The sequence below is a fragment of the Pseudomonas graminis genome, from assembly GCF_001705435.1.
Classification (GTDB): Bacteria; Pseudomonadota; Gammaproteobacteria; order Pseudomonadales; family Pseudomonadaceae; genus Aquipseudomonas; species Aquipseudomonas graminis_B.
In genome coordinates, this window is the sequence record NZ_MDEN01000049.1 from 1 (window position 1) to 57671 (window position 57671).

General features: G+C 50.8%; 52 protein-coding genes and 5 pseudogenes (1 of these 57 running past the window's edge). 39 read left to right on the forward strand and 18 right to left on the reverse strand.

Translation table 11 applies throughout. The annotated features are described in order from the left end of the window. Positions 1-178 precede the first annotated feature (178 nt). The 5 genes from BBI10_RS01960 (at position 179) to BBI10_RS01980 (ending at position 5351) form a co-directional block, all read left to right on the forward strand. Positions 179-1105 (forward strand): DUF5677 domain-containing protein, encoded by a 927-nt coding sequence (locus BBI10_RS01960; protein WP_065986339.1) that lies wholly within the window; start codon positions 179-181, stop codon positions 1103-1105. A 382-nt stretch (positions 1106-1487) separates the two neighbouring features. Continuing rightward, the gene (locus tag BBI10_RS01965; protein WP_065986340.1) at positions 1488-1958 is read left to right on the forward strand and encodes a hypothetical protein; all 471 of its coding nucleotides are present in this window, start codon (positions 1488-1490) and stop codon (positions 1956-1958) included. A 368-nt stretch (positions 1959-2326) separates the two neighbouring features. Continuing rightward, positions 2327-2836 carry a ProQ/FinO family protein gene (locus tag BBI10_RS01970; protein ID WP_065986341.1) on the forward strand — a complete coding sequence of 170 codons (510 nt, stop codon included), beginning with the start codon at positions 2327-2329 and terminating at the stop codon, positions 2834-2836. A 236-nt stretch (positions 2837-3072) separates the two neighbouring features. Continuing rightward, positions 3073-4068: a hypothetical protein gene (locus BBI10_RS01975; RefSeq protein WP_065986342.1), complete on the forward strand. Its 996-nt coding sequence runs from the start codon at positions 3073-3075 to the stop codon at positions 4066-4068. 296 nt (positions 4069-4364) lie between these two features. After that, positions 4365-5351 carry a 5'-nucleotidase gene (locus BBI10_RS01980; RefSeq protein ID WP_065986343.1) on the forward strand — a complete coding sequence of 329 codons (987 nt, stop codon included), beginning with the start codon at positions 4365-4367 and terminating at the stop codon, positions 5349-5351. 310 nt (positions 5352-5661) lie between these two features. Here BBI10_RS01980 and BBI10_RS01985 read toward each other — a convergent pair whose 3' ends face one another. After that, on the reverse strand, positions 5662-6972 hold the full coding sequence (locus BBI10_RS01985; protein WP_065986344.1) for a PD-(D/E)XK nuclease family protein: 1311 nt from the start codon (positions 6970-6972) through the stop codon (positions 5662-5664). A gap of 1435 nt (positions 6973-8407) precedes the next feature. Between BBI10_RS01985 and BBI10_RS01990 the strand changes: the two genes are divergently transcribed. Further along, complete coding sequence (locus tag BBI10_RS01990) at positions 8408-8782, forward strand: hypothetical protein (protein ID WP_141695088.1); 375 nt, start codon at positions 8408-8410, stop codon at positions 8780-8782. 563 nt (positions 8783-9345) lie between these two features. Here the strand turns inward: BBI10_RS01990 and BBI10_RS01995 are convergent. Next, positions 9346-10797, reverse strand: a complete 1452-nt coding sequence (locus BBI10_RS01995) for an SEFIR domain-containing protein (protein ID WP_208600727.1) — start codon at positions 10795-10797, stop codon at positions 9346-9348. A gap of 553 nt (positions 10798-11350) precedes the next feature. Between BBI10_RS01995 and BBI10_RS02000 the strand changes: the two genes are divergently transcribed. Next, positions 11351-11677, forward strand: coding sequence for a hypothetical protein (locus BBI10_RS02000; RefSeq protein ID WP_065986346.1), 327 nt, complete (start codon positions 11351-11353; stop codon positions 11675-11677). 498 nt (positions 11678-12175) lie between these two features. Here the strand turns inward: BBI10_RS02000 and BBI10_RS02010 are convergent, their stop codons facing one another. Together BBI10_RS02010 and BBI10_RS02015 are read right to left on the reverse strand one after the other, a co-directional pair. Continuing rightward, positions 12176-13021 carry a pentapeptide repeat-containing protein gene (locus BBI10_RS02010; RefSeq protein ID WP_065986348.1) on the reverse strand — a complete coding sequence of 282 codons (846 nt, stop codon included), beginning with the start codon at positions 13019-13021 and terminating at the stop codon, positions 12176-12178. A gap of 255 nt (positions 13022-13276) precedes the next feature. Continuing rightward, complete coding sequence (locus tag BBI10_RS02015) at positions 13277-14014, reverse strand: HAD-IA family hydrolase (protein ID WP_065986349.1); 738 nt, start codon at positions 14012-14014, stop codon at positions 13277-13279. A gap of 903 nt (positions 14015-14917) precedes the next feature. Between BBI10_RS02015 and BBI10_RS02020 the strand changes: the two genes are divergently transcribed. Next, positions 14918-15427 carry an EF-hand domain-containing protein gene (locus BBI10_RS02020; RefSeq protein ID WP_141695089.1) on the forward strand — a complete coding sequence of 170 codons (510 nt, stop codon included), beginning with the start codon at positions 14918-14920 and terminating at the stop codon, positions 15425-15427. Between the two features lie 290 nt (positions 15428-15717). Here the strand turns inward: BBI10_RS02020 and BBI10_RS02025 are convergent, their stop codons facing one another. Beyond that, a complete protein-coding gene (locus BBI10_RS02025; protein ID WP_065986351.1) occupies positions 15718-16044 on the reverse strand; it encodes a helix-turn-helix domain-containing protein in 327 nt (108 codons plus the stop codon). Between the two features lie 122 nt (positions 16045-16166). On the opposite strand from BBI10_RS02025, the gene BBI10_RS02030 reads away from it, so the two are divergent. Next, a complete protein-coding gene (locus BBI10_RS02030) occupies positions 16167-16655 on the forward strand; it encodes a hypothetical protein (RefSeq protein ID WP_065986352.1) in 489 nt (162 codons plus the stop codon). A gap of 74 nt (positions 16656-16729) precedes the next feature. Here BBI10_RS02030 and BBI10_RS02035 read toward each other — a convergent pair whose 3' ends face one another. Next, positions 16730-17263: a helix-turn-helix domain-containing protein gene (locus BBI10_RS02035; RefSeq protein ID WP_083232982.1), complete on the reverse strand. Its 534-nt coding sequence runs from the start codon at positions 17261-17263 to the stop codon at positions 16730-16732. Positions 17264-17486: 223 nt separating this feature from the next. Between BBI10_RS02035 and BBI10_RS02040 the strand changes: the two genes are divergently transcribed. The 5 genes from BBI10_RS02040 (at position 17487) to BBI10_RS02065 (ending at position 20254) form a co-directional block, all read left to right on the forward strand. Further along, positions 17487-18218, forward strand: a complete 732-nt coding sequence (locus tag BBI10_RS02040) for a metallophosphoesterase family protein (RefSeq protein ID WP_065986353.1) — start codon at positions 17487-17489, stop codon at positions 18216-18218. Positions 18219-18228: 10 nt separating this feature from the next. After that, complete coding sequence (locus BBI10_RS02045; RefSeq protein WP_065986354.1) at positions 18229-18591, forward strand: hypothetical protein; 363 nt, start codon at positions 18229-18231, stop codon at positions 18589-18591. Positions 18592-18605: 14 nt separating this feature from the next. Then, complete coding sequence (locus BBI10_RS02050; RefSeq protein WP_244160291.1) at positions 18606-18938, forward strand: hypothetical protein; 333 nt, start codon at positions 18606-18608, stop codon at positions 18936-18938. Between the two features lie 381 nt (positions 18939-19319). After that, a complete protein-coding gene (locus tag BBI10_RS02060; protein WP_065986356.1) occupies positions 19320-19736 on the forward strand; it encodes a DUF6957 family protein in 417 nt (138 codons plus the stop codon). A 65-nt stretch (positions 19737-19801) separates the two neighbouring features. After that, the gene (locus BBI10_RS02065; protein WP_208600728.1) at positions 19802-20254 is read left to right on the forward strand and encodes a DUF6957 family protein; all 453 of its coding nucleotides are present in this window, start codon (positions 19802-19804) and stop codon (positions 20252-20254) included. A 590-nt stretch (positions 20255-20844) separates the two neighbouring features. On the opposite strand, the gene BBI10_RS02070 is transcribed toward BBI10_RS02065, so the two are convergent. Next, positions 20845-21102 (reverse strand): hypothetical protein, encoded by a 258-nt coding sequence (locus tag BBI10_RS02070; protein ID WP_141695090.1) that lies wholly within the window; start codon positions 21100-21102, stop codon positions 20845-20847. Between the two features lie 427 nt (positions 21103-21529). Between BBI10_RS02070 and BBI10_RS02075 the strand changes: the two genes are divergently transcribed. The 6 genes from BBI10_RS02075 (at position 21530) to BBI10_RS02095 (ending at position 29648) form a co-directional block, all read left to right on the forward strand. Next, a complete protein-coding gene (locus tag BBI10_RS02075; protein ID WP_065986410.1) occupies positions 21530-22693 on the forward strand; it encodes an AAA family ATPase in 1164 nt (387 codons plus the stop codon). A 563-nt stretch (positions 22694-23256) separates the two neighbouring features. Then, a complete protein-coding gene (locus tag BBI10_RS26330) occupies positions 23257-25956 on the forward strand; it encodes a DUF4135 domain-containing protein (protein WP_083232984.1) in 2700 nt (899 codons plus the stop codon). Beyond that, the gene (locus tag BBI10_RS02085) at positions 25953-27677 is read left to right on the forward strand and encodes an ABC transporter ATP-binding protein (RefSeq protein ID WP_065986359.1); all 1725 of its coding nucleotides are present in this window, start codon (positions 25953-25955) and stop codon (positions 27675-27677) included. The genes BBI10_RS26330 and BBI10_RS02085 overlap by 4 nt, the downstream gene beginning before the upstream one ends. 589 nt (positions 27678-28266) lie before the next feature. Continuing rightward, positions 28267-28401 (forward strand): IS66 family insertion sequence element accessory protein TnpB, encoded by a 135-nt coding sequence (tnpB, locus tag BBI10_RS27840; RefSeq protein WP_244160292.1) that lies wholly within the window; start codon positions 28267-28269, stop codon positions 28399-28401. Between the two features lie 165 nt (positions 28402-28566). Beyond that, positions 28567-28773 carry a hypothetical protein gene (locus tag BBI10_RS27680; RefSeq protein WP_083232985.1) on the forward strand — a complete coding sequence of 69 codons (207 nt, stop codon included), beginning with the start codon at positions 28567-28569 and terminating at the stop codon, positions 28771-28773. A 686-nt stretch (positions 28774-29459) separates the two neighbouring features. After that, positions 29460-29648 (forward strand): hypothetical protein, encoded by a 189-nt coding sequence (locus BBI10_RS02095; RefSeq protein ID WP_065986360.1) that lies wholly within the window; start codon positions 29460-29462, stop codon positions 29646-29648. 133 nt (positions 29649-29781) lie between these two features. Here the strand turns inward: BBI10_RS02095 and BBI10_RS02100 are convergent, their stop codons facing one another. The 5 genes and pseudogenes from BBI10_RS02100 to BBI10_RS02120 form a co-directional block, all read right to left on the reverse strand. After that, positions 29782-30318 (reverse strand): NUDIX domain-containing protein, encoded by a 537-nt coding sequence (locus BBI10_RS02100; protein WP_065986361.1) that lies wholly within the window; start codon positions 30316-30318, stop codon positions 29782-29784. 156 nt (positions 30319-30474) lie between these two features. Further along, positions 30475-30896, reverse strand: a pseudogene (locus tag BBI10_RS26350) (GNAT family N-acetyltransferase). A gap of 1081 nt (positions 30897-31977) precedes the next feature. Next, entirely contained in the window at positions 31978-33156 is a 1179-nt protein-coding gene (solA, locus tag BBI10_RS02110) for an N-methyl-L-tryptophan oxidase (RefSeq protein WP_065986363.1), read from the reverse strand. A 222-nt stretch (positions 33157-33378) separates the two neighbouring features. Further along, positions 33379-33888, reverse strand: a complete 510-nt coding sequence (locus tag BBI10_RS26355) for a PhzF family phenazine biosynthesis protein (protein ID WP_083232986.1) — start codon at positions 33886-33888, stop codon at positions 33379-33381. A gap of 513 nt (positions 33889-34401) precedes the next feature. Beyond that, positions 34402-35688 carry an ATP-binding protein gene (locus BBI10_RS02120; protein ID WP_167355764.1) on the reverse strand — a complete coding sequence of 429 codons (1287 nt, stop codon included), beginning with the start codon at positions 35686-35688 and terminating at the stop codon, positions 34402-34404. A gap of 455 nt (positions 35689-36143) precedes the next feature. Here BBI10_RS02120 and BBI10_RS02125 point away from each other — a divergent pair, with 455 nt between their 5' ends. Then, positions 36144-37133 carry a hypothetical protein gene (locus BBI10_RS02125; protein ID WP_065986365.1) on the forward strand — a complete coding sequence of 330 codons (990 nt, stop codon included), beginning with the start codon at positions 36144-36146 and terminating at the stop codon, positions 37131-37133. A 1118-nt stretch (positions 37134-38251) separates the two neighbouring features. Next, on the forward strand, positions 38252-38593 hold the full coding sequence (locus BBI10_RS02130; RefSeq protein ID WP_065986366.1) for a hypothetical protein: 342 nt from the start codon (positions 38252-38254) through the stop codon (positions 38591-38593). 514 nt (positions 38594-39107) lie between these two features. On the opposite strand, the pseudogene BBI10_RS02135 reads toward BBI10_RS02130, so the two are convergent. Both BBI10_RS02135 and BBI10_RS02140 read right to left on the reverse strand, forming a co-directional pair. After that, a pseudogene (locus BBI10_RS02135) lies at positions 39108-40075 on the reverse strand (IS5 family transposase). A 178-nt stretch (positions 40076-40253) separates the two neighbouring features. Next, positions 40254-41141: a LysR family transcriptional regulator gene (locus tag BBI10_RS02140; RefSeq protein ID WP_065986367.1), complete on the reverse strand. Its 888-nt coding sequence runs from the start codon at positions 41139-41141 to the stop codon at positions 40254-40256. Between the two features lie 148 nt (positions 41142-41289). Between BBI10_RS02140 and BBI10_RS02145 the strand changes: the two genes are divergently transcribed. The 4 genes and pseudogenes from BBI10_RS02145 to BBI10_RS27845 all read left to right on the forward strand — a co-directional run. Further along, positions 41290-41823: a GNAT family N-acetyltransferase gene (locus BBI10_RS02145; RefSeq protein ID WP_065986368.1), complete on the forward strand. Its 534-nt coding sequence runs from the start codon at positions 41290-41292 to the stop codon at positions 41821-41823. Continuing rightward, a complete protein-coding gene (locus BBI10_RS02150; protein ID WP_065986369.1) occupies positions 41816-43012 on the forward strand; it encodes an MFS transporter in 1197 nt (398 codons plus the stop codon). The genes BBI10_RS02145 and BBI10_RS02150 overlap by 8 nt, the downstream gene beginning before the upstream one ends. 107 nt (positions 43013-43119) lie before the next feature. Next, positions 43120-43578: a hypothetical protein gene (locus BBI10_RS02155; RefSeq protein WP_065986370.1), complete on the forward strand. Its 459-nt coding sequence runs from the start codon at positions 43120-43122 to the stop codon at positions 43576-43578. Between the two features lie 10 nt (positions 43579-43588). Then, positions 43589-43744 (forward strand): annotated as a pseudogene (locus BBI10_RS27845) (GFA family protein); the annotation flags it as partial. A gap of 12 nt (positions 43745-43756) precedes the next feature. Here the strand turns inward: BBI10_RS27845 and BBI10_RS02160 are convergent. Then, positions 43757-44473, reverse strand: a complete 717-nt coding sequence (locus BBI10_RS02160; RefSeq protein WP_065986371.1) for an SDR family oxidoreductase — start codon at positions 44471-44473, stop codon at positions 43757-43759. Between the two features lie 289 nt (positions 44474-44762). Between BBI10_RS02160 and BBI10_RS02165 the strand changes: the two genes are divergently transcribed. From BBI10_RS02165 to BBI10_RS28485, 3 genes and pseudogenes are all read left to right on the forward strand, one after another. Beyond that, positions 44763-44972 carry a hypothetical protein gene (locus tag BBI10_RS02165; protein WP_065986372.1) on the forward strand — a complete coding sequence of 70 codons (210 nt, stop codon included), beginning with the start codon at positions 44763-44765 and terminating at the stop codon, positions 44970-44972. Between the two features lie 140 nt (positions 44973-45112). Next, positions 45113-45217, forward strand: a pseudogene (locus BBI10_RS28480) (phosphotyrosine protein phosphatase); the annotation flags it as partial. Positions 45218-45295: 78 nt separating this feature from the next. Then, positions 45296-45439, forward strand: a complete 144-nt coding sequence (locus tag BBI10_RS28485) for a cellular communication/signal transduction (RefSeq protein WP_432213738.1) — start codon at positions 45296-45298, stop codon at positions 45437-45439. Positions 45440-45524: 85 nt separating this feature from the next. On the opposite strand, the gene BBI10_RS02175 is transcribed toward BBI10_RS28485, so the two are convergent. Both BBI10_RS02175 and BBI10_RS02180 read right to left on the reverse strand, forming a co-directional pair. Continuing rightward, on the reverse strand, positions 45525-46517 hold the full coding sequence (locus tag BBI10_RS02175; protein ID WP_244160293.1) for a hypothetical protein: 993 nt from the start codon (positions 46515-46517) through the stop codon (positions 45525-45527). Between the two features lie 762 nt (positions 46518-47279). Further along, complete coding sequence (locus BBI10_RS02180; protein WP_065986411.1) at positions 47280-48074, reverse strand: AraC family transcriptional regulator; 795 nt, start codon at positions 48072-48074, stop codon at positions 47280-47282. A 114-nt stretch (positions 48075-48188) separates the two neighbouring features. Here BBI10_RS02180 and BBI10_RS02185 point away from each other — a divergent pair, with 114 nt between their 5' ends. From BBI10_RS02185 to BBI10_RS02225, 10 genes are all read left to right on the forward strand, one after another. After that, positions 48189-49004, forward strand: a complete 816-nt coding sequence (locus BBI10_RS02185; RefSeq protein WP_065986375.1) for a sulfite exporter TauE/SafE family protein — start codon at positions 48189-48191, stop codon at positions 49002-49004. Between the two features lie 109 nt (positions 49005-49113). Next, positions 49114-50271 (forward strand): acyl-CoA dehydrogenase family protein, encoded by a 1158-nt coding sequence (locus tag BBI10_RS02190; protein ID WP_065986376.1) that lies wholly within the window; start codon positions 49114-49116, stop codon positions 50269-50271. A 2-nt stretch (positions 50272-50273) separates the two neighbouring features. After that, positions 50274-51434 (forward strand): aminoacyl--tRNA ligase-related protein, encoded by a 1161-nt coding sequence (locus tag BBI10_RS02195; protein WP_065986377.1) that lies wholly within the window; start codon positions 50274-50276, stop codon positions 51432-51434. A gap of 16 nt (positions 51435-51450) precedes the next feature. Continuing rightward, on the forward strand, positions 51451-51702 hold the full coding sequence (locus BBI10_RS02200) for a phosphopantetheine-binding protein (RefSeq protein WP_065986378.1): 252 nt from the start codon (positions 51451-51453) through the stop codon (positions 51700-51702). Between the two features lie 83 nt (positions 51703-51785). Then, positions 51786-52574 (forward strand): formyltransferase family protein, encoded by a 789-nt coding sequence (locus BBI10_RS02205; protein WP_167355765.1) that lies wholly within the window; start codon positions 51786-51788, stop codon positions 52572-52574. Beyond that, a complete protein-coding gene (locus tag BBI10_RS02210; protein ID WP_065986380.1) occupies positions 52571-53551 on the forward strand; it encodes a hypothetical protein in 981 nt (326 codons plus the stop codon). Before BBI10_RS02205 ends, BBI10_RS02210 begins: the two co-directional genes overlap by 4 nt. 61 nt (positions 53552-53612) lie before the next feature. Beyond that, positions 53613-54785 (forward strand): MFS transporter, encoded by a 1173-nt coding sequence (locus tag BBI10_RS02215; RefSeq protein WP_167355766.1) that lies wholly within the window; start codon positions 53613-53615, stop codon positions 54783-54785. A 16-nt stretch (positions 54786-54801) separates the two neighbouring features. After that, on the forward strand, positions 54802-55275 hold the full coding sequence (locus BBI10_RS26375) for a flavin reductase family protein (protein WP_083232990.1): 474 nt from the start codon (positions 54802-54804) through the stop codon (positions 55273-55275). Positions 55276-55334: 59 nt separating this feature from the next. Continuing rightward, complete coding sequence (locus BBI10_RS28490) at positions 55335-56000, forward strand: 4'-phosphopantetheinyl transferase family protein (RefSeq protein WP_432213737.1); 666 nt, start codon at positions 55335-55337, stop codon at positions 55998-56000. A 576-nt stretch (positions 56001-56576) separates the two neighbouring features. Then, positions 56577-56945, forward strand: coding sequence for a histone-like nucleoid-structuring protein, MvaT/MvaU family (locus BBI10_RS02225; RefSeq protein ID WP_065986383.1), 369 nt, complete (start codon positions 56577-56579; stop codon positions 56943-56945). Between the two features lie 650 nt (positions 56946-57595). Here BBI10_RS02225 and BBI10_RS27850 read toward each other — a convergent pair. Continuing rightward, positions 57596-57671: pseudogene (locus BBI10_RS27850) on the reverse strand (hypothetical protein); its annotated part runs 129 nt beyond the window's last position; the annotation flags it as partial.

Sequence of the window (57671 nt, forward strand, 5' to 3'; positions counted from 1 at the left end):
TGGTGTCCACGTATTTTTAAGTGGAGAACATCGCCCTTATTGCGGGGATCGGGTAGGTGACTTCGCCGGACGCTTACTTTGCACAGTCGTGATGACCTAGCCCGAACGACTCAGCCGTTCAACCAGCATCCTCCAATCAAATCGCCAATCCGGCCAATCCATTGAGCTAAGGAAGAACATGGATCACTTCAATAGAAAAGAGCATTTTACGAACCCGCACATGGAGCATGTTCGCCATCTCCCCGCCCTTGAGGAACTCCAGCGGAGGATTGAGGAGGTGTTAGAAAGCATCAGTTTGGACGGCGCCGGTGAATTCAAAATGGCGACAAAGGTGTGTTGCTATGCTGTTGGAGAGATAGTCGCGGATCTAAACAGAGCAATACTGCAGAGCCTGAAAATTGGCAGCTATTCAGCAGCGGAGACACTGTCCCGTACATCGCTTGAAAACTCGATAAACTTCGTTCAGTTCACCAAGGATCTTACCGCGAACACACCTAAATCGTTGTTTTCGTATTACTTCCAGAGAACTAAGGATCGGGCGGAAAAGTGGAAATTGTACGCCGAAAGACATAATCAGCCCGAAGGTGTGGAAGGGGCTTCTGGTCTAATAGAATCCAACGCTTATGTAAAAAGTTTGTTCGTGGACTTGAACACGAAGGGTGTCAAAGGTTGGCCAAATGTTTTTGATCGCTTCAAAAATTCAGGTTACGAGTTCCTATACCACCAGCTGTTTGCGCCCGCCTCAGACTCTACACACAGTTTCAGTAATGATATTTTTAATCGATACTTGATGGAAGCGATTCCCGGCACTGATAAAGAGAGAGAAGATCGATTTGAAGGGCAAGCGGCGGAGAAGATCTCGTTCGCCTTTTACCTAGCAACTCATGCTGTTCAGTTGTACTGCGTGGCTGCGTCATATATTGCGGATCGTGCTCAGGATGACGACGCAGGCGATAAGCTGGACATCATTGCGAGCATACTAGCCAAGATGCTCATGGAGCATGAGACTCTCACCAAAAAATGCTTAGATATGTTGGCTCCAGCAAAGAAGGAAGCTATGGATAGAAGGGATAATATGCATAAGGCGCGGGAGTCCGGTTCTTGATTGAGGGAATACGCGGGTGCTTAAATATTATTTTGCTCTCGAAAAATAGGACGAATGAATAAATCTGTTAGACGTGCTTACTTCACCGGCGACCTCGACTTTTGCAAGCAGGTGTTGAGCCAGCCCACTAATGAGTAGACTCGCTGATCGGTTGTGAGCTTAATAACGGGCCTAATTCCTCTATTGCAGCTGCTTTCCTACCGCCCAAAAAACTGCCGGCTTAGGCAAGAAGCAGGAAGCAGGAAGCAGGAAGCAGGAGGTTACACGGGCGGCACCTAGCGCGAATTTCTAAACGAAGAGGTTGTGCAGACAGCCAGTCCTTGAAGCGATTTTTGCCCATCTAATAGTTAAATTATCAGACATCAGGAAACTTAATTTCGCCATGCAGTACGACCAGATTTCGTCATTGGAAGAGTTTCTTTCCCAGGTAGAAACACGTCTTTTGGATCCCGCCCAGCGTGTAAGCGTCACGTTCCCGCCCGCCCAAACTGCACCTTGGGATGGTATAGCTCTGGTTCGAACCAATAAATCGATATTGGACAGCGCTTCTGGATCCTCCAACCTTTACGCCATCTTTACCAGCGCGTACGGCGAAAAGGAATCCTCGCTGAGGTATCTTGGTAAGACAAGAAAGAAACTCGCGCGGGAAAGGATAAAAAATCATCTTTTCCGAAAGCACGAAAAGACGGGGGCGAAGTTGGCCAAAGTGTTGGCGCATGCGTGTGATCGTGGAATGGTTCAGATCGCTTGGGTTGAAGTGCACCCTGAGTCGCTCAGAAATTACCTTGAGGAAGAACTGATAAATCGGCACCCTGAAGCCGACTGGAACAGGGAGAACAGGAAGAGGTCATAGCTGCATCCACGGCTCCCAATCTTTCTTTAGACAATGCGGCTCACGGATACTCATATTTTATACGATCGAGTGCCCACTTCTGGCGCATAGCTGTCTGTACAACGGATCGCTACCGGCGAGCGCGAGTTAGCCTCTCAAGCCTCGCGGCCTGGATATATTGGAGGCTTTGTCTAGCAGGGCGGATGCAAATATCAGCGCTGTGGGGGGCTACGGCACAAAGAGGGGGCCTGCGGTTGGCTACGTTCAATACGGTGCGGCAAGCGTTTTCACGAACCCAGGGGTGAATTGGTCTATCTCTCAGATGCTTCCAAGCGCTGCATGGAATATCCTTCTACCCGGCAATCAATCATCGAGCAGTGAATAGAACGATGGGCTTTGAACAATTAGCTGAGCTGCGTGACCGCCTCAGGGCTGAAAAAGAACCTGCAAAAGCCGATGGCGCGACACGTCCTAAGCAAAGCAAATCCGCGAACCCAAAGCCTCACCAGCAGGATCCGGCGGTTGAAGCGATCTGGCCATTGCAGAAGCATTTTCCATTAGCCTTTCCTAAAAGTCCGGCACCGAAGGTTCCGCTCAAAGAGGGCATTCTTAAGGATGCTGAGCAACACCTGGAGCTCCTTGGGCTAACCAGCGAACAACTCGGACTTGCGATTTCGACTTGGTGCCGCGGCGCCCGGTACTGGGCAAGCATGATTGAGGATGCTCCGCGATTGGATTTGAGTGGTCAAGCGGCCGGCAGTGTGACTGCCGCTCAGGCGCTGCATGCGAAGCACCAAGCTTTTCGGCAACGCATTCAAGGGCGAAAAAATCGTGCGAGTTCAAAGAAGCATGACGTAGCCTCCACATCAGGTACCACGGTGGAGCCGACAGCAGACTGATTGGAACCTACCCACGCCGAGCCCTCGGATCCACTGGCAAGGTGTGAGTAGCTGCATGCCAGCGTCCGACAATGTTGTGATCCTTACGCAGGGAGCTTCACAGCTAGATGAAGTTCGGCAATACCTGACGCTTCAGCCCAGCTTGGCCGAATTTTTTACCAAGTTGACCGAGCTGGCTGCAAATCCTCACTCGTGGTATCTACATTGCATCGCCGAAATGAACAGGACGGTGTCGCATGTTTGAGAATTTGCAGAAAGAGCTTCGTCGACTAGCCGCGAGCACGCAGGTGTCTGTGCCCCTCGAAAGCGACGAGGAGGGGTACATCGACAAAGAGTGTCCTTCTGAGGCATGCCTCTTCCAATTCAAAATCTTAGGTGATGATTGGAAGAGTGTCGTAAGGGACGAAGAGGTTTTCTGCCCATCTTGCAGGCACGCGGCTCCCGCCAAGTCATGGTACACAACGGCTCAGATTGAAGCGTCGAAGGAGTATGTGCGAGGCACTGTTATCAACGGCCTGAACGGGGCAATGCGAGCAGATGCCCAAGCCTCTAAACGACGACAGAAGCCGGGTGCTTTCTTGAGCATCACGTTGAACGTCAAAGGCGGCGAGGACGCTATCCTTTTACCGATCGCTGCAGCGGAGCCGATGCGGCTGCGCACTGCTTGCGATGATTGCGCGTGCAGATATTCCTATGTTGGAGCAGCCTATTTCTGTCCGAGTTGCGGAAAAAACTCGGCGAGCCACACTTTTTTCCAAACGTTAGCGACTATCCGGACGTCGGCAGGATTAGGTGAAACGCTGAGTGGGGTACTAGGGCCAGACGAAGCTGATGTGATGACCCGGACTCTCTTGGAGAAGGCCATTTTAGATACAGTGACTTCTTTCCAACGGCTTGCCGAGCAGCTTTATGAAGCTCGAACCGGCAAAGAGCCGCGGCGTAATGCCTTTCAGAATATTGATGCAGGCTCCGCTTTATGGGAGGCCGAGCTCGGCATTTCATACGGTCAGCTACTGGAGGGCGGTGCTCTCACGCAACTGCGCATCTTCTATCAGCAACGCCATCTTCTCGCGCACCAGCAGGGTATGGTCGATAACGACTACGTGACACGCAGTGGCGATACGACCTATCAGGTTGGACAGCGGCTGCTAATCAAAGAAAGTGCGGCGCTTGAGTTCGCAGATCTGGTCGAGCGGCTTGGTACGGCGCTGCTGGCCCGTTACGCTGCCTGAGAATTTTGAGCGCATTGCAGACGGCTCCTTGGCAGTGGCCTTAAGGCATACACGCAGTTGTGGCGAGGGACGGCTCCAAGGATCCTAGATTTCCGACGGTACAGGAATCATCCATATTGAAATAGGCATTCAGGTGCCGTTACGCATCGCATTCGGATCTACTCTCTACCGCACAGCCTCCCATCTTTGGGAGTCCGCGCGACTAAGAGCACCGAATCACCGCAGCGGAGCCTTAGCCGCAGTCGGTCTGCGGATGTTAGAGTGCCAGGCTTTGAGCCGGGTTTGGGGAGTGCTGTATGCCTTATGAATTAGAAGGTCGCTTGGTCATCGGGGTGGCCTCAAGCGCCGTATTTGATTTGCAGGAGTCGGACGCAGTCTTTAAAAGTGAAGGTGAGGAAAAATACCGCAAATTTCAGGAAGCGAATCTGAATAACCCTTTGCCCAGGGGGATCGCTTATCCGTTTATCAAACGCCTGCTATCGCTGAATGATCTTGCGCCTGATCTCTCAGACCCTCTCGTCGAAGTAGTTTTACTCTCTAAAAATGACCCCGATACGGGCATGCGCGTAATGAAGACCATCGAGCACTATGGTTTGCCGATGACGCGGGCCATCTTCATGCAGGGTCGGTCTCCCTATGAATACATCCCGGCACTCAACATCGCCTTGTTTCTTTCTAGCGATAAGGATGATGTAGGCGCTGCGATCAAAGCTGGGCATCCTGCTGGCCAGATGCTGAACTCAAAGTTCGATGATGATGAGTCCGACCAGACTTTGCGTATCGCTTTCGACTTCGATGGTGTTCTCGCGGGTGACGAATCTGAAACCGTGATGCAGACAGAGGGGCTGACAAGATTCCATGCTCATGAGGTCAAGAATGTCATGGAGCCTCACAACCCAGGGCCTCTGAAAGAGTTTATGGTGCGCATTGCCAAGATCCAGTCCGTTGAAGAGGAGCACAAGAAAACTAATCCCAGCTACAAAAACCGCATCCGGGTCTCCATTGTCACTGCGCGAAATGCACCTTCCCATGAGCGGGCCATGAACACACTCAAGAGTTGGGGCGTGATGGCTAATGACGCATTTTTCCTGGGTGGTATCGAGAAGGGCAAGGTGTTGGGCGTTCTGAAGCCGCATATTTTCTTCGATGACCAGTCAGGGCATCTAAAGTCAGCCAGCGCAGTTGTGCCATCGGTACACATACCATTCGGGATCACCAACCAAAAGACTGCTTTGGAGGCTTCACACGCGTCGGAACCAGTCCAGCCCCAGTCGGCAAGCTGACAAAGCCTCCGGTCGCACAGGGCGACGCAGAGGCGCAGATCAGACCAATCAAATATCCACAACGAGCGTTGCCTGATTGCTGCTACGTGTTGCTAGAGGGCTGATATTCGGCGCAGCAAGCTTTAAAAGATACTGAACGGCAGCCTTTCCTACGGCTCCTCTTACGCAGAGGGGCATGCCGAGAGAGAATCGACCCTCTCGCCATAGCGTTACCTCTTCATGAAATGGCCGTATTCGGGCCAATGCAGTCGATGGATCACCTTCAGGAGTGGGTCGAGTGCATCCGGTCAGGACAGGCGAATTTTGAAACTCACAGCGTCTTGAGATGCGCTTTGAGTAGCTGCTCTATTTTTTCAACGGTTTCCGCGGCCACGGCTATGGCCTCAGTGGGCGTAACATGTTCAGCGAGCATGATGCGCCTTGTATCCGAGTTGGCGCGCTTGCCAAGTTCTTTGAATTCAGGCTCGAATTTTTCACGCAACGCAGCTTCAGAGCAGGTAGCTGGATCGAAGCCACTCTTTACCCAGACCAGCTTCACATTGAATTTTGGCGACTTAGCAGTAGAAATTTGAAGGCGATATAGATCGATAAAAATCGCTCGATAATCTTCCCGCTCGATTTTTAAAGCGGACGGAGGTTTTATAACAAACCAGTACCCACCTTCTTCAATACAATTCGCAGGTAACATTGGCATTGCTTTTTTTAGCTTCGGTAAAAGGCTCGCCACCCCTTTAATGCTGATCAGCTTTTGACAAATCTCTTTGTGCTGAGCTAGGAATAGAGTCAACTCACCTTCATGCCCTGCCAGCGTTGAGGAAACCCAACGATCCATTGCAGTACCGTCAAGCTTACGAAGGCACTCTATAACGGTCGGGTGAGTAAGTACCAAATCAGCCATTATCTCGCTAAGCTCCTTTCTGGCTGGATCCTCCCAACTTGTGACGCTCTGGCAGTAGGACGCAAGCATCTGTGCTGCTTGGTTTCCCCGGGTAAGGTTGTGCCTCGCTCGATTCGCAGAAAGCTCTAACCATTGATAGTCCATTAACGCCCATCTCTTCCCCAACGCGCCGATTTGCTCCTCCGTATAAGCATCCAGGTCTTTGTCTATTACAACGAACGCAAGGTTATACTCAGAGAAGACTTTCCGAGAGGCCAACTGAGCTCTGACTGCGGCTACATACTTTTCAAGCTGAGTGGCATTAAGCGACGCCTTTACCTTGTTCTCTATAGTGATGAGGATTTTGTTTTGGGGGTCTACCAAAAACAAGTCGAGCCTTCCGTTGGCAGTGCCATCGTCGACTTTAATTTTCAGCTCGCGCGTCACGAAAGCCGCGCCGAAACTAGTAGTCCTAATTCGCCCAGGTGTCCATTCGACGAAAAACTTCTTGTTGTCGTAGATGCAGTTATCGCTAGCTGCGTATGCGCTTTCGAGAAAGTCGCGTATCACGGCATCACCTTGTGCATGGCCTTCATTGGGATTCATGCACCATGCAAGCATCTCCGAATTTTGATTTTCGCCGAGCTTAATAATATCGAAGACATTGTTCGAAATTTTATTGAGTTCAATCAGCTCAAGCAGGTGCGGATCTCTCAGAAAGCTATACAGTTCATGTGCGTCCATGTCTCATCCTTTATTGCAATCTGCCGACTGCGAACCAAAGGCCCGAGGGTATCATGTGGTCATCACAACGGCTTGGGTTTGGAAACCCTTTTCGGCAGTAAGCGCTTACCCCACGGGAATGTCTGAAGACGCGCCATCTCTTTAGAATAGCGGATCAGAACTGACACCTTTCGATTCTGTGGAAAAGACGTTAACCCCTAGGTAAACGTAACATCAGGGCAGGGGCTTTAAATCCCTAGCCATCAGGCGGCGCTGGACAACCGATTCTGAATTGAAATTGGTACCGGAGCGTCCGTTGGGCGGCCAACGTACTGTCGCCCTGAATTCAGACGCTTCCGTGCCCTTTTAAAATGGCGCCAATGTCTTTTCCGGGTCACGCTTAGGGCGGGTCGGCTAGGCTCTGATCCCCAAACGACCGATGCGCATCTATTCTCAATTCAAAATGAAATCCAGAGCGGTGCGCACCAGGGGCAGAGCTAAGCAGGCGTTGCCGGATCAGCCGTGGCGCCAATGGGACGATCTTCTAGCGCTCGCGTGGCCGCTTTGCACCCAGTGCTTCCCGAGCGTGGAGATCTCGTGAATCCCGATCTCATTCCCTACGGGAAGGTCTGAAGACGCGCCATCTCTTTAGAATAGCGGATCAGATCTGACACCTTTCGATTCTGCGGACAAGACGTCGACCCCTAGTTAAACAACACAATGGCAGGGGCTCCAAATCCTTAGCCATCAGGCAGCGCTGAACACCCGATTTTGAATTGAAATCGGTACCGGGTCTCCATTGGGGGCGCGCGTATCGTCGCCAGGAATCAACACGCTTTGGCGCCCTTTTAAAATGGCCCCGACCGCTTTTCCGAGTCACGCACATGGGACGTCGGATAGGCTCTGATCCCCCAACGACCGATGCGCATCCATTCTCAATTCAAAATGAAATCCAGAGCGGTGCGCACCATAGGCAGAGCTAAGCAGGCGTTGCGGGAGCAGCCGTGGCGCCACTGGGACGATTTTCTAGCGCTCGCGTGGCTGGTATTCACCAAGGGCTTCCCGGGCGTGGAGATCTCTTGAATCCGATCTCATTTAAAATGCAAAAATGGGAGACATCGTCCGCCAGGTTCAAAAAACCAGCACATCTAGCGGTAGGCCCACCCTTCTGCGAGCCATCGACGGTCGATGCATTTCAAATATTCAATCAAAGCATTTTAAAATCACCTTTCTGACGCGTCGATTGATGACCTTCACATTCAGTTGACCCAGCCTTACAACGCTGTCGAACGTTGTTCATTTTAAATTGAACATCGCTGAAGGCCCCGTAAATCAAGGCCGGCCGAGTATTTGTGTCCCGGCTCACAAAATGATAATTTCGTGACTTCATGTCTAGCGCTCCCCATCTGCAACGGATTAGGGTTTGATTAATACCTAAATTGTTGTGGTGGTAGCAATGAATATGTCCCGCGTGGTTCAAATTGAAAACGAGATCAGCATCTCGGAATCTGCCATTGATAAAATGAAGATGGATGAGGAGCTAATGGCCCTTGTTGAGTTTGAAGATAAATTGATTGCGTTGCTCAACGATCGCAATGTGCCGGTTGTCGACATTCTAGATATGCTTGCAAGATACCCTGCTACTCCGAAGGAGCTTGGAAAAAGGATTGCTCGGCTCGTCAGGCTTTTTACGCCTAATAACATCAAAGAAGGCACCGGCAACCGGCTGCTCGATGGGAACAGTAGCAAGTCCGCAGATAGCTCATTGACGGTTAGAGATGAATGGAATCAGAACTTTGGCAGCAAAAGCCTGGATGAGTGGTTGGCTTGATCATGGATTCGCTAAAAATGCCTTCGGGCCAGTCTGTACGCTTTCAAATTACCAAGCTTTTTATAGATGTGCGCATTTAATCTCAGTCATGTCAGGCTCTCTATCGCCTATGCCGCTCCCACGCATGGCTAGCTTAAGAGCTAGCCAGGTTTTATTCTAAATGCAAATTTAGCGTCTGGGGTCTCAACACCCATGTTTCAGACGAACGCTTTTTGATCGCAATAGGGTAATGACCCAGTCGCTTTTCACTACGCTGAAGTCTAATGCAGTGGGGCCGAGTTCAAGTAGTTGAGCGGGCCTTTACAGGCCATAGACGCTAATCCGGACGGCGATCAACTTGAGAAGGAGTAGCTCCTCGAGCTAGAGATTGCGATTGAAGTCATTCTAGATGGAGTACCGTCACCACGTTCCGCGGCAATGATACACGGCTCTGCCAAGCTGGAAATTCTGAGAGGCGCAGTGACTAGGGCCAGCGTCAACAGTGCCTCTTCGGATTTTCCTTAAACCATCGATATTACATCGGCTTTCGCCAAGGTGAGTGCCGCAGCTACGGCAATGCTAACCTACGGCGCTGTATCAAGGTGTTCGAAGCCTGATAGCGATCGAGGCGATAACGTGTGGTAATCCCAGCGCGGCAAACCTCCACCGTCCGATTCCAACTCGTCAAACAGCTCACCTAGAAGCGCTTTACTCTGAAGTCCTAAGAGCGTTTTCAGGCGGCTGAAATAGCGCGTAGATCTTGATCTTGCGAACAACTCGAACGATCCGGCGTGCCGCCCAGAGTAAACCAGGGTCTCCGGGTACCATGGGTATGTCTCCGTTGGCCGCTGTAAGCGATCCATCAAAAACAATACAAAATCAGCCTGCATCAGCTCTTGCATACTGAAACCACTCGAATGGCTCCGTTGTTCCAACAGGTCTGCCCGCAATGACGTGCGCCCAAGTTTCAGCCGTTGATTGCGGTGATCGAAGGTCGCGGCATAGGTTCGAAACGCGCCGAAAGTCACCGTGGCGTCGCGACCATACTCCGACCTGCCTGGAATGTAGAATGGAGTGGTAATGAGCTCATTCGCAAATTCGAATTTTTCTTCTTTCAGAAGTGTCGCCACTGCATACAAAAACAGCTCATGCACCATGAACCGGAAGTTGTCAAAATCAGTTTCACTCCATTGGTTAACACTTGGGGGACGTTCTTGGTAAGGCAGCAATTTCTCGAGAAAACGATGGAAGTGCCGGCGAATTTCTGGAGTGTCCCGGTACCTGGCGACGGTCGCTATAAGCTCCACAGCCTCATTGCGGTAAGGCAGGAAGTCATCAATGCTGCTGGTGACCTGATCGTCAAAGGCAATATCAGGCTTTTTCCTGATGCGGAACTGCTCCATCCCTGCGGCAAGAGCCGTGAGGTAGTCATTCACCGCTGGATCAGCGAAGGGGCGGTCTGCCTTGACTGCATCAATGGCACGCCGGTGTTCCGCGCTCGTTACCAGCGTAACCTCTCGACTTTCCCGTTGAAGATAAGAAGGCTTTTGACCTAGTGGCGGACGAACATGTAGTGGCTGATCGTGTGCCCAGCGGATCAATCGGTCGAACTCGGCCGCATAACGTGCCGAGTCGGACAGGTCGATATAGATGCGCGAAGTGTAGTAGGTCGGGACGTAGGGGTCGCCGTTTTCATCGCGTTCACGCACTACTGCCACAAATTTGGCTTCCGTTGTCTTGTTATAGATGCCTGCGGAGATAATCTGAGCTTCCGTTCCCACGCCGCCTTTACGGCTATTCGCCTTCTCCGCATAAAGCTTGTCGCAAAGCAAAACCACTTTTTTCACCGTTGGATCAGAGACCATCTGCTCCATGAAAGCAGTCGCTTCTTGGCCTTCTCGCAAGTCCCATTTGTCAAGAATTACGTGAATGCCCGCTGCGGCGAGTTCTTCGGCGAGCTCTGTCACCCAAGCCTCATGGGCGGCAGAGCTCCAACTGTAGGACACGAAAAGCTTCGGATGTTCCAGGTTTTCCATGATGAGGTTTTGCTCCAGTTATAAGGGAAGGCGCTTCGCTCCCTGCCATGGCCTAAGGCCTTGGGAGACGGATTTTGCCGTGCGAACACCATGTGTCAGTCTAAACGTTCACCATGGCAACCTGGGTTGTCCAGCATATTTCTCAAGCAATCTATCCATTTAGGGATAGAGAATGCTACGTCCCGCTCTCGCCATCTTCGCTTTCCGCATAGCTTGCTCTGACGAGCCGTCCGCCGCCAAGGAGGCGGTTTGAGAATTCGTTGACGACGCGCTCTGCTCGTCGCTGACACTGGTCGTATCTGTGATCAGACCGTAATCCTTTTCGTCCTAGCCTTCGACTGGAAAATGTCGTCCCAGATCCCTCACTGGCATGCAGGCACTGTGAGGAGGGGAATCAACCAGACCAGAGCTGTAGACCTATTGCTTCAAAAAATGAAGGGTGATATGTCAGTGGGTGTCAAGCGCTTCGGAGTGCCCTATTAGCGGTCGACGTTGCGCGGGACACCGAAAACGTATGTCTATGCCCGCTTAGGGTCTAACGGGACACAAGCGAATGCCACTGCTGAAGAGAGCCGAACTGCGGCAAACCTACAAATGGAAGACGACGGCGGGTGATAACCCTCATCTCATTCATGATGATGCAAAGCATCTGAGCCGAAATGAGCGGTACGAGATGCTCAGTTATCTGAACCATCTTGGCTGGTCGGCTGACAGAAGCGCACTGGTTTATGACCACGGGCTAGATGTGAGCAAAGAAGACCGATTGTGCGTGGAGTGGATGCTCAAAGTCCATTTTCGTTCTACCTCTCCTGGCCGGGGTAAAGTGACCGAATGGGTTAACTTGAATTGGGCAGAGCTCAGGCCTCAGTTTAGTCTCTAGAAGGGTTGGAGCCTTCCCTGATGCGGGGGGCTCGATCAAGTCGTCAATCTCCCGGAAGTCGGTACGAACGTGATAGTCCGCGCGTCACTCGCTGTGCCGCCTTGGTAGCGTAGTCTCTAGAGCTGCTGCCACGTCCGGGGATTTGGGTCAGTGGATGGCCGATTATCCAGCGTTATCTACTGGTTAGCATGCTTAGACTAAACATGCGCAGCGCCTCAGGCTTGGCCCTGATGAATAGCGATGGATCTGAGGCCGCATATGACCAGAGCAGGTTACTACTCGCCGAGGACATGCGGTCACCGGAGCCGAGCAATGATCTGGGATCTCGACCCGCGGTGCGCAGGCGATTTGCTGCTGATGCTCTGCAGCTCTCTGCAGCGGCGCCTTTCGGTTGACGACGCTGCCACTGATTGTGCTAATCTGAAAATTCAACTGGCTGTTGCTGCGAACGGGGGAAACTCCGGGAGGGTGGTTCGATTCCCCCCCAGTTATTAAATTTTAAGGCGTCCGATGTCGCTCGATTTTCGGCCCATTCAGCTCTTTAGCTGCAACTTCCACTTCAGGTGGAAGGTTTATTGCGTCAATAAAGTTTGCAGATCTCAGATTCGCTCCGTGGAAGCTAGCTCCCTTGCAGTCGACACCGCTGAAGTTTGCGCTTCTGAGGTCGGCGCCATCAAAATTCGCGTAGGTTATATCGCAGCTTCTAAAGTCCATTCCCCTAACGACAGAATTTTGAAACTTCGCTCGGTGTAAAAACGTATTGGTGAAACTTGTGCTGGTTAGCGTTGCGCCGACGAATACAGCTGCTTCGCAGCGGCAGTCATTTAGGTGCACGTTCGAAATGTTGCTATTTTTGAATATGGTTGCATGTAGATCACTATCAGTGATCGAGAGTTTATTTATCTCAAACTCGGATAAATCTATTTCGGAAATTTCCAAGCCGGTTTCGCCTAGATTTATGAGTCGCCGTATTGCGCCGAGTGCTCTGTAAGGAGCATCCGGCTGTCTGTAAAAGCGCAGGTCGGAAAGATTTTCGCGATTTCTTTTTACGTCGTTCTCCCGAGATATTCGTGATCGTTCTTCATCCCTCTCCCGCGAGCGGTTTTCTTTCTGCACTTCCTCATGCTGACTCCTACGTTGTTCGAACCAATAAATGACCAATCCAATCACAAATAAATCTATGATCGTCCCATGAGCATTTGAAAGAATTCCTTCGAAAAAAGAACGTGAGTACAGTCCCCATGTTTCGTTGGGGAAGATCGTGCTGGAGACGAACTCCCAATGTCCTGTGATGAATATTACAATGCCTGAGAAAACTAGGAAGACCAAGATTGATGCTAGCATGGGATGCATACCTTGTTAAGGTGGAACCGCGACTTGCGTGTTTTGCACGATTTACTTCGTACTGATGACGCGTTTCAAGGTTAGCGCTGTCAATTGCCAGCCTCTATCTGATCGATCGTAGCCTGATTTATTAATTAGGATCTATCCCTGTTCGTTCGAGCTGCTGAATAAGGCTGAGTATCTAAATAATTTTCAGCTTCTTTTCCATGGTTCGGCCGTCCTGCCTTGAAAGAAGTCTCAATACTATCTTTACTGTTAGCAACCCAGTGCGTCCGCTGCCTCGGTTATTGACCCCACGACGTGATCCCAATCGCCTGTGGCATTCAAGTCTTTCGTTTGGTTTGGGCCGTATTCGGTGGGACGGTTTACATACACAGTTTTGAATCCACAAGCCCGAGCGGCTGCCAAGTCGTCGTTGTGTGCAGCTATCATTGCCATCCGTTGTGGAGCAAGCCCGACCGCCATTGCTGATTTGAGGTACGTCTGGTGCTGCGGTTTATAAGTATTTGTGAGTCCAGCACCCAGTATGGCATCCCATGGCAGCTTGGCATAACGCGCGAGATGCATCATCCCTGCGATGTGCCCGTTGGAAATGGGGCCAATTGCAAATTTGCGCTTCAATCGAGTCAGACCCTCCACGGAGTCTGGCCATGGCGTAAGTCGTTCCCAGGCTGCGACCCAATGAGCAAATTCGTCAATTTTGAGCTGCGTGCGATCGACCCCATAGGTTTTCAGCAATGCTGTTAAATTTTCTTGGTTTAGAACATCCAGGGTTACAAAGGCTCGCTGGCCTGCACGAATCGGCTCCATGGACGGTTGATAGTAAGAACGCCACTGTTCCGCGAACGTCAGAGGATCAATGTGGATGCCATACTTCTTCAGCAAGCCTTCCGACTCCCGCGCAATACTCGTTCGCCAGTCAACCACCGTCCCGTATACGTCGAACCCCAAAAAACCTACGTCAGAAAATTTTCCTTGCACTTTTCGCTCCATAGATCTCTATGCGACCTGGATCTGCCTATGAGCCGGATCTCGATAAAAATCCTCCTCGGCGCGCTGACGAGAGACTTGCAGCCACTTGCTGCTTGAGTCAATCAGCATGGTCGGATTGATGCACGATAAGGCGCGCATCCTCTCTGCTTCGCCATCAATCTATGCGCTGGCATGTCGCACCGCTATCATCTTTGAGGATCGTTGACTAGGACTGGAAACGCATTTGCTGATTCACCCGCGTGGCCTGGACAGATCCTTCAGCGATGGTGCATTCCCTCTAAAGACAAGCTGCCCGTTAGTCAGCATCCGGCCAACCCACCTAGATCGATTTATCGGGCGCCGACCTCTGCAGGAGAAGCTGGCGACACCGCTCACCCGCTGCGTCAATGCTCGAATTTGAACATCGTTCAGATAAGCCTACTGATCGCACCCATGCAAGCGAGCTGCCTGCATCAAGCTCATATCTCCAACAGCGAGTGACCGCTGTAAACCGATCCGACGAGCAACCAATTCGCCCGAACCGAAGCTCTTGCCTGACCTGCCCCCCACTTGGGTCGTTGAAGGTGATCTGAGCCCCACCTACCTTGTCGCACGGCAGGCTCATTCGACGTTTTGCGGAATTCAACGCTTTGGGAGTCGCAGAGGCATCAGACCCTGGATCGTCCCAAGGCAGCATCCAGTTTCGTAACGTCAAGATCATGGGGCTGTTTTCGTTGGCGCATGGCTCAACTGAATCATTGACCACGCCACTGGGCAGCAGTGAGCACATCAAAGCGCACTAAAGCTTTGGCACTCTCTGGCGACATACTTAGTGGCTCTTCTTTTTGAAGCTACAATCGGTACTCCGTCCAGTTGAGATCACATCATGTCCGTATCCGCCGTAGCGGCTCCAGCGCCGCCAGCTTGGCCCTACCAGCAGTGCTGCATCCGCTCCTGCAGCAAGCGGCCCCGAATCCGAATATCGAAACTGACGCCGAATTTGAAGCAGGCATCGCCCCGACGCCTGACAGGCCCTACATCGTCACGCTCAGCGACGGCACCAAATCCGACGTAATCGGTTACGGGATACTCAAGTCCTCAATGCCACTCAGTGAAGCCTGGGGGCCTCAGCTACTGGTGCAAGGAGACAAAGACAAAGACAACAAGCTTTCGATCAGTGAATTCGCAAATCAGTTGAAGCGCGTTGGTGTGAGCCTGAATACCGCCAAGAAGCTGTTTGAGAGCTTTGACGTCTCGAATAGTGGAACGCTGTCGGTTGATGAGTTCGTGGCGGGGATCAAGTCCTACAATGCCACAGGCGGAAATATCTTCCATGACTTCGCAAGGTCATACACACAAGATGATCAATCAGCCACTGCGTTTTTACGGGAGGGGTTAAGCGCTGGTAATGCGTATTGGGGCAGGCAGTCTTAATATCCCGGCGTAGGCCTAGCTCACGGTATTTATCCTTCGCAAGCTCGCTTGCGAAGGTGCTCTCAGGCGGGCCCTAGCTCGAGGATACGTAGGCCGCCGCCGCTCCTAATGCTTTCCGTCAGTCTTTTGTTGTAGATGGACACCATCCGCCTAGTGCCTCTTATCCCAATTCCTTCGAACCCCAGATCCTTCAGGAATGCCTTCAATTTGGCAAATCGTCGCCAGCGTAGATTTGCGCCACGGCATGAACGCGACTTGGTTTGAGAGTGGATACCCATCTATCGTAATCATCAGTCGATGCGTTGTCCGCCGTCACTCCCGAGGGCGAGCTTCACCGAGGACACAAACTGCTTTCTCTGTGCCGGCTTCAATTTATTAAATAAAGCCAGCAATTCAGCCTCGTCGTCCTGCTCACAGAAGAAAAACGCCACGGGCAGCCCACAGGCCTGGGCAATCTGCTTAACCATTCCCTCGCCGGGCTCGTGCTTTCCTTTTTCATACTGGCTCATCCGCGCGCTTGCCGATGCTTCCTCGATCCCGGCCAGCACGCCTAGGCGCTCCTGAGACAGGCCGGCCGCCTTCCTCGCCTGCTTCAGCCGCACGCTAAAAATGCTCATTTTCTCAAAGCCCAAAGGCTAAGAGATTCTTAGATTCACGTTGACCGTATACTAAGAGTTCCTTAGTATTTTGCTCGTGATGGCGCTTTGACGCCAAAAAACCAAGTGCAAAGGAAGCAGTGATGTCTGACGTGAGCGTTTTTAGCGGAAAAATCGAAGTAATTGGGCCGTCCCAAAACAAGCCCGATGGGTCGGAATACACGTACCTTCGTATTGCTCAGCGGGACGGCACCACGAAGCTTGTGAAGAAAGTGGGGGTAGGGCAGCTGATCGAGTCTTACATGAAGCCTGGTATCGAGGGTGACTTCTACTTCGTAAGGCTGGGCCGGTTTGGATTTATTTTGTTTGCGATCAAAAAAGCAGACGGTCAGAAAATCTACGAAGAGAATGGGTTCTCTACGTGGATTTCGAAAATGCGCTGGAGCGCCTTCGTGCTGGCTCTGCTATTTATCCCGCTCAGCTTCGTGGGGCTCTTGATGGGAGGATATCTGGGAGTAATTGTACCGATCGCGTTCATCTGGCTGATCTGGAAGCTCTCAGTGGCATTCCCAGGCGTGTTGAAGGAAAGCTTTCTCAAGGGGCAGCTTAATCAGCTTGGATTCGCCAACTGAGCTAGATATGGTGGGGCCTCACTGCAGTGATGCTTCACCAGTCCCTGGCAGTGCATATACGCGCCGCATTGTAGTTAATCCGTCCCTTTTCTGATTTGCACGTGCCTGGTGATTGTCGACCTCACGACGCCAAGCTCCCGGGCAACCTCGGCCTTCGATTTACCCTGCGCTAGGAGACTATCGATCTTGCGCGCCAACGCCGCTGACTCCACCGCCTGTGGGGATTCCAGTTTTAAAGGCTTGGCCGGCACCGAGGCCTGCAACAACCCCAATGCCTCCAATTCACTCTGAGTCTGCCGCAAAACGGTCTCGGGGGACTCACCATTGCGAGATGCGTAGACCAACGTGAGCAGCGACAGCGGGCTGATCTGCATTGCCTGGGCGAGCTCTTCACTGACGTCCAGCGATACCGATGTCGAGGCAGATTCGAGTCTGCTCACATGAGACTGATCCGTCGCGTTTGCGATATCCCGCTGGGACAACCCTCGATGTGTCCTCATGAACTGCAGAGCCGCGGCGAAAGCGTTGCGAAGCGACATTTTATGCGTCCCCATAAAACGGGACGGTATGCCGTGTTTGCGTTGTTCGACACAAATGTCTATATTCATCACAAAGCAACAAGCGAGGCGCGTGAGACTCCGTCATCTCAACCCGCAGGTTCGACCGAATGGACGGTACTTGGGTTGGCTGAGAGACATTGGGCGTCCATTAGTGCGGTGTGCCTGATCAATATATAGCTAAAACGAATTCACTGACCGGTGCAGATTCCTGACCCGAGTAAATTCGACCAACACGCGGCTGTATGCCGATAAATCGAGATGAAGTCGTGCGATGAAAATCCAGATCTACTCAGACCTGCACATGGAATTTTCCGAGTTTGTGCCGTCGCCAATAGATGCTGATCTCGTAATCCTTGCCGGTGACATCGGCGTTCAGGCTAAAGGCGTGAAGTGGGCAAATGAAGCCTTCAGGTGCCCTGTTATCTACGTCTGCGGAAACCATGAGTTTTACAAAGGCCACATCGACCACACGCTCCGCAAGATGAGAGACGCCGCAGCTGCTCACGTCCACATCTTGGAAAATGAAAGCTTTGTTTGGCAGCAAACACGCTTCCTGGGCACCACGGCCTGGACTGATTTTTCGTCCACTGGAGACGTCGTCGCTGCTACCAGCCTGGCGCGAGAATGGATGAATGATTTCAGAATGATTCGTGCTGATGCATCTTATCGCCGCCTGCGCCCGGATGACCTCTTTACACGAAACCGGGCAGCACGCACGTGGTTAGCCGAGGAACTTGCGAAGCCCTTTGCTGGGAAGACTGTAGTCATCACCCATCACACCCCGACACCCTCAATTGCTGGCGATAAGCATGATGGTCACCTGAACGCTGCCTATTCGAATCACTGGCCGGAGCTCATTACGCAGGCCGATGTCTGGATTTTTGGCCACACGCATCAAGCTATCGATACCACCTTGGTGGGGTGCCGGATCGTCTCAAACCCGCGCGGGTATCCAGGTGAAGAGACTGGCTTTTGCGCCGACTTTACGATCGACTTGCAATGAGGTCATGACAATGACTACCAGCAGCTGGGCATATTCGTCATACATGATCAAAACGTTCGGATCGACTCTGAATGACGTCACGTTTAATCGACTACCTAAAGTGATTCAGCGAGCGAAGGGGCTGCTTCCCGACAAAGAGATTGTAGGGTTTTTCCTCTGCGCTCTAGAGCGTCCGCCCAAGATGACGGGCTTAATTTTCTGTGACCATCGCAACGAATTCCCGCAGGGCTTACCCGCTCATACGCCGCCGATCATGAGGCGTTATTACCGAGAAGGTTATCTCGTTGTAGAGGCGTCCACGGGCGGACTCTACGTTGTGGCTCATTGGCTTTACCAAAATGGCGAACAAGGGCCATTCAATGTGATCCATTAACAAACGGTGAACTCATGCAGACAGCGCTGCACAGCAAGTCGATCCGAGAGAGCATCGAACCAGTATTGATACCGGCGATGGTGCTTGATGCAATGGCAACGGATTTTGGTGTGGCCATTACCGGTTACCTCATCTGCGCAGCAGCTGAGGGGGTAACCCTTATTGGCATCGTCTTTGGTGACAACAGAGGGCGGTTCAAGAACGGTCACAGCATTAGAACCTCTGTCGTAAGGGGACGGCAGGTAATCCAAGGGCACGTCATCGTGGAGACCCTAAACAGCCGCTATGTCATTTGTAACTGGGCGCCTGCTGAGCACGGGCCTCGGTTCACCGGCGTGCACCACTAAGCCTCAATTACATATAGGAGACGTCATGGCCTGGTTCTGGCAGAAGAAACCCATGAGCCCCGAAGACCGCCAAGTAAGGGATTCCATACTCGCCCTTAAAACTCTGAAATGCCGCGACGGCAGGGTATCCATAGACCCATACGAGGTGCTCGGCCGGCCTGGCTACCTTGAAGCTCGCCGGCGAGCAGCTGACCTCGTTCACGGACTTCCGCCCCGTCCGGCGGCGCTCGCAACGGCGGCAGATTGGGCTTTGGTTGACACAGTGGGTATGGACATCTTTGTGAGCAAGCTTTCGCAGAGTCTTGAGCAATCACGGGGCCAGGGATTGAGTCTGTCAGAGGCATTGAGCCAACTTAAATGCGTTCCAAATGAGCTGAGTGCATGAGTGATATTCACGAACAAGTTGCGGAGCTGTTCAGGCTGGACGGAGCGCGCATTCCGGGTTTTAACGGTGACGAAGCAAAGGCGGAAGCTGAGGCTATTTTGAGTTGCCGTGGCCGGCGATATTGCGTTGTGCGGGACTGGATAATTGTAGATGTCGACGTACCAGCAGATTACCGCGTGGCGCTTACAGAGGAGGGGTTGGAGCCTTTTGTTCTCTATGCTGAAGATCGCGTGCTTCACAGTGGCGGCACATGGCGGAAACGAGGTTATGTACGGACTACGTTCAGTACCTCAAAACCCGAACCCCATGTGTTTCGAACAAGAGATATGACCTTCGTGTTAATGGGGCAGGGGTGCAGGAAAACAGCAAGCCTTGAGGTTGTCATGGCCATCGCTAATCGACGTCTTGTCTGATTGATAACGCTGCAATCACACCCGGCTCATCTCACACACAGTCAAAGCAAAACAGGGTGATTTTTTTGGATAACCAGCTGCTCGGAGACCTGTTCTTCAGCCCTGCACAACCTCTTGCGGGAGCGGATCTCGATGATGAGACTCTGCTGCAATTTGCATGCGAGGAATTTCCTGAAAAGGAGTTCTGCATCGTGCGGCGATGGATGTTGATCGACGTCATTCTCTCGGACGATGAGGATAGGCAGGTTCGATCCAGTGGGTTGAGACCCACGGTCATTTACGCCCAAGCAGTAACCACCAAAGCGGGTACAAAAGCTGAAGCAGCCCACGGCAAACTTTCAGGCTTTCAGCTCAGATTCGAAGGTTGCTTTTTTGAGACCCAAGACATGCTGTACATCCTGGCAGGGCGGGGAAGCCGAAAGTTTGCAAGCAAACCGACTGTCTTCGCATTAGCGGATCTGTGTGGCTCTGGGTTATGGAACACTTATGAAAACCGACCTGTTAACAATCCAGCGTAAGCGGTATCCCGAGTTCTATTTGAGCGCGGGGCTCCGTGGAATTGATGGCTCACCTAGCTGGATTCAACTTCTGGATGACCTGTGCAATTCACTCCGAAATCACTTAGATCGCCACCCGCTGGTACCGACGATTGCGGTAACGCGAGTGAAGGAAAAGTGGGGTGAGCATCGGCCCTATCACGACGGCGGTGACCGCCGTTGGCGGGAGATAGTCGATAGATCTGTAACGGCATCTCTGCAGCTCTGCGAGGTATGCCGCAGTAACGGAGCTGGTTGAAAAGCGCTGGGTTAGGGCGCGCTGCAGCGCACACATCGGATGGCTGAGTGCGTCTACGCGAGACGAAGATGAGATGCAAAGCGATGCCTTGCAATAAGGAAGCTGGAAAGCTTCGTTGGCTTGTGAAGCTGCAGAATGCGTTCGATGGCACAGGCGATGCGATTCTGCAGCTGCCTCCAAGCTTGCTGACTGGACTTGCGCCTTCAATATCGGACACTAAACCAACTTCCCATTAAATTGATGCCACTGCCAACCGCATGAACTGCAAGCCGATCTGTCGAGCAAACAGGCGCGTCTGTTCGGCGCTGTACGCTTAACCGTTATCGCCGCGCCACTGCACCGGCGTTGCAAGCAGTTGATCATCGAAGCGCTTCTCCACGCTTTCCGACATCAAGTCGCGTATATCACCGCCGCTGTACCCGGTCGAGCTGGCGACCCAGCGAATGGCTTCGTGATCGCAGCAGTCCAAGGCGAAGGTCACGCTCAGTTTGGCGCTGTGCTCGCAACGGAATCCAAAGCCGCCCGAGCGCCAATGCGTATCGCTGGTTGCACCGTAATGTGGCGTGCTCACGCGCGTATCCGCAACCATCGCTTTGAGGAATCGAGCATTACTGCTACTCAAGTTGGGAGGGCGGAGGCTCAAGATGTACAACAGGGATGGATGGAAAAAACTGAAAACGGATCTCATCGTGATCGGTAATAATCCAAATTCCGTACTTGAGGAAACAACCAACTAGACGGAGCATGTGAATCTCGGCTGTTAGAGTAGATGTAACTTTCAACACGGCTGAGCTGATTGCAATAATTGATGACAGTTCGGGCGCAAGCGTTTCATTATGGTCTTTTCAGTTCATCGCTATGGCAGAACCAGCAACTAACCAAGGTAGATTGCGCGACACTTATATTGATAAGGTGGAGCGTCAGAGCAAGGGAGGGGTTGATTTTGCAGCAGTATTATGAAAGGGTTGGCGATCGCTACCGTATGGATCTCAGGTCAAATGATCAAGACATTAGCTGTTGAAAATTATCGCTCAATAAGAAATCTAGTCCTGCCGTTGTCGAATTTAAATGTCATTACGGGCGCAAATGGCAGTGGGAAATCTAACCTTTTTAAGGCATTGCGGCTCTTAGCGGAAATATATGATGGTGGGGTAACCAAGGCAGTCGCAATGGAGGGAGGACTGAGTTCTATATTCTGGGCAGGTGCTGAAGCCAGTGCAGTGGCTCGAAACCAACGTGCAGCAAATCTAGGTACAGCAAACAATGGAAAGAAAAGGCTAAGGCTGGGTTTTTCAGGGGGAGAGTTTGGCTATGCGATATCTCTTGGGTTGCCTCCCCCACCTCCGCCCGCGACTTCGTTCTCGTTGGATCCGGAGATCAAACGCGAGTGTGTGTGGGCGGGAGAAACATGTAGGCCTAGCTCTCTGTTAATAGATCGTAAGAGCTCTCATATAACCCTTAACTCGAACCGTGAGCAAACAGCGGTAGCTGGGAAAGTACCCTACTATGAAAGCATGCTTAGCTACATGGGATACGATCATCGTTGTCCTGAGCTAGGCGTTCTTAAGGATATGGTTGGAAGATGGAGGTTTTATGATAGTTTCAGAACTGACTTGGGCGCGCCAGCTCGGCGGGCGCAGATAGGCACCAGAACCTTGGCTCTGCACAACGATGGTAGGGATCTGGCCGCAGCGCTACAAACAATAAGAGAGATTGGCGATTCGGATGCGCTTGACAGAACGATCGATGAAGCTTTTCCTGGCGCAAGCGTCGAAGTAGCTACAGAGGACAGCGGCGTTTTCACCATTCTTTTTAATCAGAGGGGGCTGTTAAGACCGCTTCGCGCGACCGAGCTTTCTGACGGTACTTTACGGTTTCTACTGCTGACTGCTGCGCTACTTACTCCACGGCCGCCATCGATGATGGTTCTTAACGAACCGGAAGCAAGTCTGCATCCTGAGTTATTGCCAGCCTTAGCTGATCTTATAAAGCTTGCCGCCACTCGTTGCCAAATGTGGGTGATAACCCACTCTATCGTCCTCAGCCGCGAATTGGAAAGGTGTGATCAGATGCAACTTATAGTGCTGGAGAAGGAAGACGGGCGGACTGGTATCCCGGGTAGGGGGATTTTAGATGTGCCGCTGTGGAAGTGGCCAGACTGATCCTGAGTGGATGCTGATCCTTATTAGGCACCAGGGATTTTCGATTTTCCCCATATTTTACAATGAGTTACATAGTTTCGAGGAATTTATCTCGCGAAAACTTAAAGCCGAGGTGACGAAATATTTCGTAACGCTTGAACACTGGACATTTCCCATTGTAGGATTGACGCGAATGCGAAAGCTTCGCGTTCATGAATCATTACGGTTTTGTACAGGAGTAATGCGTGATGACACCCTTTGAAGCTGCATCAATCGCAACATTCATTAAACGCTCCAAGATGTCGGAAAATCCCTACGGCATTATGCCTTTAAGGCCGCCGGAACTTATCGCGAATGAGATTGGGGCGAGCCAGTGGGACGTTTTACAATTTTCTGAGAACCTCACGTTCACCAGCAACTGCACGCAGTGTCAAGATGACCCAGGGTGTTGCTATACTTCACATTCCCCCGGTTCCATATTTAATGGAGAATGTGTAACTAAAGAAGTGATGTCTGCGCTCATATTTCATTAAGCCACTACAGCAGCCGCGCTGAGCGGCTGCCCCACTCTAGGGACTGAGTATATGGAACACGAGAATTCATTTTCGTATCATGGACGACACGGCGTCATTATAGAAAATTTCGTAGTTAGCTTGCTTGCCAGCGATAATTTTGCGCGTGATGAAAAGATAGATCGTCTCCTACTTCATGCTGCTGCCGTGCACGCGTCAAATAGATTAGATATGTATGCTACCCAAATTATCGAAGCAGAGGTAGCCAATATAAATTTAAGTCTAGGTGTTAGTTTGACCTACGACGAGTTTGTCCGCTTGGATACGCCGTATCTAGCAGTAATTGAGAAATACCCAGAATTTGCTCGCCTTGTCAAAAAACTAATAAAAAATGAAACAGCCAATCTGAATCGAATCAAGGAATGTATCCACGGTGACTCTAAAATTCTCCGCGACAGACGTTTCGTTGATTCGCTTGAGGAAATAACTCATATATTTATCCTAAATGGCGAAAGCCATGATGAAGGAAAAAATGTTGTATTGTTTTACGTAAACAACAAGCCTAGTTTTGCGCTAAAGCTTAGGAATTTAGCATTGGAAGAAAGAGCAAGCAACTTTATGCAGCGCTTCTTGTCCAGCAAGTGCGCAATACAAGGTTGGGAGTTTCCGGACTATATCACTGAAAGTGATCATGGATGGGTTCGCTGGAGCAAACACCAAGATATTGAGGGTACTGCCGGAGCAAAAACCTTTTTCAGAAACGCTGGTTACCTTATAGCCCTGTCATCAGCGTTAAGTATTACAGATCTAAATTTCGAAAACATAGTTGTAAATGGAGGTAGCCCGGTTCCAATTGATCTCGAAACGGTCTGCCAGCATTGCCTGACCAGCAGTAGTGTTGTTAATTCGGTTAGAACTTATCTTCTTCCGAACAGTATCAAGTATGAAGACGGAGTAGCCAGAATAGAACACTGCGGCATTGGAAATATATTTGACTCTGAAGTTGTAAGGGACGCGCAAATTAATACACGAATAAATCGAGCAGCCCTAAGCGGAAGAGTTTTGTCACCGTTGGATTATCTCGACGAGATTGTTGAAGGTGCGCGCCATGGATTTGATCTAGTAGTCAGGCACAAATCCGAATTCTTAGAATTTGTTGATTCGTTACGCGGGATTGAAAATCGCGTGATTTTGAAGTCTACAAACGGTTATTGCACGATAATTGAATCGTCTCTTCATCCCTCTCTGATGTCCGAACAATCCGGAAGGCGAGAATACATTCGTCAGTGCCTAAGTCTTCAGTCAGCCAGTTTTGTGCCTGGAAATTTGATAGATGCGGAGGTTGCGTCATGTGTGGATTGCGATGTTCCACGATTCGTCTCTAAGATTGATGGCCAAGAGGTAAGTATAAAACATTTGAAACAAAGCATATTGATGGACGCTTTCACGCCCGGATATCAATTCGCTAGGCAGTATCTGTTATCACTAAATGCTGAAGTCATTGATTCTGAGATGTACCATCTGGAGGAATGCTTTCGGCAGTCAAAAAAAGTCGTAGACCTAGATTCGCTGATACGAGGCGTCCAGCATGGAAATCTTCAGGAGGCTTTTTCAGAGTCCATCGGGAGTGAACATGATGAATTAGCGACTATTTGCACCACCTATGCTAGCTCGAAACATCCTATAGTTAGATTTTCGGGGTCGGCTAATAATAATCTTGAGTTAAAACCGGTCGGCTTGGATATGTTCAGTGGGGTCGCGGGGCTTGGTTATTTAATTAATAAAGGGCATATACACCTCCCCGACCACGAAAAAAATCTTTTTTTTGACCGTTATCTGGCTGATTTGACTGCTTTTAAGTTTGATGGGAATACAATCCTGGGCGGTGCTTTAGTTGGGCCTGTTTCATGTCTGATTCCCCTTTTCGGACGTAGTTTGACTACAAGTAGTTTCGTTAAAATGATCAAGTCGGAATTGATTCGTAGGCTTTCCTCTGCTGAAAATCTTAACTCAGAATCTAGCAGTCTAATCGCCGGCCTAGCGGGTCTATTGGCTCTCTCCTCGGCATTTTACATCGCATACCCTGACGAGGCATGGAAGCGCATCAGCCAACTAGCGCTAAGAAAACTAATTTCTAGGTCAGTTTCTGATGGAGACCTCTTGCTATTTCCATACGACTCTATGGTTTCCACTCATGACAGCAAATGTTTGTCTGGACTTTCCCACGGCCAGAGCGGGGTAGCTTATTCACTTGCAATGTATGGTCTAGCATATCCCGAAGCCAAGCAAGAGTGTTCTAATTTGATTGCTCGGACTTTGAGGTTCGAATTTGAAAACTATCTGAAAGATGGTAATTGGCCGGACTTTAGATTTAAACCTGGCAACACTGAATCTGTCCACAAGTTTAGTTGGGCTCACGGAGGCGCTGGTGTGCTTTTGGCTTTGGATTTTATAAGTAAAAACTACTCAATTGTCGAACTCGATAATTTTCTAAGTTCTATTAATTTGAGTCATATATTTCAGAGGCACTTAGGCTCCGCGCCGCCATTTAGTGTTTTGAGTGTGGCGACTGGCGAAATGGGCGTTGAGCTAATCCGCCGCAAGCTCCTTAACACTGAAGCTCCAGTTCAGCCTCAAAGACGCCGACCTCTTGGTATTGGAATAGTGAACGGAGCAGCCGGAAGTTACTTGTCCAGACTCGTATTGAACAGCCCGGAGGCTGTTAAATTTCCGCTACTACCTCACGAGTTTGTATTGGAGGATCTAAGATGAAATTCGAAGGGGCAGCAAATTTTCTAAAGGTTCTTGATTTTTCTTTGGATTCTCAGTCGAAGAGATCCGCTGGATTGACTATTACCATTGTTTTGATCGGCTCGATATCATATGCGTTAGTACCTTACACTTTGCAGATGACTATAAATTCGCTGTCCGTTAAAGATAATCATGCCTTCGCAATGGCGCTGGCGTCAATGTTGCTCCTTTATTCCTTCGGCCAGATTCTGAGTCAGAAAGGCCAGTCCCGTGCTTTGCTTTTTATTATTGATGTGAATCGGCGCTTCGGAGTGGGATTTATGGGAGAGGTAGTTAAGCTTCCCATAAGTGTGATCATCACTCACGGGGCAGCGAAGATTGTCCAGATCATGCAGGGGGTTAGGGCCAGCAACCAAAGCTGCCTTCAATCATTATTATTGGTACTATTTCCGACAGTAGTCGAGGTAGTCGTTGCGTGTAGCGTATTTGTCGCTCTTAAAGACTTTCTTGTCGCTGGATTAATAGTTTCCTATCTAGTATTTTATACCATGTATAGCTTTCGGCGCATTAAGGTTTTGTCTGGATACCAAAAAGAGACTGTTATCCAGACAATGGAGAATGCGCGATCAATCAATAACTTTATCTCCAACGTTGAAACTATAAAAGTGTTTAATGCAGTTAAAATAGTAGAGGAAAAATATCTTGCTGAACAGGGTAAGATATTTGCTTTATGGCAAGGTTTTTATACAAAAAATCTTCTGCTGGAAGTCGTCCGCGTCACAATGTTTGTTGGACTGCTTGGCAGTGTTTTGTATGTTTCTGGTTCAAGATTGTTGGCCGATCAGATATCGTTGGGGCATTTTGTGATGGTGAATGCATATCTTTATCAGGTCTGTAGGCCTTTCGAATCCCTTATACGCGCTCTTGGCACTGTAGCAGAGGCTTTGAGCGGGTATGCCCCTTTTGTTGAGTTGATAAACCCACGATCTAAGATGAGTCAAACTAGCCATGGCGGTACAACTTCGTACCCTGCCGTTCCTCTCTCGACCGCATCGCAGTTTGAGTTTAAGCACGTTAACTTTGGTTACGACTCAACGAGGCAACTGTTGCTAGATTTTTCACTGACGCTCAGAAGCTCCGATGTGCTGGCGGTAACCGGGCCGTCTGGCGCGGGAAAATCGACTCTAGTTAAATTGATGAGCAAGCTTCAACTTCCGAATTCTGGTTCGATAAGCATAAACGGAGTTGATATAAATACTGTCAGTGATTCCGAGTTCTATGATGCGTTTTGTGTGGTTACCCAAGATGTAGGTCTTTTCAACGACACGCTCGCATTCAACTTGCGTGTAGCTGATCCGGACGCTAGCGATTCTGATCTCATGAGAGCGCTGGACAACGCTTGCTTGACAGAGGTGCTTAGGAAACTACCTGACGGGCTTAACTCCCAGATCGGAGAAAGGGGTCTCAGATTGTCGGGTGGCGAAAGGCAGAGAATGACTATCGCGAGAAGTTTTCTGCGTCGTCCTCGAATTATTATTTATGATGAAAGTACCTCATCCTTAGATGAAGCAACTGAGGCTCGAATATTGAAAAACATTGTAAGGATTCACGCTGATAAGATAATTGTCCTCATTACACATAAGGCTTCTGTCGTTGCTTATGCTAATAAGGTTTTGAATATGACGGATGAGGCCAGAACTCTTCACGTTGTTAAGCCTGCCATGATTCATGATAATGTATAGTCTGCTCAATAGACATGCGATCAGCGTTGGTGAATATCTAATGTTTGCAAACCTATTTGAATCTTTTATAAAAATTTAGGGAGTTGGCTTGTTATGCATATGTACTCCCGCAGCTTGGGTTCATTTCCTCAGTCCGACTTAACGAGATGGAAGGCGTCGAGTGCATTAAATATTTATGTGGGCTAGTGTTGCATATCCAAGCTAATGCGGGATCACTCTCGGTCTCACACTGCTTAGGATACGTAAAGCCTGCATTTGGTGCGTACTTATTGCAGCACTTAGAAGCTATCTCACAAGAAATGCATCAGTGTGTCGTCCAGTCCCCTGTAGCAAGTGCTGCGAAGCATCAGGTTCGCAGTCCTGCTTCAGTTTCGGATTGTGTTACTGCGGCTATGCGTGAGGACACGTACCGCGTGACGGGCTTGGAATGTAACCGCTCCACGAACCCCACATTCAAAGCACTAAACTAAAGCCAGCTGCTGGGCTCCCGATCTCTCAGGAGCCTATCTACCATGATGCGACCCGACGCCAAAGTCGAAAAAATTCACCTTACCCCAAACCTGCGCAGTTTCGAAAATCCATCAACGGCGTGGCTGCTCTGGTCGAGCTGGATATCAAGGTTGCCGTGTTCGACACGGCACTTTTCGTTTTCCTCAACAAGCCGCGCAACCGAGTGAAAATCTTGTATTGGGAGCGCAACGGCGTATGCCTTTGGCTCAAATGACTGGAATCGGAGCGATTCAAAAAATCGCCCGATGCCACCGACGAGGCGATTGTCCTGACCGTCCAGGAACTCAACTGGCTGCTCGACGGTTTTGACCTCTGGAATAACCGTCCCCATCAGGTTTTGACGCCGCGATTTGTGGCCTGATTCGGTATAATCCAAAGCATGATTTCGGTGCCCAGAGACCTTCCTGACGACCCTGCGCTGCTCAAAGAATTGTTTGAGCATATGTTGCTTGAGCGCGAAACGAGCAAGGGCTTGAGTATTCATCCGGAAGAAGAAAATGCGCGGTGTTTCATCGGCGTGTGCCACGAGCTGGCCAGCACCGCGTCGCGCAGCGCATCGACCAGCGGCGGGGTGGCGAATAATTGAAAGACAGATACGGCTTTTCCTCGGGCTCTCGGCGGCGTTCTGATGATGTATATGGGTATGGCTAGTTCGTTGGATGTGCATCCAAGGAAGACCTTGTCATCGCTTTTGTGACTCTGAAACAGTATGCCCGGCACCATGGAGTTCCTACTGGATTAAGCGCGCGGGATGTTTTTTTAAAGGAATTGCCTAACCTCGTTCAATAATGAGCTTTGGTAAGGCCTGCATTTTGGACACGATGCTGGACGCTTTGGATGAGGGCTGCTTTGGGTCGATAGCTGTCAGTAGGAGCTATGCGGGCGTAGGATGGAGGCTCTCCCAAAAATGCAGAGAGACCTTTCCTTCATGAGTAAATCCGTGCGGATAATCGTTGAATGCAAAGATCCAGGTGATGGCAGCGAAGATGTCATCATAGATCTCCCATCGGATGTCCTTGCAGCAGTGAACGTCGGTTCGGGCGATTCCTTGAGCATCGAATTGGTTAACGAGGCGATATTGCTCAGACCGATTCGTGATGCGGACACCCGGCCCTCAGGCAGCTATCGACCCCAAAGCGGCCATGCAACTGCATCTCCACAAGGTTTTGAGACCTAGGCCCACGTCTACCGTACTGGTGCGTATGTCAGCCAACTCAAACAATGCGATTTAGCTTTACGCTTAGTAAAAGGCCTTACGCTCAGGAGGCGTGGATGAGCAGAAATTTTCTTGGCATTGCGTGGGCTGGGCTCTACGCAGCCGATTTGACTGCTCTGGTCAGTTTCTATGTCGAGAAGGTAGGCCTTCCTATAGTGGAAAACGGCGATGGTTATTCATGCTGGATGTCGGCGGCGGCGCGGTTTTTGAGTTGTGGGCCGATGGCGCGCGCGCTCCTCATCTGAAGACGCCGGTAGAGCAGTCGGTGATCATCGGATTCGCTGTACTTTCTCTGGAGTCCGCTATTGAGGATTTGAGCAATCGTGGGCTTCAGCCAGACTCCGAAGTGGGTACATACGGCAATAGTCGTTGGGTGTACTACTCAGACCCCGAAGGCAACAGGTTTGAGCTCAAAGAAACGATGGATTTCGCCCTCACTTGCTTGGGAACGGCTTCACCAATGGCGCGCGACCATAGTTGATCAACACGTCGAAGACATTCCGCATTTGCGCCGTAAGTCCGCAGCGGCAGCGCCTCGGCAAGCCGAAGCCAGCGAAATGATGTGTGCTCTGCTGACAGGACAGGATCTTCCATACCCGAAATATCTGCAGTAAAGACGCGCTCTTCTACTTGCTGAGGCTCCGCACCATAGTGCTTTCGCCATTGCTCCTTGATCGGATAGTGGTGACTGAATCCAGAGTAGATAGGCCTATTGATGCGCAGCTCAGTTTCTTCGAATACTTTGCGAACTGCCGCGTCCTGGGAGCTCTCCTGATCTTCAAGCGCGCCCGAAATGCCCTGAAAAAACGCTGGCAAGCCTAGATCATCGCGTGGGGCTCGCTGGAAGATCAGATACTGGCGTTCGCCTCCCACCGAGCGGGTCAGAAATACGTGGACTGAGTAAGCACGTCGCATTGGCCTTCCTTTGCAAATGATCGATGTGCGAACGCGCGTTTACCTTTGCCAGGTTTTGGATCACTCCTCACCTGTGCAGCAGTGCAGCCTTTGTGCGCCGGGACGTTGAGAATAATTAGCCTGATTTGGGTAAGGTGACTTAGGCAGATCGCCCGCTCAAGCATCACTTTCCGGATTCAATATTTTCAAAAGTGTGTGGCGACTCCATGGCCCGCAGTATCCCGGAAGATGCGCAACGATCCTGTAACCGCAGCGTTCATACCAGTCAGCCGCGCCGTCATCGAGGGTCTCAATAAGTGCGTCCCCGCAGCCACGCTCCAGAGCCAGCGCCTCAAGTCTGTGCAAAAGCTCAGTGCCGAGTTTCTGTCCCCCCAGGCTGAATCTACCCACAAGTAATTGATAAAAAGACGGCGGAATTCGGTACGGCCGGTGACGCCGCCTATCAAGATTCCATCTTCCAGCACCGTGCAAGCTATAGGGTTCGCCACGCCGCCTTGCTCACGGGACAAGTTCTGGCCGTGCCTTATGACGCCATCAGAGACCGCTTGCAGATGCTGTTCGTGAATGCCGTCGGATATTCGTCAATCCTTCATGTGAGTCTCCCTATGCCAGGTGTACCAGCATCACGTGCAAGTGCCGTTCCCTATATGTATCTATACAATATTTCGGCGGAGATGAATGGCCAATCCATCACGAATTTGCTGGAAGTCAGGTCAGCGGATGATGGGGTTGGCAGCATCTGAGGCCTGCGAAAATTGCGACGCCAGAAATGGAATCACCGGCCGATTTCAGCCAAACTTACTATATTGAGACATTCTCGGTTCGGTATGCGACGACTTGCGATTTACCCCCTGTAAATTTTTTTAAAACGACGGAGTTGTTATATTTGAGAGCAAAGAAAAAGCAGAGCGAGTAGGGTCAACAAGATTCTGAGCTTCTTGCCTAATTCTCTGAGGTCATTAAACGCAGCTTTGGCTTCAGCTTCACGCTTCGCTTTTCATGTTTTTAGCCCCGGCTGGGGCAGGGGAGTCGCCGTTTCGACCGAAGGCCGCTGCTTTTCATCTTTGTGTTCAAACAGCTAGCTCATAAATTTTCAGAAATTTGTCGCCTGGCACAGACGGCCCCAAGTGGGGTAACTACGGCTGAAATTCGAGGTGGCGAAAAAGTGGACTACAGTCTGGAAGCTGAAATCTGGAAACAGGCTCAAATACAGTTAGGCGAACATGGATTTGCACAGGTAATCGAGAGTGCCGTAGACAGCTATCGGCGTCGACCAGGCCATTCACCTCTGGAGCGCATCCACGTCACGAGTGTCGGAGCGCGCGGGCTGCTTGCGCTGCGCAACACGCAGAGACCGGGTGAAAACTCACTTAACACTGATCCACTGCCTCCGTACGCCACGGTGAGAGCCGCTTTTAGGGCCCACATCTACTACGCTCTGCAGTTTGAGATTATGCAGCTTGGCGCCCCTACGGATTTAATCGCAGGCGATCAGCTTGCCAGAGACATGGGCTTATGACCTTCGTCCTAGCAGTTGATAACTTGACGTGGACGCCATCCACACGCCCCAGACGCAGGTTGAGCACAACCTCAATCACCGGCCATATCAATCGGGGTGGTGCAGGGGACATCTGTACACGGACTTGCGCTTTTACCGATTCACGGCGCGGACTCTTTTTCAAATCTCGCGAGTGAAAATGCGGACAGGTCAAGATCGCTTGCACCGGTAGTAGACCACTGCGCCAGCGCTTCGCCCAGGGCGGCTGAGTGCTTGAAACCGTGGCCCGAACAGGCAGAAACTACGAGGATATTCTGCAGCGTAGGATGCTTGTCGATGATGAAGTTACTGTCTGGAGTGACGGTGTAAGCGCAGACGGCCGACTTGAGTACCCGCGCTGTAACGCCTGCTAATTTTCCGTTTACATGGGTTTCGAACATCTCGCGCTCCTCGTCCTTGGAAATCGTTCTCTCCAAGGCTTCAGGCGTGGATTCCTGCTCATATTGTTCGGTTGCAATCTTGACGCTGCCTTCCCCAGCCAGCGGTGGAAAGCCATAGCTCATGTCATCGTCGGTACGCCCGTGCCGCATGATGAACACCGGTGACGTCTCTGCAAACCTAGCGCCCTTTTCCAGCTGAAACCAGAACAGCTTTTGTCTGCAAACTCGCAGTAAATGGTCAAAGTGGGGCGCCAGTAGCTCGCGCGACCACATACCTGCGCTGATTACCACTTTGTTGGCTTTGATAGTGCGGCGGTTGGTAATCACCGTGACGCCGCACACATCGGAGGTCACGCTGGAGACCGTTTCACCCTTCAAGAGGGAGGCCCCCTGCTGTTCAGCCAGGCTCAGCTGTACCGCAATGCAGCGCTCGGGGCGCAGATAACCACCGCTGGGCTCGAAGTACCCCACAGCGGTGTCCAGTACCGTGGCGAATTGCGCAAACCGCTGGCGAATCTGCTCTGCATCCAACATTTCATGCGCGATGCCATGAGTTTGAGCGAGTCTTACGGTACGGTTCGTGAAATCAGCCGCGTCTTCAGGGGCATAGTGGGGAGTAGAGCTTAAAACCAGCACTCCACACTGCTCAAAAAGTGACTCGCCCGAAATCCTCTCCAGCTCCCGCCACAGCTCGTGGGAGCGTCGGACGATGGGTAAGTATTGCTCCCCTTCACCGACAGATAAGCGGGTTATTCGGGTATCACCGTGGCTTGACCCTAGGGTGTGGGGTGGATGAAAACGATCCACTCCGATTACGCTAGTTCCGCATTTTGACAGATGGTACAAGGCTGCAGCTCCTACTGCCCCTAGCCCGATTACTGCGACGTCACACACTTGCATAACAGCTTCCTAGAGCAGAGAGCGGCGTTGTTTATGGGTCGAGATGGGCGTGCGTGGTAACCCTGACTAATCATGCTGGCGTTTCCAACACCGTTCAACCTTCTACTTTTTTGAGAGGCGGTGAAGGTGAGTTTGCCGTCTCAATCATCTGCCGCTTCACACAGCCAGCGACGCTCACGCACTGTCTATTTCTGTGCGGGGGAGAAATGCTGGAGGGCCTCCCTAGGCTTCGAAAACTCGGCCGCCGATAATGATCGATCCGGCCCGGAAACGGGCATTGATTTCACAGCTGTTACCAAACATCGCTCCTTGATACAAAGTGATGTTCTTTCCCAGATGAGCGCTTAGTGCGCCAGCGGCGACCCCCGTAGCCGCATCCTCTAGCGCTTCATCAAAGTGATTGAAATTACGACCTTCGTACCGATTCAGCTCTTGATGCGGGTATGCATACAAGCCACTCACTCCTGCGGCTTTCCCCCATTCGCAAATTCGGATCAAATTGGGACGCAACGCGTATAACGCTTGAGGACTGGGCATCTCAACCAACAGTTTTGGACTGCCGACCGACGCTATCGAGAGCGGCGTTTTGATCGATGAAGGCGCGCAGCCCAGCCAACCGGCAATTACTGCGACGTTTGGTACGGCCGTTTCCGCGACGGTAGGCAGGACAATGATATTCAGTTCATCCCCTGAGCCCCCGAATTCCAGTAGCTGACGGTTGACGACCGTCAATGCAGACCCTCAGTACCACCCGATCTCACGGCTCTGAAGGTAACGCGCCGCCGCAAACGCGGCGTGCAGACACAGTGGGCTTCTGGTGTGCGGGTAGTAGAAATCCAGCGTGCAGGGCCCCATCCCATCTTCTTTTTGAGCAATGAACACGCATGCGTTTGCTTTCTGCTCGCTTGCGGAACGCTGACGCTCTGCTGTCGACCACTTGGTGGAAGCGTCATCCAAAATGACAAGTGTTTCATTTCCGCTGTTCGGGTCGATTCCGCAGCATTTGAATCTCTGTATGTTCATCTATCCTATAGCCCGCTTCGGCGTCAAAACCCAAGGCAGGAGCCGTATGCGGTAATTCTGCACGTACGGATCTGTGCGGCGGGTGGCAGGTTACTGCCGTTCCTACCTCAACCGAAAGATGTCTGTGTATCGATCTGAGCCTTTAGAAAATTAAAGTTTACCAATAGGAGCAATCATGAAGTCGCTAACATGGGTTCGGTCGGTCGCGCGAGTAATGTGGTTTTATTGAAGCTCCCTAATTTTGAAAATCACATTTTCAATTAGGGTTTGAATATTAACATCAAAACTCGTCTTTGGTTCGTCAGAGTTTAAAGCCAGGGCAAATGATCTGTACAGAGGATCTATGAATGAGTACTTTCCCGAGTTTTCGTCAAGCCGAATCAATGGGGTTCTCTGGGCTTTGCAGAGTTTTTCTATTCCTCCGCTAAAACTTCTTGATGTGTAGGTGGGCTCGACTTTATTAATCTTCCGTAGAATCTCGTCTTTAGTAGCACCATCTTGCGACAGCTGGGCTAACGCGTGAATTATCAATTTTGGATGGTCGTACTTACCCTTGCGAACCTGCTTGAGTGATGCTTCGAAAGCCATCTTCAATGTGTCGGATGAGTTGGATAAGTACTTCTCTAGAGCTGGCTCTAACTCTGCGTCAGTAAGGTTTACAAGAGTATTAACTTCCTCATATATGCCATTCTGTTGGCAAACGTTAAGACAGATGGTGTGGCAAATTGCAGGCAAACCGTTTGCATAATGGCTAATTTTGTTTGTCAAGCTTGGGCTGAATGCGATCTTTAGAATCTTGGTTCCTAAGTTTATGATGCTTTGGAGTTCGTGCGGCTCCATCAGCGGAACGTGAATCTCTGCAATTCGTGTGCGCATTTCTGGATCGTATTGGACTACCTGCCTAGCAGAGTCTACAGCACCTACTGCGATAACCTTTACTGTTTTATAGTCATCCGCCATGTCCATAAAAACTTTCATTGTCTGGGAAAGCTTTGTGCGTTCTGATTCTTCAATTTTGTGAAAATCTTCGAGTACCCAGCAACAATTTGCTTCCCCCATGAGTTTGGCTAAGTTTTGCGCTGTTAGTTGCGGTGGTAGAATCCTAGTTTTTTTTGCCAAGTTTTCAGAAGAGAATGAGGCAGTTGCGGATAATTCGGTTCTAATAGAGGCTATCGTATTTTTTGCAGACGCTGATATGGAGGATGTGTTTTTTTCCTGGAGCTCGGAGATGTAATATCCGTCTAGGTCGTCGAAGGCGCTTAGCATTAGCTGGTCAAAGCTGGACGCTGACGTGCATCTTGTTGTTACCTCATGTTCGTAAAGCTGGCGCAATTTGTTCCGCAGCAGAGTTGACTTGCCAGAGCCAGAGTATCCGTAGACGACGAGTTGTGTGCCTGGCGTTCTGAGTGCGTCTACTAGCTTTTCGTTTACTTCGTCCCTTTCGATGAAAGACACCTTGGCAGGGGTGGTCGGGGTAAAAACATCATATACACTTGTAGACGACTTCATGTCTTCCATTGATCCATGAGGGAGGATGCCTGATTTTCTGCTGCGAAGACTCATGCGTCAATATGGGAACGCAAATTTAGGTAGTCCTAGGTTTGGCCACCGCATACCAGCTTGTTGCCGCGATGCTCCATCACACACTCACGAGACACTGGTCATCCAATCGTCAGATGGCGTGACGACCAGTTTTTGAAACGGTATCATTGCATATCCACAAATCTGCAGGTCGGGGCCCAACAACAACGTGATAGCCTCTGCTCTTTCGCCATTAAAACGTGTTGGAGCTTGGCGTCAAGGGTAGGAGTTCGTGGATTCACCAAAGACCGACGCATTTTTGCTACTTCCCCTGTCTCATGCTTTGACAGCGCGGGAGCACGATCACTGGCAAACCCTAATGGCTGCCAAAGCCGGTTTAGTCAGTAACCCACTAACCTTCTCAGCGGATCAATCATCAGCTCATGACTCAGGCATTTGACTTACTCGAAACGAAAGATTTCATCCTGCTTATTCTCGGTGCAGTCTCGGGCTATGTAATAAGCCTGATCGTAGCAAGGCAAACTGAAAAGAAAAAAGACTTGGTTCTGGAAGTGCTTGGAAGGCAGATCGTCGTAGAGAGATCAAATCACTGCCCGTTTTTGATTACCGATCAAGACGGTATACAGCTCGACAATATCTATTTTTTCGTAGTTCGAATATGGAACCGCGGGCGCGAGGCTGTTAGAGGAGACGAAATTTCAACCGATGCCCCTCTCATGATTGAAGTTGGCGAAGAAGCCAGGGTTTTAGGTGATCCTCACATTCTTAAACCTCATCTAGCGATGCGGTTCTCGATAGCTTCACCAGAGCCTAATAAATTCGTATTTTCTTTCGACTGTCTTAACCAGGATGAATGGGTACAGCTAGGTTTTTACATTGCCGGTGACCCTAGAGCAGTCATCAAAGGATCCGGGCGAGTTTTCGGGCAGCATTTGGATTTTGATATTACGACCGACGATTCAAGAATAGGGCTGGTAGCGCGCCTAGTGGCTTTGACCGCCTTCGTGCTTATAGCGGGTAGTCCTTTCGCGCTCGCAGGTTCTTTATGGTGGGCCTATAACGACTACACGATAGCTGACATTTTTTTCAATCCTGAGCAGCTACCGAGAATGCTAATGGCGCTGTTTTTCACAGGTGCCATGACGCATTCAATCGCAGCGTTTTACTTCGCATCCATCTGGTTCAAACGGATAAAAAACCCTAAGGGATACCCAATCAGAGAAGATTTTGAGCCTAACCAACGTCAATCTTTGCAGGCGATATTCCTCACGGCGCTTCGAGGTAGACGCCATGAGACTTCCACGTCGCTTCATAATTATGGTGAAATTATCAGCCCATCCGCGAAACGGAAGGGCGCGGATATACAGCCAACTCGCATAGAGCAGCCTGCTATTGATTCAACTACGCCGTGAAGCCAGCTCGGCTCAAGAGTTGGCCTATTGGCTAGGCATGTTAGTGCAATCGGTCGCATCTCCTTTTTTAGCTTGATCAGCGATCTGCACGCGGCTGCACATGGGGCTGGTTTGGAAGGGCATTGATCGGGCAGAATGCCTCAGTGGCAATCAAGATGATCAAGCAGGGATGGAAATTTCATGGCCATGAAAATCAGGCGGGCTGAGAGCAGCTGTGATGAGAACATCGCTCTGCTTTTCGAGAGACCAAAGAAAAAGCAACGAGCTTGGACGCCACGGTTTTCTGAGAGCTCGTCCCGTTTCTCGGGCCTTTGATTTTGCTTCTGCTCTTGTGCTTTGAACCTGGGTTGGTGAACACGTTCGTGAATGCGCCCTTGGGGGTTGGGGGGAAGTCGCCCATACGGCCGACAGGCCGCTGCTTTTCACTTTTGGCTTCAAATAACAGCGTCTAAAAATTTAAAAAATCTGTCGTCTTGCACAGCGCCGGTGAAGGCGGGATAGGCTCGCCTGGAATTCGGAGCGGTACGATGGATTACGATTTAGAGTCAGAAATCTGGACACAGGCACGAGCAGTTTTCGGCCACAAAGAATTCTCGTATCTGTTAGGGGAGGGGATGCGCAACTACAGGCGTCTGCCTGGCTATTCACCGCCTCAGCGTATACATCGGTCTGCTATCGGCGATCACGCCTTCACAGCGCTTTGGCAGGCGCTGAGATCATCGCTTCCGCCCTGTGATAAACCAGCATCGTTCGGTACGGTCAGGGCAGGGCTCAGAGTCCATCTATACCGTTACCTACAGTGGCAGCTTATCGTGCAAGGCAATGCTTCGGAGCCGGTGGTGGAGGATCAGTTGGTGCGGGATCTAAGCTTGTAGTAAGAACTCCACCGACAACAAATGTGCACCTTTGGACATTCGCCACACCTGCATCACACGCGACCGCGGCAAATACGGGTAAATTTGTCCGGGCCGTCGTTGCCAATACCCATCGAAACATAGTCCCGCCCGGATCACCTGCAGCCTGGGCCGCTCTGGAATGCCTTCTGATGGTTGCGGCGACTGCCGAAGAGTAATCCTAGTAGAATCCACACGGTTTAATCCCGCCCCCTTGAGATACCGATGAACGAACTAACGGAAGAAGAAATGCGCCGTGCGCTTTTCGGCGACATTGGCTCTCCAGCGCCAATGCCCACACCCGCACCGGTAGAGGAGGTGGCACCGCAGGTGGTTCCTACTCCCCAAGTAACTGCCGCTAAGAAAAAGCCAGTGTCTAAAGCGTTCACGCCCAGGCTGAGAGTCACGCTTCGGGTTGGAAACGAGTTTGAAGGCAAAATGGAAGAGAGGATTCACGAGGCTGACACGCTAAGCACGCTCCTAGCAGAGCAGGAAGCGACCAGGGCCGCGAGAAAGAAATTTCGATATGTAGAGGTCGTTTCAGTCCATCCTATAGAGTCGAACTGAACAAGCAATGATCGACTTCCTCCCCAACTGGCTGTTAGCCAAACTCAGGCCATTTCATACATCTGCATGTCCTCTCACTGGCGTGATACCGACGCAACGAGTCAGGGGGATCCGTCAGATACTCCCCCAGCGGCGGGCGTCTTCCTGACGAGTTCGGCGGTACCCTACAACGAATCACTAAGCAGTCGAACGGCCCTGTGCTGTTTTTCTGACTCCTCAGCGGTGAGGGGCCTTTCACAATACTCTCGACTTAAAAAAATGATCGCGTCATTACCATCAGGGTTGTCGGAATAGTTAGGGTATCTTGATATCGCTCTCAACAGGTCTTCCGTAACAGGGGCGACATGAAAATGTACGTTAAAACCACCAAGGAAGGTCTGAAGTAGACAGATGTTTTTAATCCATCCGTTCTTCAGCATTCAAAAAACGTCGATTCAATCGGAAATCAGACCTTTCCCTCCCTCACTTACCTCTTTTTCTGCGATACAGCGCTTTTCAGCGCTCATTGCCCTCATTACAGGCGCACCTCTCCTGCTTTCAGCAATCGTTTTCCCATCATCCACAGATTCGACAGAGCAAACAACGTGGTCTGCTGTGCGATGTTTTTCGCCAGACCACGAAAGCGCACTTTCGTATAGCCAAACTGGCGCTTGATCACGCGAAATGGATGTTCAACCTTGGCACGCACTTGGGCCTTCGCGTATTCGATTTTGCGACGCATACGCCCGATCAGGCAATTCTTTGCATGCTTTTTATAACTGCTCGGCCGCACTGCAATCGACCAGATCATTTGATGATCTTGATGCTCGGGACGCTTTTCGACGCCGGTGTAACCGGCGTCGCCAGAGACGTAAGTTTCTTCTCCGTGCAGTAACTGATCGACCTGGGTTACGTCCGCCACATTCGCCGCCGTGCCCACCACGCTGTGCACCAAACCGGATTGGGCATCAGCACCGATGTGCGCTTTCATCCCAAAGAAATATTGATTTCCTTTCTTCGTCTGGTGCATTTCAGGGTCGCGCTTGCTGTCTTTGTTCTTCGTCGAACTCGGCGCATGGATAACCGCCGCATCGACCACGGTGCCTTGGCGCAGCAACAAACCACCGTCGCCAAGATAGCTGTTGATAACCTGCAAAATCCCGCCGGCCAGTTCATGCTTTTCCAGCAGTCGGCGGAAATTGAGGATCGTGGTTTCGTCCGGAATACGATCCAGATGCAGCCCGGCAAAATGGCGCAGAATCGTGGTTTCGTAGAGCGATTCCTCCATCGCCGGATCGCTGTAACCAAACCAGTTTTGCATCAGATGAACCCGCAGCATCGACATCAACGGATAGGCCGGACGACCTTTGGATAGTGTGGCTCGATAAGTTTGACCAAGCCATTCCAGGGCACGACCTGATCCATCTCAATCAGGAAGCGCTCACGGCGGGTTTGTTTGCGTTTGCCAGCGTATTCGGCGTCAGCGAAACAGATCTGTTTCATCCGTGCTCAACCGTTCATTTTTTAGGCCTAGTGTATTTCACCAGATTTGGAAGTCTTTTTCAGAGTTTCCTTAGGCCATCAAATAGGAAAAGAAAAAAACCGTGCCGGTGATGGATGACCTGCATATGACGACGATCGCCGAGCGCTAAATCGTGCATGAAGGCCAACTAAAACTTGATCAGGGCGCCAAAGTCTCCAAGGCATCGAGTACTTGCCGTAGGGCCTTGCCCAACGGCTTATCCTGACGCAGCACAATGCCAAGCGTGCGGCTCATCGGCGGTTCCAAAGCCTCGATCCGCAAGCCCCGCCGATGGTGGGTAGCTCCCACTGACATGGCAGGCACGATGCTGTAACCCAGACCGGCAGCGACCATTTCCTTGATGGCCTCGATGCTGCCCAGCTCCATCACTGGTTTGACCCGAACACCGGCCTGAAAATACCACTTATCGATCAACAACCTTGTGCTGCTGCCAGCTTCAAAGACCACCAGCGGAAGGCGGGCTAATGATTGCGGTGTCATCTGATGCGGGATATCAGACTGGTCGGAGCTGAAGATCGCCACGAACGCTTCTTCCAGCAACGGGGTGATCGACAAACTGCGCCCGGTGGCGGGCATTGTGACTAACGCCAGATCAAGTCGGTTCTCCTCGACTGCGCGCAGGATCCCATCGGTATTCCCGGTACTGACCCGCACATCCAACGCTGGAAACCGCCGACGGAGGCTTCGCAGAACGGGCGGCAGTAGATGAATGCATGCGGTGGCTCCGGTGCCGATGGCAATCCTGCCGGCAATGCCTTGGACATGGCCGGAGAGTTCGAGCAATGCGTCTTCAACTGCGGCGTCGATCCTCCCAACGTGCTCCAGCAAAGTGGTGCCTGCAGACGTCGGCTTTATCCGCTTTCCTACACGCTCTATTAGCTTGAGGTTTAGCCGGGTTTCCAGTTGACGGACTTGCAGGCTAACGGCGGGTTGGCTGAGGCCCTGACGCTCGGCGGCGGCGGAAAAGCTGCCGTACTGGATAACTTGGGAAAAGGTGTACAGATGATTAAGGTTGAGACGCTGCATGTCAAAGTTTTACTTATGCTAGGGATCAGTAATGATAGCTTTTCTTAGGTTGGGTGTGACGTCACTATTTGTCTCATCACTGCCATATCTCCAAACGCTTTTGGGCTACGGCGCAACAACGAACAATTATTACTGATGAAGACTTTCTATGCCTCACCACCTGATCCTTCGCGACGCCAATGAAAATGACATGCCTCTAGTGCTGGCGATCTATGCCCATCATGTGATTCACGGCTCGGCCAGCTTCGAATTGGAGCCGCCTACCCTCGGACAGATGTGCCAAAGGCGCGCCGAGGTATGTGCCCTCGGCTTGCCGTATCTAGTGGCCGAGCGTAATGGAGAGGTAGTGGGTTATGGCTATGCGACGCTCTACCGGCCGCGTCCGGCCTACAGTTTTACAGTCGAGGATTCCGTATACATTCGCCATGACATGTCTGGTCTTGGCGTCGGGCAGGCGCTGTTGAGCAGGGTAATTGAGCGTTGCGTCGAAGGCGGACGGCGGCAAATGGTCGCGATCATCGGCAACAGCGAAAACCTTGCGTCGATCCGCTTGCACGAGCGCCAGGGATTTCGCAAGGTCGGTGTGTTTGAATCGGTGGGCTTCAAGCACGGCCGCTGGCTGGACACCGTTATCATGCAGCGAGAGTTGGGTGAAGGCGCAGGTAGCTCGCCCAATGGCTAGCGCCGGCATCAGATACTTGGGCGTTGGAACGGTTCTAGCCCTGGGCCTCTCGCAGTTGATCAACTGGGGTGTGTCGTTCTATTTGCTCGGCGCGTTCGGCCCGGCCATGGTGAAAGAGTTTGCCTGGAGTAGTCAGCAGGTGGTCGCCGGACTTTCAGTGGCCATGGTCGTGATGGGCATGACGTCGCCATTTACTGGTGGCCTAGTCGAACGCTTCGGCGGGCGGGCGGTGTTGCGAGTCGGCACCTTACTCAACGCGGCGGCCTGTGTACTGTTGGCGAACTCCGCTGCGTCGCTACCGATTTACTATCTGATCTGGATGCTGTTCGGCTTTGGGATGCGTCTGTCGTTGTACGATGCATTGTTTGCCTCCCTCGCCGAGCTAGCCGGTGAGCGGGCTCGGGGCTCCATGGTGGGTATTACATTGGTCGGCGGGCTGTCATCGGCGGTGTTTTGGCCCCTGGGCAGTGGCTTGGAGGCATTGATCGGCTGGCGACAAGGGTTGATGGTGTATGCCGCGACATGTCTTATCAGCGTCAGTTTGATCAATGTGCTGCCTGCCAATGCGGTCATGACCAAGGCGGATAACCATGATTTGCAGACTACATCTCAAAGTGCAGGCTGTGTTTTCAGGCAATGGTTGTTCGGCCTGAGCGTGACGTTGGTTGGCGTGCTCTCGGCGGGATTGGCACCACAGCTTCCTGATTTGCTCATGTCCTTAGGCGCGCCGATCAAGCTGGTGGCGTTGTGGGGTATCGGCCAGACGTGTGCGCGGATGGCGCAAAGTCTATTGGGCGGGTCGATGACCGCTTCGTCGCTTAACGTATGGGTGGGAGGTGGTCTGCCTTTGGTCTTTGCCATCGGCCTAATGAGCCAGGGCAGGGTTCTAGTGGCGGGGTTATTTGTGTTTGGTTACGGCGCGCTGAATGGTCTTTCAACGCTGCTGCGAGCAAGCCTTCCTTTCGAGCTCTTCGCGCCCGATCAATATGCGCGCCTTACCGGGAAGCTGGTGGCACCAGCCTTCGTCCTATCAGCGTTCGCGCCTTGGTTATTTGCCGCTGTGCGTGATCAGGGGGGAAATCCTGCCTTGCTGTGGATGGCGTTGGGTATCGGAGTTTGTAGTCTTTTGGTGGCTTTTGCACTCAAAGCCTTGGGTGGGTTTAAACGAGGGCCAACTGCAACAGGATGATCTTCGAATCAACGTGAAGGGGGTAACCCCGAATAGCTAGTCCTTACCACTTCATTGGCGCTCCACGCGCTGCTAGCATCCACTTCTTAATAACCTGAGTTCTTTCAATGCTACGGATTGCAGCCCTTTCAATTTTTACGGCCATCTTTTCCTTGCCAGCTTTGGCACAGGATCAATTCCAGTGCGCTGGCGCAACCGTCACCATCGGGGTAGATGCGACCATGCCATTGCGGTCAACAGAGGGCGCAGATGTGATCCTCCGGGTCGAACGAGGCCCACGCTCCACTATCTTGCGGTACAGCAATGTGGATTTCGTTCGCGGCGAATGCGACACCGATGCAAATCACTTTAGCCGTGTGATCTATCAGGCCGTCTGCGGCGGTAGCGGTTGCCATGATTTATCGAACTGGGGAGTAATCGACCCTGAAAGCCTTCAAGCTCTGCTGGTGCCTTCGAACGACAGCCTTGAACCGGCCATTGCCCTGCTCGGACATAAGCCGGTGCTGAAGGGGAAACCGATGAGTGTGAGCGCTGAAGCACACCGCCTTGGGTTACCCACCCCTTAGCATTCGAGACTTATTATGGTCACGATCACAAGGTGAGTTTGCGGGTTGGGTCTCGATAGCGCTGGGCACGCTTGATACGCCTTTCGAGCCTCAACAGCAGAAGCACGTTCATGTCGAATCAGCAGTTCCCTGGTATACGCCATTCGGCCCTTGTCTCCAGCACTGACTGCTTGAGGCGTTATCTGCCTCCCAGACTTCCTCCGCCATCGACGCCGATCACTTGGCCCGTCACAAAGGATGCACCCTCACTAAGCAGGAAGGTGATCAAAGAGGCAACTTCTGACGGCGTTCCCAGCCTTTGCATCGGGATCGTGGATATTATTTGACGCTCAGCATCACTCCCCACCGGCCTGGTCGCCCGGAAAAGCTCGGTTTCTATAGGGCCAGGAGCGACTGCGTTCGCTGTGATCCCGATGGGCGCCAATTCAAGCGCCCACGTACGTGTGATGCCAACCAAAGCGCTTTTGGCGGCAGAGTATGCTGTTCGATCTCGCGCTCCGAAAATGGCTCGACTGCAAACATTTACTATGCGTCCTGCTGAGGACTGCTTGAGGGATGGCAGGCAAGCCTGAGTGACCTGTACCGAGGCCGTCACATTCAGGTCAAGAACGCTATGGAGTGTCTCAAGGTCGAGCGTTTCAAGGCTCTGTGGAGCCGCGATACCTGCATTATTGACGACGGCATCAATAGCAGTGCGCTCTAACAGCTCCCTAAACATCTCAGCCGTCTGCTGGACGTCGGCTAAATCACATAGGACTAGCGTGCCCGGGAAATTGTCAATTGGTCGCCTGGCGATGCCAACCACATCCCACCCTGACTCCTTCAAACGAGAGCTCAGCGCAAGACCTATTCCTTTGGTGGCACCTGTCACCAATGCAGTTCGGGTGTTGTTCATGTTTACCCTCTCATTTTCCGACCCCAAATGTCCTAGTAGCACAGACCTCTCGGCGAACAAAATGATGCCATTGTGATCTCATTCGTAGATCTTAACTTCTACGTCTCTCGCTCCCCCGGGAAGTGCTTTGTGACCAAACGGTTCCTCGGTATCACGGTTTTCATGTCTGTGATGTTGTGCCTGACTGGGTGCGCTTGGTTTCAGACAGTTCCTCTGACCGGGGCCTATAGGGAAGGGTTTCGGAGCGGATGCGGAGCTCGTGAGCAGGGTTCCGGATATGAGGCCCGGGATGCTGACGCCCGGGCTCATCTTCAAGGGCGCTATTGGCAAGGGTGGGGACGCGGTTTCAACTCCTGTCTATCGCCGTGGGAAAAAGAGCGGCAAGACAAATGGCTTCGTGGGGAAGACAAAAAATACTGCACCAAGCATCAAAAAAAGCGCGGCCACTGCAAAGAGTAGAGAGACCGCCAACGATCTGGCACAGTTTTTTGATACCTAGGGCAAGCTGTAGGGTACTCAGTTAGCCTCATCCACAACTAGGTCGATTGGCAGGTGAGCAGGTGAGCAACAAACCGCTACTCTGGCTCGGTGCATGATTTACAACCCCGCTCGAACCACTCTTATCGTCCAGGATCACCAGTGACTAATCTCCTATTCATTTGCAGTCGCAATCAGTGGCGAAGCCCTACAGCGGAAGCGATGTGGCGCCGTCGACCCCGCTTTAACGTGCGTTCGGCAGGTACCAGTCCCAGTGCACGAAAATCAGTTGGGCCCGCAGACATTTGTTGGGCGGATGTGATCTTCGTCATGGAGCGTAAACACTTGCAGCGCCTTCGCGCGGCATACGCTCAGCACCTTGAGCACAAGCTCGTGCACGTTCTGGAGATCCCTGACGATTTTCAGTACATGGATCCCGAGCTAGTGGAATTACTGGAGAGCGCAGTGAGTGAATACCTTGAGCAGTAGGCACCTCTCATGAAGTTGCGATATGGCAGCAGTGACGCATGTCCAGCGTCGGGCCATCGTATCGATGGCGGGTTTGTGCCCATGGTTATTCATCCCACCAATCGTTCACCCCACGTATGGTGCTGTGGCCCGTAAACCAGTCCTCGACCTTAGTCGTCAGGTTTACGACTGATCCGATGTTAGCCTGGATGGGATCAAGCTTATCTGCCTGCGCCGTGGCCCATGCTGCCCACAAGGCGGTTTGCTGTTGGACATGCGCTGGGCTGCCAGCATTTGCCTTACAGGTGGCCTCGATGAACGCTCGTAGCTGAAGTGAGCGCTGCCAGTACTCCATGTTGCTTACCAGATCTCGGCGTAACCGCCGCTGGCTTTCATCGTGCCTCACCCGCTGCAGACGCACCTCTTCCTCGATCCGGCGTGCATTTTGCTGTTCCTCACGTCTGATTCGTGCGGCTGTGATCGATTCGGCAATTAGGGCGAATCCTTCGACGATGCTGCCGAGTCTTTTCTCAAGCCTTTTCGCCTTGGTGTCAGCCCAGTTCTTGCGCGTGCCGTGCAAAGTATCCGCTTCTACCTGCAGGCTCAGTTGGCCTGTAGGTATCCACTCGAAAGAAGGCGCACGCAAAGATGAAAAGTTGGGTGTCCACGGAGTACCTGGTTTGCGTGGTGTCGGAGGAGGGGGAGGGAGAGCAAGTTTGGTCAGCCGTTCTGTGAGTTGCAGGGTGAATTTCTCTGCTCCAATTTGGACTGTGGTCTTGTCATGAACTCCAATCGTCCATCGATGACCCAGTGCTTCGCTTGCTTTGATGAGCGTATCGAGAATTAGCGCTGAGCGATCAACCTGCGCCAGTGAAATGCGGGTATCTAGCACAGGCATTTTCTCAAGTGCTAGATGGCCCTCATGGGTTTTAGCGGACTGAGCGTGCTTTAGCCATTTCACTACGAGTAGATGAGGATCGTTCAGTGTCTGCGGGACAACCGGGAGGAAGCTTTGGAGACTTGTTTTTACCGCGGCTGGTTTTTGAGGGGGAAGGAGCGTTCTGTCCAGCACCTTGAAGCTAATCTGCACGGTCTCCATCGGGGGCTTCGGCTTGGCCGGGCGCTTAGCGGGTTGCTTAGCCCAGTATCCCCGAGACGGGAGTGGTATACCCGCCTTACGACAAGCTTTCGATAGGCCTACGTCTGATACGCCGATCTCTTGGGCAAGCTTCAATACGGGGGTTGCCCAGATCTTATCGAAGAGCTCTAGGGTAGTGAAACTAACCAACTTGTACATGCGCTTTACCCTGCGTCATAGCTGAAATCTGAGCGTAGATCGCGTATCGCCGCTGCGCCGGAAAAGCTTTGAGTAACGCCTCTGCATATGGGCCCAGAGGCTTGCCGAGCTTTTTAGACCTGTCCATGCCTTTCGCGCGTAAGACGGTTTCACTGATGCACACATCGTGCGCTGGTTCGCCCGGCAGTTGTGTGGCGGCGAACTCAATACCGTATATCGTTACAAAATGAACATAAACACACATTGACCATTAAGTGGGATTTTATGCCCATGTGGGTGGGACGATAGCCACTCAAGCCAGATGTTCTTCCATGAAGCCAGTTAAGTGGGCTTGAGGATTTGTTCCCGGACACCTTTCGGAAGCGCCGGGGGAGGACATGCTTACCGCCCATCGCCGGGGCATATCGTTTGAGTCACTTTTGGGTGGAGAGGTTCTATTGAAATTCTCCCAACACGACGGTGCCGTTTGATGATCGCGTTGGTGCGCCAGTTTTACCTCCCCCCCCACCGGGAATTGCCTATGACGTGATGTAGCTGTTGCTAGATTCCTGTGTTGAGTAAACCTCACTCAACGTCATTATCTTCGACGCTATGAATGTCGTCGATGTAGGAGGTTGGTGCTCTTCCTAATATGCGTTTGAACATTGTGGAAAATGCAGAGGGACTCTCGTAACCAAAGTCAATAGCTATACGTGTAATGGAATCACCCGCAGAGAGCCGGGCAAGTGCGAGTACTACACAAGCCCTCTGTCGCCATTGCCCAAAACTCATAGATGTTTGCTCTCGAAACATGCGGCTGAATGAACGGTCACTCATGAACATTTCATGTGCCCAGGTGTGAGGAGACTCGTGGATATCAGGCGCCTGGAGAAAGCTCTGACATCGCGCTAATAAGCGCTCATCCACTGGGAGAGGGATGAAAAGCGGGAGTTCTTTAGCTCGCGCAAGTTCGTAGAGTAACAACTGCATCAGCACACCGTCTCTTCCGCTCTCGTCGTACTCAAGGGGGATGTCAACGGACTCCATGAGCAGCTGCCGCATCAAAGGGGAAACGCTAATCACCCTGCAGTCCATCTTCGAAGAAAGTGCGAGCTCGGGTTCGATATATAGGCTGCGAGTACTCACCCCAAGATACAAGACCTCGTGGGCCACGAGTGGTGGAATCCAGACAGCGCGTTGCGGAGGCACGATCCAGTTCCCACGGTTCGTGACAACCCTCATCAGCCCCTTGGAGCCGTACAGAAGCTGTGCCCTTCGATGTGTGTGACTGTGCTGCAGAAAGCCGTGTGGATAGTCAGTACCAATGGCCACGACGGTTCGGGGGGTGTGATCGAGTAGATGTATCGGCACGTTGCGCATAGGGCTTGCTGGCTGTTGGTTTGGCCGGAACTCAAACATACTTGGCCCAAATGCTCAAGCCCGTCGGTGTGCGGTGGTCTACCTTACGCTCCGATTCGTAACGGACTGAGCGTGATGGAATTTTTTCTGCTGGTGTTCTTTGGCTGCTTTGCAGGCATAACGACTGTGATGTTCGGATTTGGCGGTGGGTTTGTAATAGTGCCCGTTATTTATCACGTGATATCAGCCACCCATCCAGTGAACTCTGCAGCCAACCAGTCTGCGATGCATATCGCTGTCGCGACATCAACTTGTGTGATGGTTTTGAACGCAGGGCTGGCCACGTTTAATCAGAGAAAACACAAAGAGCTTCTCCTGCCTTATATTTGGCCGATGGCTGGATACATAGCAATAGGCGGGGCCGCTGGTGCTTTGATGGCAGAATGTTTGAGCGGCCTAGTGGTAAGACTAGCATTTGTAATGTACTTAGCGTTGACAATACTTGACTGCTTGTTGCGCCGCGGTTTCCTTGTCGCGAATGCTTCGTCAATAATTAAAAGGTTGAGCAAAAAATTTATTGTTTTCGGAGGTTTCAGCATCGGAATAGTAGCTTCAATCCTTGGCGTGGGAGGTAGCGTTATGACCGTGCCCATACTTAGGCGTTGCGGATTGGAAATGACATACGCCGCAGCCGGTGCAAACGCTCTCAGTCTGCCCGTGGCTATATCAGCTACGATGGCGTACGTTTTTATCGCAGAAAGCAAGGAATATAATCTCGGCGCTTGGTACTTGGGATATGTAAATATATTTTATTTCGTATGCATAGTTGGCGGGGCGCTTCTCGGCATAAAGCTTTCAAGCCAGTGGGCAGATAAAATTCCAGATAAGCTTCATGCGTCCATGTATGTTGGCCTTTTAATAGTGTTTATGATGGCGATGATTGTTAAATAGCAAGCGCGGCGAATCGAGATTTGTTACTTGCTGATGAAGTTCGGCTGTTTGAAAAAAAACTCCCAGTCGACGAGATTTTATTCTATTACTATAACAGGGGGGGAAAAAGATGCGTAATGTCAGGGTTGATATATCACAACTTGTCAGCAAATTGCGGGGGCTTGATTTGGCAGGCCTGTCAGTCAATGAGCGGATCAATAAGTTGGTAGATTTGAAGATTCACGCGCTGCCAATTTTATATGAGAACCTCACGGCTGAAGAGTACATGGCAGTCGTCTCCGAGCTAGCAAATGTGGACGCATCTTCAGCATTGAGTATGTCGATGCATTTATACACACTGTGGGGCTTGAGCAAGCGTCATGGAGTGCAATTCGCCAGTACGCTTGATGACGTTGCCACCCATGGGAGGTTGTTAGGATCGCTTAATGAGCCAGGGCTATATTTTTTGGCGCCAGGACAGCTCACAACGGAGTCGTATCCCGTAAAAGCGACGAGGGTCGACGGAGGATACCTGGTCTCTGGGCTTAAAAAGTTTGTGTCTCTGGAACCTTTTGTGTCATTTCTGCCGGTCTACTGCATGGTTGAAAATTATAGCGGTAATGACGTCGGCGTAATCTCGCTGATGTTAAGGAAAGATGCCGATGGCGTTTCAGTCATCCATGATTGGAACAGCCTGGCCATGCAGGATAGCCACAGTAATACAGTAAAGTTCGACAGCGTCTTCTGCCAAGATGAGTTTGCTATTTGCGGCGAAGATAGTCCGATATCCTCTTTATCCATACAAGGTTATCTCTTTAGATTCAATGTTTGTTGTGTATATCTAGGCTTGGCACGAAAGGCACTAGATCTTGCATTAAATACTGCTAAATCAAAGCGCCCCCCGAATGGACTTCATGCTCTCGCTAGGTATCCTGGGATACAGTTTTCGATAGCTGAGATGCTGATATCCATGGGGGTAATGGAGGCTCAGATGAAGGCGCTATGTTCTGATTTAAATGAGTTCCTGTCGCACGGGCGGGACGTTGATCCGCATATCAATAGCTCTAGTCTGGTCGCAAAAGAGGTGATATCGAGAGAGTCAGAAGCATTAGTTTCGAACGCTATGAAAATCACTGGCATTAGCAGTTTATCTAATGAAAATGAATTATCGACGATATTTAAAGACATCAAGGCATCTCAGTTTCATCCTCCGCAGCGCGATGTGACCTATGAGATTCTAGCAAAACAGGCGTTGGGTGTTATTTCTTATAAGCAGCGGTGGATGTAAAAATGAATACTTTAGTGAATGATATCTTCAGCATCGAAACAGGTCAGGTTACACTCTTGTTGCCGAGAAAGATAAACGGTGGTCGGTTAAGCGAGCTGTTGGAACGGATTCCTTACGTCAGTGAAAATGTGAAAAGTGTAAGCTATTCTGATCAAGGCCATTGCGCGATCATCAACGTAGAGTCTTCAGAAGCAGATCAGATGGATCTCCTGAGATCTGACCTTCAGGAGTTAGTTGAAGCACTGCTTGCTTCGAAAATTGCAGCACAGAAAACATTAAAAACTAGGGTGAGGCCCTCAGGTCTGGTATCAAAGAAACACGTTGACGACTCGATGGTTTACTACAATAGCGCCGATTTAAAACTTATAGCGGGTGTTGACAAACTTCTAGTTGATATTGCGATTCGACATGGCGCCAGCATTAGAGAGTATGGATCAATTTACTCCGCCGAAATCATGGCCCGTAACGGGTATCACAAAAACTTTCCTCAAAATGTATATGGCGTCACGCAAATATCACACAACTACGCCTTGATAAAAGAAATCCGCGAGTCATCCTCATCAACTATCCCCCCAGGGATGTTTCATAGCCAGGGCGCTTTTCTACAGCCGTGCGTTTGCTATCATTGCTACGCAGAGATACAAGATTCGATACAATCTAATGTTCTGTATACCTTAAAAGGACGATGCTTCCGCCATGAAATTGAATGGCGGCTCAACAACTTTCGTCGAAACGAATTCACGATGCGCGAAATCGTGTTTATGGGCAGCCCTGAGTATGTTGAAAGCAAACGCTTAACTATTATGGAAGATGTTTGGGCCTTGTTTGGTGCTTTGGGACTTTATGGGCAAATTGTAACCGCGCGGGATCCGTTTTTTCACTACGATGACATGAAGACCAAGGGTGCTGTGCAGTTGATGGCGGATGCAAAGTATGAGCTTGAGTTTATCTCAGAAGCAGGTCACTCCAGTTCAATCGCTTCATTCAACAACTGCCAAGATACTTTGTGCGCAAAATTTGGCATCACCGATTTTGATAGCAACGTGCTGCATTCGGGATGTGTAGCTTTTGGCATTGACCGCTGGCGGGCTGCGTTGTTCGAGCAGTATGGGGGGGACTGCGAAGTCTGGCCAGATTTGCTTAACACTTCTAATAATCATTGATAAGGATACTCGTGAGATGGATATCATCGAAAATGCCGTATTTCGTGTAATCGAAAAGGTGGTGGGTGCTCCAGTGGAGTTGACGGTTAATAGTTTACTTTCCGATCTCCGAATAAACTCGATAAAAATCATTCAAATCATTGCGATGTTGGAAAATGACCTAGACTTCGAGTTGGATGAAGAGGATCTTCTGATGAGTAATTTTTCAACTCCCGGGCGCACAATCAACTTGTTACGCGAAAAATATAGTAAGGCAAGTGTAGAATGACTTGTAGGGTCGCCTATATATGCGGCAAGCAAGGGGTGTCAGTACTACCTGCGCTAGCGGCCATTTGCGAAAAAAAAGATCTGATGATCCTCACGTCTGCGGCCGCGTACGGCGAGATCGATGTGCAGGTCTACAATGTATGCACAATCATATCCCCGGAACATCTGAGACAGTCCCTTGAGAACTTCCGGCCTGATTTAGTGTTGGTTATGACATATCTTTCGAAGCTTGACCCTTCGCTTTCGGAGTTGACAAGGTTTGGAATGGTAAACGTTCACCCCTCATTGCTTCCAAAGTATCGAGGAGGGTCGCCCGTTTTCTACGCGCTCAAGAACGGTGAGACGCAGGTAGGGGTAACTTACCATTTTATCTCTGAAGGTTTCGATCAGGGTGCAATAATCCGTCAGGAAAGCATCAGGGTTTCAGCGACTGATTGCGCCAGCTCAGTATGGATGAAAATAATCAAGAAAATAATAGTCACTCTACCATCTGTTGTCGCCTGTCGCCACGAGTGGAGCTCTCTCGCCGTTGAGCAGAACGAGTTGGAAGCGACAACTGTGGGTTTTCCATCACTTGAGGAGAGAAGTTTTTCCAGCCTGCTGACTATTGCTGAAAACCTAAGCTTAATACGCGCCTGTGGAAAATCCTCGGGCGCGAGACTGATTCTTGAGGGATATGAATTTTTTGTTACCAACGCGATGGCTCCATATATTCAACCGTGTGGAAGTGATTCCCCAAAAAATTGGAGGATCGTCGATAATATTCTTTGGTTCAAAGCTCTAGATGGTTGGCTTTGCATTTCGGATGCCTATATAAATACCAGTCGAGTAACATCTTGGAGTTTTCTAAGTGATGGGGAGAAGCTGTCTTGATTGATGTTATAAATAACAGTCAAGGATTGCAGTTCGACTATGAACTCGATTTTTACGATCGGCGTTTTTTAGACTGTTGGAGAAGACAATCTGTCGTCTTCCTAGAGAAGGCGGGCGCACAAGTAGATTTGCTTTTCCATAACTGCCTTCCGTCAACTGACGAAATCTTCAGTGAGCATATTTTGAATCAAAAACCTAAATATGCTTTTCCGACGCCATCGGTGGGCGATGAAGGATTGGCTCTCATAGGGTGGAGGCAACGAACTCAGTGTTATGCGCAGTTCAAAGAAGCCCTGAGCGACATAAAAATTCATCTCACTAAAGTACCGTTCGTAGTCGTTATGGGTAGCGTCTTCTATTTGCCTCATTGCCCAGAACATCGAAGCGAACACCTAAATCACTCTATCGTCCTGGTTCGGCCGACCGGGGAAGATAGCTGGGACGTTGTTGACGATGACGAGGCGTCAATTTTAAAACGCTATAGCTACCAAGAACGATATATTGATGACTATTTCAATAACAACGGCTGCCGTCTAATAAGATATTTTGAACCGGTTGTAGGGGGCTCATGTGATCATGCACTTGCTGTCGAGAAGTGCGCTGATCATGTCTTTGCGTACACTGACACCTACAGGATGTTTTCTGACATTGAGGCGATAGTCTGTGCCCCGTACGAATCGATGGCTGTCAAAACAAGGAAATTGCATGAGGCGTTTTCAATTTTCTCTGGTTCGAGAAGTCTCTTTTCAAGATTCGTCAAATCCGTTCTAGGTGACCTCAGCTCGGCCGCTGTCCTTGAAGTGATTGCTCGTGAGTCGATGGTCATCAAATATACTATGGCTAAAGCCTCCGTAACGGGGAGGATCAATATGAAAACGCTTGTGGTACGGTGCGAAAAACTTATCGCATTGGAACAGCAAGCAATCAATTCGCTAAAATTAAAAATGGTTACTCCATCCTATGCATGCGCGAAGTAGCTGTGCCACAGAACAAGTAAGCTATAAGAGATTGATTACTAGGACTAATTTTCTCCGGTTCATGCTCAGCCAGCTTTTCGTCAGCGCAGGTGATGGTTTTTTTGGGGTATTAGTCACCTACCTAGCTTTAGAGCATGGATCTTCCGTTTCAACTTTAGGAGTTATCGCATTTTGCGTGACATTTCCTCGAGGACTTTTAGGGATTTTGGGAGGTGCGCTGGCAGATCAATACGATCGTAAGAAACTCATGGTTTGTTGCGATGTGATACGCTGGTCAGGTTTGCTTATAATATCTTCGCTGTCGATGTTTGGAGCTCTTGACGTAGCCTTGCTCGCAGGAGTTGGTTCTATCGTAACAGCATCCTACGCGGTTTCTAAGCCAGCAAGTAAGGCTTTCGTTCCCTCAGTCGTTGGGCTGGACGAATTAGTCTTAGCTAACGGTTTGATCCAGAGTGTCCTATGGCCCGCTTTTTTTGCGGGTGCGGGTTTGGTAGGTATTCTCAGTTTCCTCGGCATATCCCCTGAATACGCTGTTCTGGTTTGCGCCTGCTTCTTTGTGGCCTCCCAGATTTCGCTAGCGGGCATTATCTGCAACCCCTGTAAAAAATCTCTCGCAAAGGGTTTATTGGCTACGCTAAGGCAGTTGATTGACGCGGGGAGGGCGCTTAAGTCAAACAGAGCACTCATGGTCAGAATAACCGGCTATTTCTTTTTCACGGTTTTTTGGCGAGGGCTGATTCAGATTGTGTTGCCATTATATGTGGTTCACAAACTTCACCAGCCACCATCAGTTTACAGTGTTCTCATGGTTGCGTGCGGCGTCGGAGAGTTAGTTAGTTCGCTATTGCTTGGTAAGTCTCGATACTCTCACAGTTTGAAGTTGGCTTTTGTTGGAGAGGGCATTTTGGGATTGGCTGTTGCCGTTCTGGCCTTCAGTTATTTTAACGTGGCCACAGGAATGGCGTTTGCTGTAGTCGCTAGCGTCTTAATAGGCGTGTCGGCCACTGTAATAGACATTCCGTTAGTAACCTCCATCCAGAAAAACGTCAAAGATCGCGAAGTCGGCAAAGTATTTAGCTTTTGGAGCGCTTTAGGAGCTCTCGGCGGTAGCTTCGGCACCATAATAGTAAGCGGTTTGGTCAGTCTTGCTGGAATTGATTCCGCTCTTCTCTGGATGTCTTGCTGTTTAATCTTCTCGGTGCCAGTTTTCTTTCTTGTGGCCTATAGAAACTAGAGGTTTAGTAAGTACAATGGAAAAGCCAAATTGCAATCGTGATTTTCCTGGGACGTTGGCAGATTACAAACGACTCCTGTCCACTTTTCCAACCGGCGTTTGCTTAGTCGTTATTGGGGAGGGTGATGCTGCGGTAGGGGTTATTATCAGCTCATTTGTACCCGTATCTTTATCTCCAGCTATAGTGCAGTTTTCTCTGAAAAACAAATCCAGGTTTCTCGATATGCTGCTTGCAGTATCTGTTTTTCACATCTATATAATGTCGGATCGGCAGGCTGATGTGGCTGCCTTTTATGGTTCGAATCCAGCCTCTATAGTTACAGATGATGTTCTGAACGATGCAGTTTCTAAAATATTTTGCAGGTTTGAGGATTTCATCGTCAAAGGTGATCATACCTTGGTATTTGGTGAGGTAGAAGACTTCTCTTGTGAATTGGATCAGTCGCTCGTTTATTATAAGGCCCGGTTTGGTCGTGTAGTTTCCATCTGAATTTTGGTGATACAGTGCTCGGCTCTGAAGTGGTAGTTCTCGTTGCTCCGGTTCTGAAGATGGAAGAGATATTTAGGTACTCCTCTTTTATTCCGGTGTTGCCAGAGTGTGAGTGGCAACGCAGTGTTTCGATAGTTGATGTGCGAAAGAAAGCGGAGTTCATCCTAGCTCGCGTGCTGTTACGCTTAGCTATAGGTCGTATGTTGAAATGCGCCCCTGCGACAATACTTATCTCTTTCGAGTCTAATGGTCGTCCCTATCTAAAATGCGGTACCTTTGATTTTAGCATTTCCCATGCTGGAGGATATGTTTGTGTTGCCATCGCTGGTACCAGGAAAGTAGGGGTGGACATTGAGGCTTTGGATTTGATTACGGATGAGGAATTGCTGTCAGGATATCTAAGGGGCAAGCTCTTTTCGAGATATTGCCCTTTGCCGACTGCCTTAGGTTGCTCGAGTCTCATGTCGGTTCAGTCGTGGTGTATGCATGAAGCATACGCAAAGTGCGTAAATGAAGACATTCTTTCGTTGCTGACATCTCAGAATAATATTTCCAAATTCAACGATTCGGCTCTCAACTGGTCAAGCAACATTAGTCATTCTATTTTCTGCAAAATTGTCGGAAAAGGACAGATATCCCTGGCGGTTTGCGTTGATTCCCCACCCATAAGTATTAGGCTGCTAGAAGTCGATCTTCTCGATAATGATTGGCTGAGCTGTATCTAGAACACTGGCGTAGGCGCAATCGCTGACCGAATGATCTGCTTGCCGCGCGGGACGCAGTGGCCAGTCAAGGTGAGTTACACGGCCAAGGCCGCATCATTCGAGGTGTGGCGCAGTGCTTCTGGCAGGGCCTGAGCCTGAGCCTGAGCGTTATACGATGCGCCACGCTAACTCTCTATGACCCGTAGCGCAGATGCCGCGCCAGCACTCTGCACGGTTGAACAGCTTCCCTCGAACGGTGGCTGCCGCGACTGTCTAGACGACCGGCAGTCTTTGGGAAAAACTATTTGCCGCCGTTGAGTCCGAATCGCCGCCGCCTTTTTGCGCTGTGTAGCGACCCAGCGAAGGGCCAATTCTTGCATCCCAGATGCCCATGCTCGTATCTTATCCACTGCCCAATTATTACCGACGATCCCAGCCCCTTCATTAAGGTAGCGCGACGGCCCTGCTCAGCCTTGCAGGCCGTTACAATACTCAATTGCCCCAGTTGTTCGGCGGAGGCTCGAGGAAAACTTTGCGAATGACTGGTCACCGACGATCAGCTAACATCGGTGGCATCAAACGACCCTGGAGATCTACATGTCTCGTCTTGCCGAATTCCGCAAACTCGAACAACAGCTCGCAGCACAGATCGCCGAGCTAGAAACGCTGAAAAACGACAGCGGTTTGAAGAAAGAAATCGAATTTGAAACCAAACTGCGCTACTTGCTTGGCGAGTATGGTTTTAGCCTGCGCGAGATCGTTGGCATCCTCGACCCCCAGGGTACATCCGGGCGCAAGGCTGCCCCAGTAGTTACTGAGAAAAAAACTCGCAAGGCCCGCGATTTAAAAGTTTACAAAAATCCTTTGACCGGCGAGGTCGTGGAAACAAAGGGCGGCAACCATAAGCTGCTCAAAGCCTGGAAGAGCCAGTTTGGAGATGAGGTTGAGACTTGGCTGGTTAAATGACCGGTTGGATTTGAATCAGCCGTCGTAAGACGGCTTTTTTCGATCTCCAATCCCTTTATAAACCACCGACAGGGCCGATCGCAGATGACAGAGGCTCCAGATCGTTGATTCAGTTGTGCCTTACTATTTTTCCACCTCGTCGAAACCAAAAGGGCAGCTTTATTCATCTTTCGGGATCATCGTCCTCTCGGCTTTGTCCGACGCTCATTGGCCCAGAAGATCCAGAGTGAACGCGTCGTCCGGCTTCTGCTCCCGCGTGGTTGGGAGGGGCAAGTTAGAATCCCGCCTCATCCGTTGTGGCTTGAGCTCTACGAGCGCCGGGCAACCGGGCCTACATCTGCGTATGGGTGGCCTGACTTTTGGGTGTATACATTAGAGCCTAATAGCTTACCCAAAACTTCTAGTTATCCACCAACAGCCTGAGAATCGTGTTGACAGCCGCCGACTCTTCCCCTTCTGGTTGTGTCACATGCCCCATGGGATCAACGACCAGCCGGACTGGCAAATGACTAACGCGGCATTCCGAGTATTACTAGATTTCACCTTAATGCGGAGAGCTTGACTAGGCTCGCACCACGGCCATGTCTGCTCTGCGCCAGTGGGAAATCGTCGCCTTCAGCGCAGGTGCGCAACCGAGGACGATAACAGCCTGCACCTATGGCAAGCGTATGGCCCAAGCGCACCACGAAGGTATCGGGCTGGAGATGCGGGACAAAGTCATGAACG

Excerpts from the sequence above, each read along its gene's own strand:
- BBI10_RS01960 (WP_065986339.1), top strand. The coding sequence starts at position 179 with ATGGATCACTTCAATAGAAAAGAGCATTTTACGAACCCGCACATGGAG.
- BBI10_RS01965 (WP_065986340.1), top strand. The coding sequence starts at position 1,488 with ATGCAGTACGACCAGATTTCGTCATTGGAAGAGTTTCTTTCCCAGGTA.
- BBI10_RS01970 (WP_065986341.1), top strand. The coding sequence starts at position 2,327 with ATGGGCTTTGAACAATTAGCTGAGCTGCGTGACCGCCTCAGGGCTGAA.
- BBI10_RS01975 (WP_065986342.1), top strand. The coding sequence starts at position 3,073 with ATGTTTGAGAATTTGCAGAAAGAGCTTCGTCGACTAGCCGCGAGCACG.
- BBI10_RS01980 (WP_065986343.1), top strand. The coding sequence starts at position 4,365 with ATGCCTTATGAATTAGAAGGTCGCTTGGTCATCGGGGTGGCCTCAAGC.
- BBI10_RS01985 (WP_065986344.1), bottom strand. The coding sequence starts at position 6,972 with ATGGACGCACATGAACTGTATAGCTTTCTGAGAGATCCGCACCTGCTT.
- BBI10_RS01990 (WP_141695088.1), top strand. The coding sequence starts at position 8,408 with ATGAATATGTCCCGCGTGGTTCAAATTGAAAACGAGATCAGCATCTCG.
- BBI10_RS01995 (WP_208600727.1), bottom strand. The coding sequence starts at position 10,797 with ATGGAAAACCTGGAACATCCGAAGCTTTTCGTGTCCTACAGTTGGAGC.
- BBI10_RS02000 (WP_065986346.1), top strand. The coding sequence starts at position 11,351 with ATGCCACTGCTGAAGAGAGCCGAACTGCGGCAAACCTACAAATGGAAG.
- BBI10_RS02010 (WP_065986348.1), bottom strand. The coding sequence starts at position 13,021 with ATGCTAGCATCAATCTTGGTCTTCCTAGTTTTCTCAGGCATTGTAATA.
- BBI10_RS02015 (WP_065986349.1), bottom strand. The coding sequence starts at position 14,014 with ATGGAGCGAAAAGTGCAAGGAAAATTTTCTGACGTAGGTTTTTTGGGG.
- BBI10_RS02025 (WP_065986351.1), bottom strand. The coding sequence starts at position 16,044 with ATGAGCATTTTTAGCGTGCGGCTGAAGCAGGCGAGGAAGGCGGCCGGC.
- BBI10_RS02030 (WP_065986352.1), top strand. The coding sequence starts at position 16,167 with ATGTCTGACGTGAGCGTTTTTAGCGGAAAAATCGAAGTAATTGGGCCG.
- BBI10_RS02035 (WP_083232982.1), bottom strand. The coding sequence starts at position 17,263 with ATGAATATAGACATTTGTGTCGAACAACGCAAACACGGCATACCGTCC.
- BBI10_RS02040 (WP_065986353.1), top strand. The coding sequence starts at position 17,487 with ATGAAAATCCAGATCTACTCAGACCTGCACATGGAATTTTCCGAGTTT.
- BBI10_RS02045 (WP_065986354.1), top strand. The coding sequence starts at position 18,229 with ATGACTACCAGCAGCTGGGCATATTCGTCATACATGATCAAAACGTTC.
- BBI10_RS02050 (WP_244160291.1), top strand. The coding sequence starts at position 18,606 with ATGCAGACAGCGCTGCACAGCAAGTCGATCCGAGAGAGCATCGAACCA.
- BBI10_RS02060 (WP_065986356.1), top strand. The coding sequence starts at position 19,320 with ATGAGTGATATTCACGAACAAGTTGCGGAGCTGTTCAGGCTGGACGGA.
- BBI10_RS02075 (WP_065986410.1), top strand. The coding sequence starts at position 21,530 with ATGATCAAGACATTAGCTGTTGAAAATTATCGCTCAATAAGAAATCTA.
- BBI10_RS26330 (WP_083232984.1), top strand. The coding sequence starts at position 23,257 with ATGGAACACGAGAATTCATTTTCGTATCATGGACGACACGGCGTCATT.
- BBI10_RS02085 (WP_065986359.1), top strand. The coding sequence starts at position 25,953 with ATGAAATTCGAAGGGGCAGCAAATTTTCTAAAGGTTCTTGATTTTTCT.
- BBI10_RS27680 (WP_083232985.1), top strand. The coding sequence starts at position 28,567 with ATGATTTCGGTGCCCAGAGACCTTCCTGACGACCCTGCGCTGCTCAAA.
- BBI10_RS02095 (WP_065986360.1), top strand. The coding sequence starts at position 29,460 with ATGAGCAGAAATTTTCTTGGCATTGCGTGGGCTGGGCTCTACGCAGCC.
- BBI10_RS02100 (WP_065986361.1), bottom strand. The coding sequence starts at position 30,318 with ATGCGACGTGCTTACTCAGTCCACGTATTTCTGACCCGCTCGGTGGGA.
- solA (WP_065986363.1), bottom strand. The coding sequence starts at position 33,156 with ATGCAAGTGTGTGACGTCGCAGTAATCGGGCTAGGGGCAGTAGGAGCT.
- BBI10_RS02120 (WP_167355764.1), bottom strand. The coding sequence starts at position 35,688 with ATGAAGTCGTCTACAAGTGTATATGATGTTTTTACCCCGACCACCCCT.
- BBI10_RS02125 (WP_065986365.1), top strand. The coding sequence starts at position 36,144 with ATGACTCAGGCATTTGACTTACTCGAAACGAAAGATTTCATCCTGCTT.
- BBI10_RS02130 (WP_065986366.1), top strand. The coding sequence starts at position 38,252 with ATGAACGAACTAACGGAAGAAGAAATGCGCCGTGCGCTTTTCGGCGAC.
- BBI10_RS02140 (WP_065986367.1), bottom strand. The coding sequence starts at position 41,141 with ATGCAGCGTCTCAACCTTAATCATCTGTACACCTTTTCCCAAGTTATC.
- BBI10_RS02145 (WP_065986368.1), top strand. The coding sequence starts at position 41,290 with ATGCCTCACCACCTGATCCTTCGCGACGCCAATGAAAATGACATGCCT.
- BBI10_RS02150 (WP_065986369.1), top strand. The coding sequence starts at position 41,816 with ATGGCTAGCGCCGGCATCAGATACTTGGGCGTTGGAACGGTTCTAGCC.
- BBI10_RS02155 (WP_065986370.1), top strand. The coding sequence starts at position 43,120 with ATGCTACGGATTGCAGCCCTTTCAATTTTTACGGCCATCTTTTCCTTG.
- BBI10_RS02160 (WP_065986371.1), bottom strand. The coding sequence starts at position 44,473 with ATGAACAACACCCGAACTGCATTGGTGACAGGTGCCACCAAAGGAATA.
- BBI10_RS02165 (WP_065986372.1), top strand. The coding sequence starts at position 44,763 with ATGCTGACGCCCGGGCTCATCTTCAAGGGCGCTATTGGCAAGGGTGGG.
- BBI10_RS02175 (WP_244160293.1), bottom strand. The coding sequence starts at position 46,517 with ATGGAGACCGTGCAGATTAGCTTCAAGGTGCTGGACAGAACGCTCCTT.
- BBI10_RS02180 (WP_065986411.1), bottom strand. The coding sequence starts at position 48,074 with ATGCGCAACGTGCCGATACATCTACTCGATCACACCCCCCGAACCGTC.
- BBI10_RS02185 (WP_065986375.1), top strand. The coding sequence starts at position 48,189 with ATGGAATTTTTTCTGCTGGTGTTCTTTGGCTGCTTTGCAGGCATAACG.
- BBI10_RS02190 (WP_065986376.1), top strand. The coding sequence starts at position 49,114 with ATGCGTAATGTCAGGGTTGATATATCACAACTTGTCAGCAAATTGCGG.
- BBI10_RS02195 (WP_065986377.1), top strand. The coding sequence starts at position 50,274 with ATGAATACTTTAGTGAATGATATCTTCAGCATCGAAACAGGTCAGGTT.
- BBI10_RS02200 (WP_065986378.1), top strand. The coding sequence starts at position 51,451 with ATGGATATCATCGAAAATGCCGTATTTCGTGTAATCGAAAAGGTGGTG.
- BBI10_RS02205 (WP_167355765.1), top strand. The coding sequence starts at position 51,786 with ATGATCCTCACGTCTGCGGCCGCGTACGGCGAGATCGATGTGCAGGTC.
- BBI10_RS02215 (WP_167355766.1), top strand. The coding sequence starts at position 53,613 with ATGCTCAGCCAGCTTTTCGTCAGCGCAGGTGATGGTTTTTTTGGGGTA.
- BBI10_RS26375 (WP_083232990.1), top strand. The coding sequence starts at position 54,802 with ATGGAAAAGCCAAATTGCAATCGTGATTTTCCTGGGACGTTGGCAGAT.
- BBI10_RS28490 (WP_432213737.1), top strand. The coding sequence starts at position 55,335 with ATGGAAGAGATATTTAGGTACTCCTCTTTTATTCCGGTGTTGCCAGAG.
- BBI10_RS02225 (WP_065986383.1), top strand. The coding sequence starts at position 56,577 with ATGTCTCGTCTTGCCGAATTCCGCAAACTCGAACAACAGCTCGCAGCA.